At 34.5% G+C, this 45,154-nt stretch carries 43 protein-coding genes, 1 pseudogene and 1 riboswitch; of the genes and pseudogenes, 42 read left to right on the forward strand and 2 right to left on the reverse strand.

Annotated elements, in window-relative coordinates; genetic code table 11:
- Positions 1-136 precede the first annotated feature (136 nt).
- Entirely contained in the window at positions 137-583 is a 447-nt protein-coding gene (locus tag PHP06_01710) for a CBS domain-containing protein (GenBank protein MDD3839276.1), read from the forward strand.
- A gap of 59 nt (positions 584-642) precedes the next feature.
- On the opposite strand, the gene PHP06_01715 is transcribed toward PHP06_01710, so the two are convergent.
- Complete coding sequence (locus PHP06_01715) at positions 643-873, reverse strand: HPr family phosphocarrier protein (protein MDD3839277.1); 231 nt, start codon at positions 871-873, stop codon at positions 643-645.
- Positions 874-1,016: 143 nt separating this feature from the next.
- Here PHP06_01715 and PHP06_01720 point away from each other — a divergent pair, with 143 nt between their 5' ends.
- From PHP06_01720 to PHP06_01865, 30 genes and pseudogenes are all read left to right on the forward strand, one after another.
- Complete coding sequence (locus PHP06_01720; protein MDD3839278.1) at positions 1,017-2,009, forward strand: acyl-CoA dehydratase activase-related protein; 993 nt, start codon at positions 1,017-1,019, stop codon at positions 2,007-2,009.
- Positions 1,981-3,093 (forward strand): CoA protein activase, encoded by a 1,113-nt coding sequence (locus PHP06_01725; GenBank protein MDD3839279.1) that lies wholly within the window; start codon positions 1,981-1,983, stop codon positions 3,091-3,093. The genes PHP06_01720 and PHP06_01725 overlap by 29 nt, the downstream gene beginning before the upstream one ends.
- Positions 3,068-4,054, forward strand: a complete 987-nt coding sequence (locus PHP06_01730; GenBank protein ID MDD3839280.1) for an acyl-CoA dehydratase activase — start codon at positions 3,068-3,070, stop codon at positions 4,052-4,054. Before PHP06_01725 ends, PHP06_01730 begins: the two co-directional genes overlap by 26 nt.
- Positions 4,055-4,099: 45 nt before the next feature.
- A complete protein-coding gene (locus PHP06_01735) occupies positions 4,100-4,303 on the forward strand; it encodes a hypothetical protein (protein ID MDD3839281.1) in 204 nt (67 codons plus the stop codon).
- A 1,031-nt stretch (positions 4,304-5,334) separates the two neighbouring features.
- On the forward strand, positions 5,335-6,639 hold the full coding sequence (locus tag PHP06_01740) for a PocR ligand-binding domain-containing protein (protein MDD3839282.1): 1,305 nt from the start codon (positions 5,335-5,337) through the stop codon (positions 6,637-6,639).
- Positions 6,640-6,806: 167 nt separating this feature from the next.
- Entirely contained in the window at positions 6,807-7,439 is a 633-nt protein-coding gene (locus PHP06_01745; protein MDD3839283.1) for a corrinoid protein, read from the forward strand.
- 199 nt (positions 7,440-7,638) lie between these two features.
- Positions 7,639-8,769, forward strand: a complete 1,131-nt coding sequence (ald, locus tag PHP06_01750; protein ID MDD3839284.1) for an alanine dehydrogenase — start codon at positions 7,639-7,641, stop codon at positions 8,767-8,769.
- Positions 8,770-8,822: 53 nt separating this feature from the next.
- Positions 8,823-9,122: a TMEM165/GDT1 family protein gene (locus PHP06_01755; GenBank protein MDD3839285.1), complete on the forward strand. Its 300-nt coding sequence runs from the start codon at positions 8,823-8,825 to the stop codon at positions 9,120-9,122.
- A 134-nt stretch (positions 9,123-9,256) separates the two neighbouring features.
- A complete protein-coding gene (locus PHP06_01760) occupies positions 9,257-11,089 on the forward strand; it encodes an ASKHA domain-containing protein (GenBank protein ID MDD3839286.1) in 1,833 nt (610 codons plus the stop codon).
- Positions 11,090-11,187: 98 nt separating this feature from the next.
- Entirely contained in the window at positions 11,188-11,844 is a 657-nt protein-coding gene (locus tag PHP06_01765; GenBank protein MDD3839287.1) for a TVP38/TMEM64 family protein, read from the forward strand.
- Positions 11,845-11,963: 119 nt separating this feature from the next.
- On the forward strand, positions 11,964-13,484 hold the full coding sequence (locus tag PHP06_01770; GenBank protein ID MDD3839288.1) for a sodium/solute symporter: 1,521 nt from the start codon (positions 11,964-11,966) through the stop codon (positions 13,482-13,484).
- Between the two features lie 51 nt (positions 13,485-13,535).
- The gene (iorA, locus tag PHP06_01775; GenBank protein MDD3839289.1) at positions 13,536-15,287 is read left to right on the forward strand and encodes an indolepyruvate ferredoxin oxidoreductase subunit alpha; all 1,752 of its coding nucleotides are present in this window, start codon (positions 13,536-13,538) and stop codon (positions 15,285-15,287) included.
- The gene (locus PHP06_01780) at positions 15,271-15,849 is read left to right on the forward strand and encodes an indolepyruvate oxidoreductase subunit beta (protein ID MDD3839290.1); all 579 of its coding nucleotides are present in this window, start codon (positions 15,271-15,273) and stop codon (positions 15,847-15,849) included. Before iorA ends, PHP06_01780 begins: the two co-directional genes overlap by 17 nt.
- Positions 15,850-15,868: 19 nt before the next feature.
- Entirely contained in the window at positions 15,869-17,170 is a 1,302-nt protein-coding gene (locus PHP06_01785; protein ID MDD3839291.1) for a phenylacetate--CoA ligase, read from the forward strand.
- Positions 17,171-17,183: 13 nt separating this feature from the next.
- Positions 17,184-17,615: an acetolactate synthase gene (locus PHP06_01790; protein MDD3839292.1), complete on the forward strand. Its 432-nt coding sequence runs from the start codon at positions 17,184-17,186 to the stop codon at positions 17,613-17,615.
- A gap of 152 nt (positions 17,616-17,767) precedes the next feature.
- On the forward strand, positions 17,768-18,901 hold the full coding sequence (gene alr, locus PHP06_01795) for an alanine racemase (protein MDD3839293.1): 1,134 nt from the start codon (positions 17,768-17,770) through the stop codon (positions 18,899-18,901).
- Positions 18,902-18,912: 11 nt separating this feature from the next.
- Positions 18,913-19,500 (forward strand): 5-formyltetrahydrofolate cyclo-ligase, encoded by a 588-nt coding sequence (locus PHP06_01800; GenBank protein ID MDD3839294.1) that lies wholly within the window; start codon positions 18,913-18,915, stop codon positions 19,498-19,500.
- Between the two features lie 110 nt (positions 19,501-19,610).
- Positions 19,611-20,981, forward strand: a complete 1,371-nt coding sequence (locus PHP06_01805) for a homocysteine S-methyltransferase family protein (GenBank protein MDD3839295.1) — start codon at positions 19,611-19,613, stop codon at positions 20,979-20,981.
- 176 nt (positions 20,982-21,157) lie between these two features.
- The gene (locus PHP06_01810) at positions 21,158-22,327 is read left to right on the forward strand and encodes a sensor histidine kinase (protein ID MDD3839296.1); all 1,170 of its coding nucleotides are present in this window, start codon (positions 21,158-21,160) and stop codon (positions 22,325-22,327) included.
- A gap of 2 nt (positions 22,328-22,329) precedes the next feature.
- Positions 22,330-22,989 (forward strand): response regulator transcription factor, encoded by a 660-nt coding sequence (locus PHP06_01815; GenBank protein MDD3839297.1) that lies wholly within the window; start codon positions 22,330-22,332, stop codon positions 22,987-22,989.
- 18 nt (positions 22,990-23,007) lie between these two features.
- Positions 23,008-23,553 (forward strand): hypothetical protein, encoded by a 546-nt coding sequence (locus PHP06_01820; GenBank protein MDD3839298.1) that lies wholly within the window; start codon positions 23,008-23,010, stop codon positions 23,551-23,553.
- A 128-nt stretch (positions 23,554-23,681) separates the two neighbouring features.
- Positions 23,682-25,346 (forward strand): hypothetical protein, encoded by a 1,665-nt coding sequence (locus PHP06_01825; protein ID MDD3839299.1) that lies wholly within the window; start codon positions 23,682-23,684, stop codon positions 25,344-25,346.
- Between the two features lie 4 nt (positions 25,347-25,350).
- Positions 25,351-25,893, forward strand: coding sequence for a cohesin domain-containing protein (locus tag PHP06_01830; protein MDD3839300.1), 543 nt, complete (start codon positions 25,351-25,353; stop codon positions 25,891-25,893).
- Between the two features lie 54 nt (positions 25,894-25,947).
- Positions 25,948-26,778: a cyanophycinase gene (locus tag PHP06_01835; GenBank protein ID MDD3839301.1), complete on the forward strand. Its 831-nt coding sequence runs from the start codon at positions 25,948-25,950 to the stop codon at positions 26,776-26,778.
- Positions 26,759-29,392, forward strand: a complete 2,634-nt coding sequence (gene cphA / locus PHP06_01840) for a cyanophycin synthetase (GenBank protein ID MDD3839302.1) — start codon at positions 26,759-26,761, stop codon at positions 29,390-29,392. Before PHP06_01835 ends, cphA begins: the two co-directional genes overlap by 20 nt.
- 81 nt (positions 29,393-29,473) lie before the next feature.
- A riboswitch (Lysine riboswitch) is annotated at positions 29,474-29,661 on the forward strand.
- 81 nt (positions 29,662-29,742) lie between these two features.
- Positions 29,743-31,296 carry a Na+/H+ antiporter NhaC family protein gene (locus PHP06_01845; GenBank protein MDD3839303.1) on the forward strand — a complete coding sequence of 518 codons (1,554 nt, stop codon included), beginning with the start codon at positions 29,743-29,745 and terminating at the stop codon, positions 31,294-31,296.
- Positions 31,297-31,308: 12 nt separating this feature from the next.
- Positions 31,309-31,710, forward strand: a complete 402-nt coding sequence (locus PHP06_01850) for a substrate-binding domain-containing protein (protein ID MDD3839304.1) — start codon at positions 31,309-31,311, stop codon at positions 31,708-31,710.
- 81 nt (positions 31,711-31,791) lie between these two features.
- A pseudogene (locus PHP06_01855) lies at positions 31,792-32,037 on the forward strand (galactose-1-phosphate uridylyltransferase).
- A gap of 132 nt (positions 32,038-32,169) precedes the next feature.
- Positions 32,170-32,241: a hypothetical protein gene (locus PHP06_01860; protein ID MDD3839305.1), complete on the forward strand. Its 72-nt coding sequence runs from the start codon at positions 32,170-32,172 to the stop codon at positions 32,239-32,241.
- 301 nt (positions 32,242-32,542) lie between these two features.
- Entirely contained in the window at positions 32,543-33,046 is a 504-nt protein-coding gene (locus PHP06_01865; protein MDD3839306.1) for a flavodoxin, read from the forward strand.
- 1 nt (position 33,047) lies between these two features.
- On the opposite strand, the gene PHP06_01870 is transcribed toward PHP06_01865, so the two are convergent.
- Positions 33,048-33,845 (reverse strand): histidinol-phosphatase HisJ family protein, encoded by a 798-nt coding sequence (locus tag PHP06_01870; protein ID MDD3839307.1) that lies wholly within the window; start codon positions 33,843-33,845, stop codon positions 33,048-33,050.
- A gap of 242 nt (positions 33,846-34,087) precedes the next feature.
- Between PHP06_01870 and PHP06_01875 the strand changes: the two genes are divergently transcribed.
- From PHP06_01875 to rsmB, 11 genes are all read left to right on the forward strand, one after another.
- Positions 34,088-35,515, forward strand: a complete 1,428-nt coding sequence (locus PHP06_01875; GenBank protein MDD3839308.1) for an aminopeptidase — start codon at positions 34,088-34,090, stop codon at positions 35,513-35,515.
- 256 nt (positions 35,516-35,771) lie between these two features.
- Complete coding sequence (locus PHP06_01880; protein MDD3839309.1) at positions 35,772-36,650, forward strand: YicC family protein; 879 nt, start codon at positions 35,772-35,774, stop codon at positions 36,648-36,650.
- 18 nt (positions 36,651-36,668) lie between these two features.
- Entirely contained in the window at positions 36,669-36,950 is a 282-nt protein-coding gene (locus tag PHP06_01885; GenBank protein ID MDD3839310.1) for a DUF370 domain-containing protein, read from the forward strand.
- 7 nt (positions 36,951-36,957) lie between these two features.
- Positions 36,958-37,569, forward strand: a complete 612-nt coding sequence (gmk, locus tag PHP06_01890) for a guanylate kinase (protein ID MDD3839311.1) — start codon at positions 36,958-36,960, stop codon at positions 37,567-37,569.
- Positions 37,570-37,572: 3 nt separating this feature from the next.
- Complete coding sequence (rpoZ, locus tag PHP06_01895; GenBank protein ID MDD3839312.1) at positions 37,573-37,779, forward strand: DNA-directed RNA polymerase subunit omega; 207 nt, start codon at positions 37,573-37,575, stop codon at positions 37,777-37,779.
- A gap of 16 nt (positions 37,780-37,795) precedes the next feature.
- Positions 37,796-38,986 carry a bifunctional phosphopantothenoylcysteine decarboxylase/phosphopantothenate--cysteine ligase CoaBC gene (gene coaBC, locus PHP06_01900; GenBank protein MDD3839313.1) on the forward strand — a complete coding sequence of 397 codons (1,191 nt, stop codon included), beginning with the start codon at positions 37,796-37,798 and terminating at the stop codon, positions 38,984-38,986.
- 58 nt (positions 38,987-39,044) lie between these two features.
- Positions 39,045-41,513: a primosomal protein N' gene (gene priA, locus PHP06_01905; protein MDD3839314.1), complete on the forward strand. Its 2,469-nt coding sequence runs from the start codon at positions 39,045-39,047 to the stop codon at positions 41,511-41,513.
- Positions 41,514-41,528: 15 nt separating this feature from the next.
- Positions 41,529-41,984, forward strand: a complete 456-nt coding sequence (gene def / locus PHP06_01910; GenBank protein MDD3839315.1) for a peptide deformylase — start codon at positions 41,529-41,531, stop codon at positions 41,982-41,984.
- A gap of 4 nt (positions 41,985-41,988) precedes the next feature.
- Entirely contained in the window at positions 41,989-42,927 is a 939-nt protein-coding gene (fmt, locus tag PHP06_01915; protein MDD3839316.1) for a methionyl-tRNA formyltransferase, read from the forward strand.
- A 33-nt stretch (positions 42,928-42,960) separates the two neighbouring features.
- Positions 42,961-43,632, forward strand: a complete 672-nt coding sequence (locus tag PHP06_01920; protein ID MDD3839317.1) for a zinc metallopeptidase — start codon at positions 42,961-42,963, stop codon at positions 43,630-43,632.
- Positions 43,633-43,697: 65 nt separating this feature from the next.
- Positions 43,698-45,032 carry a 16S rRNA (cytosine(967)-C(5))-methyltransferase RsmB gene (rsmB, locus tag PHP06_01925; GenBank protein ID MDD3839318.1) on the forward strand — a complete coding sequence of 445 codons (1,335 nt, stop codon included), beginning with the start codon at positions 43,698-43,700 and terminating at the stop codon, positions 45,030-45,032.
- The last annotated feature ends 122 nt before the right edge of the window (positions 45,033-45,154 follow it).

The following is a 45,154-nucleotide window of genomic DNA, read 5'->3' on the forward strand; positions in this document are numbered from 1 at the left end:
ATTATCATCTATATTTAGTTTAATTAATACTGAAAGATTTATTCTAAACAAAATATGGTTGTTATGTGAATTTATGGTGTTGGTTAAAGTGATTAAAAATAATATAAATGAGTATGATAATAGAGAATGAAACAATATGGAGGTGATCTTTATAAAACTTAAAGATATAATGACTCCTAATATCGTTTTTGCACAGCCTGAAGAATCCTTAACTGCTGTAGCTCAAAAAATGAAAGACAGCAATATCGGGTTTGTGCCTGTATGTGAAGCAGACCGTGTTGTAGGGGTGATCACTGATAGGGATATGGTTTTAAGGAATATTTCACAAGGATTGGATTCTAGCAATGTTAATGTGGGGAGCATAATGTCAAAACGAGTAATATATGGAACTCCTGATATGGAAGCATATCAGGCAGCTCAGATTATGGCTGAAAATCAGATAAGGAGACTGCCGATTATAGAAAATGATAAAATTGTAGGAGTAGTATCGATAGGTGATCTTGCAGTGGAGCCTATATATAAAGATGAGGCAGGAGATGCTTTAAGCAGTATTTCAGAGCCTAGCACTCCGCAATTTGAATGAAGAAGATAATAAATACATATGGGAGACTTTTAGTCTCCCATATGTATTTGGTGTCATAATTATTCAACAATAAATTTTTTTATATCAGAAAGCAAGTCATCGCAATTATCATCATATATTTCTAGGGTGAGAGGTTTGTTTAAATCGAGACTAAATATGCCCAGGATTGATTTTGCATCCACTAAATGTCTACCGGACTTTAAATCAATTTCATACGGATATCTAGAAACAATGTTAACAAAATCTTTTACGTTCTCTGCCATCTGAAGTCTAATGTTTACACTTTTCATTTTATACCCCCTCAATATAATAAATCCATTGTTTTAATAATTTAAGTATATAACAAAAACATTAAATGTACAAGATGTGCTTATATTTTTATGGAAAAATGTGCATACTATTGTCAATGTATAGATGAGGAGTTGGTGTTTCAATGAAATTAGGGATACCTAGAGGTTTATTATTTTATTATCATTACCCGTTTTGGGAGACTTTTTTTGAATACTTTGATGTACAAGTGATTGTAACACCTCAAACCACAAAACGTATTATGGATCAAGGTGTTAAGCTATGCGTTGACGATGCTTGCCTTCCAGTCAAAATATATCATGGACATGTTCAATATCTCAAAGACAAATGTGACAAAATTTTTGTACCTAGAATAGTTAGTTTATGTAAGGATGAATTTGTATGTCCTAAGTTTTGTGGTTTACCCGAAATGTTAAAACACAGTATAAAAGGGGTTCCTGACATAATAGATACGACTCTGGATATGAATAGGAATAATAGGCAAATATACAGGGCAGTATATGAATTGGGAAAAAATTTTACCGATAGCAGTGCTGAAATATTAAAAGCTTATATAAAGGCTTTAAACAGCTTAAGGGAATATAAACGCTTGATGTGTGAAGGGTATCTGCCTGATCAAGCAATTGATATTATGAAAAGCAAAAACAACATTGCAAAAAGGGAAATAAATGGAGAGTTAATAGGGCTAATAGGGCATCCATATAATATATATGATAGCTATATAAGCATGGATATAGTTAAAAAACTGGATAGAATGGGCTATGATGTAATGACGTCTGAAATGGTGAGTGAAAAGACTATAAATAGAGAAGACAAAAGATTGCCTAAAAAAATGTTTTGGAGTATAGCAAAAAATATATATGGGGCTGCTATGGATTTTGCTAGAAATCCTAAAATAAAAGGAATTGTATATTTATCAGCTTTTGGATGTGGTCAGGATGCATTTATTTGGGAGCTAGTGTATCGTGGAATTACTAAAGTATCTGATATGCCGTTAACTTTTATTACAGTAGATGAACATACAGGTGAAGCGGGTTTTATAACTAGATTAGAAGCGTTTATTGATATGATCGAGTGGAGGGAAAAAGATGAAAATTACATTTCCACACATGGGTAATGTTTATATGGCTGCAAAAGGATTGATGGATTATTTAGAAATTGATGTTATTGTGCCTCCATTATGCAGCAGTGAGACTTTAGAGATTGGCACAAAATATTCTCCTGAATTAGCATGTTTGCCGTTGAAGATAAACCTTGGAAACTATATACAGAGTATAGAGAGGGGGGCAGATACTATAATGCTTACAGGAAGTTGTGGCCCCTGCAGGTTTGGATATTATGGGATTGTCCAACAAAAGATACTAGAAGATTTAGGATATGATGTAGATATAATAATATTTGATCCTCCGAGAGGCAACATCATGCAATTAATTAGGCGTGCCAACAAAATATTTGGTGGAAAAAAGATCAAAAAGATTGTCCAAGGATTCAAAAAAGCCTATGAGATAATATGTCGTGCCGATTATCTAGACAAGCTATCCTTTGAGGTAAGACCTAGGGAAAAGGTTGCTGGGCAAACCGATAGAATTTATATGGATTATAGAAGAAGGGTAATGAATGCAGTTGGACCGGATGATATTCTCAAAGAGATTGACCATGCTGTAAATAAGCTTTTACTCATAGATACTGATTATAGTAGGGAAATGGTGAGAATTGGAATTGTAGGAGAAATATATACAATAATTGAACCGTTTGTGAATTTATTTATAGAGCAGAAATTAGGAAATTTAGGGGTAGAAGTGAATAGATCCATGAGTATTAGCAGCTGGATAAACAATACTTTCTCTAGGTTTATAGGGGTGGAAAAAGAACAGGAAATAAATGATGCTGCAAAGCCATATTTAGATTTATGTATTGGAGGGCATGCACGGCAATGTATAGGTAATACAGTATTATATTCACAACAGGGCTATGATGGTGTTATACAGATACTACCTTTTACTTGTATGCCGGAAATAGTGGCACAATCTATTCTTCCTACCGTAGAGAGAGATTGTAATATACCAATAATGAGCCTTGTTGTGGATGAATTGACAGGTGAAGCAGGATATATGACAAGATTAGAAGCCTTTGTAGATTTGATAAGGCGAAGAAAAGAAAGGAGAGAGCTGGAAGATGGACGGGCTGTTTCTTGGAGTTGATTTAGGTTCTGTGAGCACAAACCTCGTTCTTATAGACAATAAAGATAATGTAATTGAAAAATTATACTTAAGGACTGAAGGAAGGCCTATCAAGGTTTTGCAAAAAGGTTTTGATATTTTAAAAGACAAAATACCTAATAACATTCCAATATTATCAGCTGGATGTACGGGAAGTGGTAGACAGCTAGCTTCTGCTATTGTAGGAGCGGATATTGTAAAGAATGAAATAACTGCTCATGGGGTAGCCGCTTTAAATTTAGTTAAAGATGTTAATACTATAATTGAGATTGGTGGCCAAGATTCAAAGATAATAACAATAAGCAACAGTGTGATCACAGACTTTGCTATGAATACTGTCTGTGCAGCTGGTACTGGATCATTTTTAGATAGGCAAGCATCTAGGTTAAATGTAAGTATAGAAAAGTTTGGAGAAATTGCTTTGAAATCTAAGACACCAGTGAGGATTGCAGGCAGATGCGCGGTTTTTGCTGAGTCAGATATGATTCACAAGCAACAGTTAGGGCATAATGAAGAAGATATAATAAATGGTCTTTGTCATGCATTGGTGAGAAATTATTTAAATAATGTTGCAAAAGGGAAAACTATCAAGCCACCAATAATATTTCAAGGAGGGGTTGCCGCCAATGTAGGAATTAAAAGGGCTTTTGAAGAGCAATTGGGATTTGACGTTTTTGTACCGAAACACTATGAAGTGATGGGTGCAATTGGCGTAGCTATCCTTGCTAAAGAAAAATACACAAAGCAGAAAAAATCTAGTTTCAAAGGGCTTTCTATCATAAATAACAAATTTAATGTTAATAGCTTTCAATGCAATGGTTGTTCAAACAATTGTGAAGTAATAGAGTTGATATCAAATGAAAGTATATTTGCAAGGTGGGGAGACCGTTGTGGTAAATGGTCCAGCCTAAAGGTAAAAAGCAATAAAATGAATGCAGTATAAAATAGCAAAAAATAATGAATATATTTTTGTAGTGGAGTGATGAAAATGCAAGATTATACCAGCAAACAGGAGAGGATGTCTGTTGCTCAAAGGTGTCCTGAATATAGGCCTATATCCAGAGAGATGATGTCTTCAAACAATTTATTATCCTGTGAACAGTGTAAACATTGGGATGACGGAAAGTGCAAAATTTATGATGATGTTGTATCTACTATTCCAGAGACTTGGAATGATACTGATGGAAGATGAATATTATTTGGACAAATATAAAACCATATATAAAAAACCGGCTTGATATTCAACCGGTTTTTTATATATGGTTTTGTTGATGAGAGATTTAAATAGAATCAGTTTACCTCTTATTGCCATTATTTTACCCACATATATCAAAAATATTCAAAAAATTACTTATAAATTTTTAAAACAATGATGCATATAATATTAGAAATCTAAAAAGCATATTACAGTATATTCATAGAGATTTTCCTTTTTACATTAAATAACTTAATATATTTATTATAGCATGTGATATTATACAGCCATAGATGTTTTGTGTACGATATTTTACCAAAGTCCAAATAAAGTTGATCGAAAAAATATAGATCATATTGACTAAACTTGAATTTAAATGCATAAATGTAAACAATAAAGATGTTAATATTATTGAGTTTGATGGTTTAAATAAAAAATCACAGGCAGATAATATGATCCCTCGAAACCAGAGTTCTTCAATAAAACTAATAAATAATATATAATATATAGTACGAGCATCGATGTATATGTCTATATTTAAGTGGTGATAAAAACGGGATGTGTTATAGAGAAAGAAAAAAGCTATTGTAGGCAATAATCCATATATGATGGACTTATGTAAGTTTTTTGATTTAAAGCCAAGAGTTTCGATATAGAACCATTTGTCTGTGAATATGATACCGACTAAAAACATCAATATGTACAAAGTATCATCAGGGATAAATATCATATTCTGAATAGAGATTAATTTAGCTGTAATGAGCACAAATAAGCAATAGGCAAATATTTTTACAAATTTATTTTTTATTATTATTTTAAAATTTGTTAGCAAAAACATGTGATATTTCATGAGAAACCCTTTCGTAATCAGTATATAGATAACTACCATTAAAGCTGAAAATATAAATATTATAATATAATTATATTTTTTGGTATTATTAATTGATATCTATAATTAAAAATATTAGAGTTCTATGGAATTTATACTAATAATATTGATAACGATTGATGGTTGGGAGGGGAGTATAATGCTGAATATAGATGATATAGATATAGAACAAGTAATAGATATACCGGTAATGGAGAAATTATTAAATTCGTTTATATTAGCTACAGATTTAGGGACTATTTTCTTAGATAAACAGGGAGAATTTAAGATAGTTCCCCAAAATTATTATAAAAAGTGCGAATTTTGTAAAATAATTCAGGATACTGAAAAAGGGAAGGATAGATGTAAGGCATCTATGTTAAAGGCGGGAAAACAAGCCGCAGAATTAGGAGAGCCCTACATCTATAGATGTCATGCAGGACTTATAGAATTTTCAGCTCCTATAATGTTTAAAGATTACTATCTTGGAAGTGTGAGCTGTGGTCCAGTATGGATGTGGGAGTGGGACGAGCTGGCAATAAAGGAGCTGTTGGATAGGTCAAAAGACCTTGATATAAGCAGGGAATCGTTAATAGTTGCAAGCAGAAACCTTAAGGTGCTTTCCAGCAAAAATGTTCAGGCAGCTGCTGATTTGTTGTTTGTTACTGCTAATCATATAGCTCAGACTGGGATGCTGGTATTGAAGCATAGAAAAGAATTGAATGAACAGCAAGCTAAATTGGCAGAGGCAGTATTTGAAAGAAAAAAGGCAGAAGAAACTCTGAAAGTCCTTGAAAGAAAGGCTGTCGGATGTGAATATCCTATTGAAAAAGAAAAAGAATTATTAAATATGGTAAGGATAGGAGATAGAATAAGTGCAAAAGCCATATTGAATGATTTGTTAGGTAGTATATTTTTTGAGATGGCAGGAAATCTAGAAGTGATAAAGGCCAGGATGCTAGAATTATTGGTAGGCATCTCAAGAGCTGCTGTAGAAGGTGGAGCAAAATTAGAAAAATTGCTAGGCATGAACTATAATTTTATAAGCGAACTTTCAAATATTGATTCCTTTGAACTATTATGCCAGTGGATCGTAAAAGTATTGGATATATTTTTAGATACAGTATATGAAACTAGAAACGTAAAAAACGCTAAGATATTGAGTGATGCATTGGATTTTATAAATGAGAACTATAATACTGATTTATCCTTGGATAAAGTCGCACAAAGTGTATTTATAAGCCCGTATTATTTGAGTCATCTTTTTAAAGAAGAGCTAAACATAACTTTTGTTGAATATCTGACCAGTGTAAGGATAGAAAACGCAAAGAAATTATTAGATTCCACGCCTTTATCTATTGTTGCAATAGCTTATGAGGTAGGCTACGAAGATGCTAGCTATTTTAGCAAGGTATTTAAAAAAACTGTGGGATTATCACCTAGTCAATTCAGAAAGGGCCTTTAGAATTATGTATAGCAAAATATTGCTAATTATGACAAGATAGCAACGAGTAATAAATATATATCTTTGATATAATCATAATTAGCTAAAAGGTAGTTATCTATAAAAATATTGATTGTGACGATTTTAAATTGCGTAGTTGCATTTTATTTTAAGGAGGAGGAGTTCAAATGGCTGATTTTAGAGCTATAGCTGATGCATTAAAAAGCGGAAACGCTCCAAGGGTAAAAGAATTAACAGAAAGTGCACTGAAGGAAGGCGTTGTCCCGGAGGATATAGTAAATAAAGCTCTTATTGTAGGCATGGGTGAAATAGGGGAACTTTTCAAAAATAATGAAGTATATGTGCCTGAAGTATTAATAGCAGCAAGAGCAATGAATACCGGACTAGAGGTTCTTAAGCCATTGCTTGCTGAACGTGATGTTAAGCCTGTTGGGACTGTTGTAATCGCAACAGTGAAAGGTGATTTGCATGATATAGGCAAAAATCTTGTTGCCATGATGTTGAAAGGAGCAGGTTTTGAAGTAAAGGACTTAGGGATAGATGTATCACCTGAAAAATTTGTGGATGCGGTAAAAGACACAGGAGCAGATATATTGGCTATGTCCGCATTGCTTACTACTACAATGCCCGCCATGAAAGAAACTATTGAAGCTGTTAAAGAAGCGGGAATGAGGGACAAAGTAAAGATAATGGTGGGAGGTGCACCTGTAACTCAGAATTTTGCTGATGAAATAGGTGCAGATGGATATTCGGCTGATGCAGCTTCAGCTGCAGAACTTGCCAAAGAATTGATAGCTTAAAAAAGATTATAATAAATAGGAAATAAAAGATAGAGCATGCTATATGTATGCTCTATCTTTTATTTATGTAAAAATTTGTTGATTGAATTAATATAAAATCACTTACATTTGTGGTATAATATTTCTTATATATAGATGTTAGTTAAATGATATGCTATTTGTGACTTTTATTTATATAAGGTTAGGGAGTGTGTTTTAAATGATAATTGGTATTCCAAAGGAATTGAAGAATAATGAAAATAGGGTGGCTATTACACCTGCAGGGGTGATAGCTTTTAGGAATGCTGGACATAAGGTAATTGTTGAGAAAAATGCGGGTATTAAAAGCGGTATTTCCAATGATGATTTTGAGCGGGCAGGGGCAATCATTGCATCCGGCAATAAGGAGATATATCAAAAGGCTGAGATGGTTTTAAAGGTAAAAGAACCTTTGCCTGAAGAATACAATTCGCTTAGACCTAATCAAATATTGTTTACATATTTACATCTTGCTCCTGATAAGAAATTAACAGAAGAGCTTCTTAAAAGAAAAGTAACTGCAATTGCCTATGAAACGGTTCAAATGGAGGATGGGAGTTTGCCTCTTTTAAAGCCTATGAGTGAAGTAGCAGGACGGATGTCAATACAAATAGGTGCAAGGCTTTTAGAGAGGATGAATGGCGGCAGAGGTGTATTGTTAGGAGGTGTACCTGGTGTTCCGCCAGCTCAAGTTGTTATTATAGGCGCAGGCACAGCAGGACTTAATGCTGCAAAAATGGCTGCAGGACTCGGTGCAGAAGTCACAATATTGGATATCAATATAAAAAAATTAGCCTATATTGATGATATTTTTAACGGAAGAATTGTTACCCTGATGTCCAACACATATAATATAGCTAATGCGTGTAAAAAAGCTGACTTGGTCATAAGTGCAGTGTTGATTCCAGGTGCAATGGCTCCCAGTATAATAAAAGAATATATGGTAAAAGATATGAAGAAAGGCTCTGTAGTGATGGATTTTGCTATTGATCAGGGAGGCTCGGTAGAGACAATGGATAAAATGACAACTCATGATAAACCAACATTTATCAAACATGGTGTTATACATTATTCTGTGCCCAATATTGCTGGGGCTGTTCCTAGGACATCTACTTTTGCTTTGACCAATGCAACCATCCCATACGCTTTGACAATTGCCAACAAAGGCTTTACTAAAGCTATCATTGAGGAAGAGCACCTGGCCAGGGGAGTGAACACTTACGAAGGGAAAGTAACCCATCCAGGGGTGGGAAAGGCTTTAAACTTAGATTTTGCAAATCTTGATGAGCTTAGAATGATGGTAAAATATTAAAATCCGGGGTTGAACCCGGATTTTTCAAATTCAATAAGGTAGGAGGCAATATATTGAACTGGAAACTTTTTTTCACAGCTTTTGGATTGTTATTTTTAGCTGAGCTAGGAGACAAGACGCAAATGACGGTTTTTACTCTGGTAACGCAGAATAAACAACCTGTTCCGATATTTTTGGGGGCATCACTTGCCCTTGTATTAGTAACTCTATTAGCTGTTATTTTTGGAGATGTAATAGCAAAGTATATACCTGTAGAAATATTACAAGTAATAGCAGGTACACTATTTGTAGTCATAGGTGTTGTGGTTTTGTGGGGGGCAATTCCAGATTTTATAACAAAGTTTTTTAGATAACAAGATTAAACCATATATTGCAAAAATATTCTTTTTTAATAAAATTGATTGTGCTATAGTTTAATATACATTGATAATTGGTTTGAAAAATAGCTTTGAATATCTTTATAGAAATTAATATTGAGGGGATTGAAATGTGTAATGTAATTGTGAACAAAGGAAATCAAAAGGTTGTGTTAGTATCAGAAAAAGGACAGGTTCTGTTATCATTATTGCAACGCAATGATTTGTTTATCGAGTCACCTTGTGGTGGAAGAGGGACCTGTGGAAAATGCAAGGTTACCATTTTAGAAGGCCATGAGAATATTAGTTATATTGATGCGGTTGAGAAGACATATCTTTCAATTCTTGAACAAAAACAAGGGATTAGGCTTGCTTGTAGGGTTAAGGTGTATGGTGACATAAAAATAGAGATAAACACCAAAGATCAAAGCAAAGCAAGTGTTATGATAGATGGAGCTATAAAAACCAGCATTGATAGTGATTATCAGAGAAACGTAAAAAAGGAGAATATAAAACTGAGGATTCCGTCTGTCAGTGATCAGCGTAGTGACGTGCAAAGGTTGGAAGATGGGATTGGAATAGATTTTAAATACATACCCAAAAATGTTTTATCAACTTTATCAGAGATTTTAAGGAAAAGTGATTATGATATATCAATAGCATATAGTGGAGATACTTTGTTGGGCGTAGAGCAGGGAAATACTGAGAAGAACAACTATGGTATTGCACTGGATATCGGTACCACTACTATAGCCGGTTACCTGATCAATATAAATTCTGGGGAGCAGATAGATGTTTATTCCAGCTTAAATCCTCAGGCTGCTTATGGAAGCGATGTGATATCTAGATGTGATTTTTCTATAGAAAACAGCCAAGGAATAAAAGTATTAAATCAGTTGATATTGGACGAAATCAATAGTATGATCGCCTATTTTGTCAGCAATAATGGAATCAGTAGAAATAATATCTATCAATTAATAGTTGTAGGCAATACCATAATGTTGCATCTGTTGTTGGCATTGCCTGTAAAAAACATCGCCCTTTCACCATTTATTCCGGTTATCACTAAAAAATATGATACTAAAGCGAAACAGGCAGGTATAGCAATTAATCCTAACGGTATCATAAGTTATCTTCCTTGCATATCCGGTTATGTAGGCGCTGATACAGTTGCTGCAATAGTAGCTAGTGAAATGTATAAAACTGATGATATAAGTTTGCTTATAGATATTGGGACAAACGGCGAGATAGCCCTAGGGAATAGAGATAAAATGATTTGTTGCTCAGTTGCAGCTGGTCCGGCATTTGAAGGAGCGCATATAAAAAATGGTGTAGGAGGCATAGAAGGGGCCATAAATAAAGTATATATAGACGATGATTGTAGATACCAAACGATAGGGGGAAAGCAGCCTATCGGTGTTTGCGGGTCAGGAATTGTAGATGGAATTGCTGAAATGTTGGATAAAGGGATTATTGACAACACAGGGAGAATAAGGTCTAAAGAGGAGCTGGAAGATAAAAAAGGTGAAAAATGGATAGAAAGAATTATACAAGTTGATGGCAAACCTGCTTTTCTTATAGAAAGGCTAGAAGAACAAGAAATAGTCCTGTGCCAAAAAGATATACGGGAGGTCCAGCTTGCCAAGAGTGCTATCGCAGCAGGTATAAATATACTCATTAATGAGATGAAAATAAAATTGCAAGATATAAAAAACGTATATTTAGCAGGAGGTTTCGGCAATTATATAGACCACGATAATGCTGTTAGAATAGGCATCATTCCTGACCCCCTTAAAGACAGAATAATTCCCATAGGCAATGGTGCAGGCGTAGGTGCAAAAATCGCACTATTATCGCACGAACATTTAATGCTGACAGAAGAATTGAGGAGGAAAATTCAATATATTGAATTGTCTTCAAGGATGGATTTTCAGGAGATGTTCATTGATTATATATCTTTTTAAGGCTTAAGCAAAGCCTTTTTTTATTTTTATATAGTTGTTAAAAAAATTATTAAGTGATATAATCTAAAAAAGTTATAAGCATATGTGAGGGAGAGTCAATGGATAAGGAAACTAAAATAAATTTACTGAAATTTATTATTCCTGTTGTAGTTATACTGCTAATAGCTTTAATAGTTCATGAAACAGGGATAAGCAAACAATTTGAGGTAGACAACCTGAAAAAATTTTTAAATTCTTTTGGCCCGTGGGCTCCTTTGATATTTATTCTTTTATGTACTTTAAGACCTTTGCTACTACTTCCTGTAGGTATTTTTTCTATTTTAGGTGGAATTTTGTTTGGATATGCATTAGGCACTATTTATACAAGTATAGGAGTTACGCTAGGTTCATTTATTGCGTATTGGCTAGCTCAGAAACTAGGCAAGGATTTTGTAGATAAAATTTTGAAGGGCAAGCTAAAAACTTTTAATGATAATAGTGAAAAACATGGGTTTAAGATCATCCTATTGATGAGAGTTATTCCCGTGCTCCCTGTAGATGTTATAAGCTATGGGGCAGGTTTGTCTAATATAACGTTTAAAGATTTTGCATTTGGTACATTGGTTGGCATACTCCCAGGCACATTTGTTTATAGCTATTTTGGAAGTTCCATAAGAAATTTTAGCAAAAGCAAATTAATATTAGCTATTGCAATGATTGGATTATTGGTAGCTGTGCCGATAATTTTTAAAGACTATGTGAAAAAATATATATAATTTGATAAACAGAGTCTAAATAAAGCAAATGTATGATGGGTACCAAGATATTTTGTAGAATAGTAGTATGGAAGGTTTCAAAAAATTATTAAATTTGTATTATGGAAGGATGGTAGTTCATGAAGTATTTATTTGTATGTATTTATATTGTTATTCTTATAGGGATTGGAATTATCAGCAAGAGAAAAACAAATACATTAAATGACTTTTTTCTGGGTGGCAGATCGATAGGGCCATGGATATCTGCTTTTTCTTATGGAACAGCGTATTTTTCAGCTGTTTTATTCATAGGATATGCAGGCAAAACAGGATGGGGTTTTGGGTTGTCTTCTTTATGGATAGTTTTAGGTAATGCAGTTATAGGCTGCTATCTAGCATGGAAGGTATTGGGGAAAAGGACAAGGGAAATCACAAACAGGATAAACGTATCTACAATGCCTGAGTTTTTAGAAAAAAGATATGATAGCAAGATGTTAAAATTGGTGACAGCAGTTATAATTTTTGCTTTTTTGATACCATATTCTGCTTCAGTATATATGGGGTTGAGTTATTTATTTGAGCATATATTCAATATCCCATATACTACTTCCATGTTTATAATGGCTTTGTTGACTGCATTTTATCTTTTGATGGGTGGTTATATAGCCTCAACTTTGACCGATTTTGTTCAAGCTTTTATTATGATTATTGGGGTAGTTTTTTTGCTCTTTTATATAATCACCAGCCCAAATGTAGGGGGATTTTCCAGCGGCATAGCAAAGCTTAGTCAAATTGATCATAAGTTGATTGAACCAGTTGGACCTCCGGGATTTCTTTCAATATTTTCCCTTGTATTGATGACCAGCTTGGGCAGTTGGGGTTTACCACAAATGGTTCATAAATTTTATACTATAAAGGATGAAACTTTTATTAAAAAAGCTACCATTGTTTCCACAGCATTTGCTTTTTTAATAACCTTTGGTGCGTACTTCACTGGTTCTTTTAGCAGATTATTTTTTGATAATGAATTGCCGGTAAATCCTGATATTATAATGCCTAAGATTATAAGCACGGCGTTGCCTGACGCGGTATCAGGAATAATATTATTGCTTGTGCTGTCGGCATCCATGTCAACACTGGCTTCAATAGTACTTGCATCTAGTTCGGCTATAGCTATAGATTTAGTAAAAGGGATAATATTCCCTGATATGGCTGAAAAAAAAGTTATGAATTTAATGAGGATATTATGTGGAGTTTTTGTAGCGTTGTCTTTTGTAATTGCTATGCTTCCAAATGTAATAATTACATTGTCAGGCATCTCATTTGGAGCTGTTGCAGGCTCTTTGTTAGCTCCGTATCTTATGGGATTATATTGGAAGGGTATAACAAAAGCAGGGGCTTGGGCAAGCGTTATAACAGGTTTGTTTTCTGCTGTAGCAGGTGCCCTATATGTAAGGATGGATCCATCTTTAATCCCTATAACAAGCTCAATAGCTATGATTGTACCAATTGTTATTGCTTTTTTGGTGAGCAAGTTTACTCAGCCATATCCTGAGTCACATATTTTATATATATTCCCTCGGGATATTTATGGTGAGCACTTGAAAGATAAGTCAAGTCAATCGGTAGATGGTAGAGTGGTTATGGATAAATTTATTTGAATTAAGCTAGAAAAAACAGAATAAACAAATTTTAAGATGGGGTGAATATAATTGAAACAGCTTTTACTTGGAAATCAAGCTATAGCCAGAGGGGCTTATGAAGCTGGCGTGAAGGTATGTACAGCATATCCCGGGACGCCCAGCACCGAAATTACCGAGGCTATATCCAAATATGATGATGTATATTGTGAATGGTCTCCTAACGAGAAGGTAGCGCTAGAAGTAGGGATAGGTGCAGCCATTGCAGGAGCAAGGGCTATGGTGTGCATGAAACATGTGGGACTCAATGTTGCTGCTGATCCGCTTTTCACAGTTTCCTATACCGGCGTAAATGCTGGCTTGGTGATTGTGGTTGCAGATGATCCGGGGATGCACAGCTCGCAGAATGAACAGGACAGCAGGTATTATGCCAGATCTGCACATGTTCCAATGCTTGAGCCTGCAAGTAGTCAGGAAGCTAAGGAATATGTGAAAATGGCATTTGATATCAGTGAAAAATTCGATACGCCGGTATTATTAAGGTTAACTACTAGGATATCTCATTCTCAAGGAATAGTAGATATAGGAGATAAGAATAATATAGAATTGAAGGAATATAAGAAGGATGCCCAAAAATATGTGATGATGCCTGCTATGGCTAAAAAAAGGCATGTAGTAGTGGAAGAGAGGATGAATAAACTACAAAGTTTCGCAGATCAGCTTGATATAAATACTATAGAGTCAACAGATAATAAGGTTGGAATTATAACTAGCGGCATTGCATATCAGTATGTAAAGGAAGCTATGGATGATATATCGGTACTAAAGCTTGGAATGGTACATCCCCTTCCTAAAAAGCTGATCAATGATTTTGTACAAAAATTTGAAAAGGTTTATATAATAGAGGAATTAGAACCACTTTTTGAAGAGCAGATAAAATCTTGGGGTCTAGATGTGATCGGGAAAGAGTTGTTTTCCAGACAAGGTGAAATGAGTTCAGAAATAATTAAGGAAAAGATCATAGGAGAAAAGAGCCAGGCCTTGATCGACAAAGGACAGCTGCCGGCTAGACCTCCTGTTATGTGTCCCGGATGCCCTCACAGAGGTATATTTTATGTATTGAACAAATTAAAGCTGATAGTGACGGGTGATATCGGTTGTTATACATTGGGTACTTTGCCTCCTTTACAGGCGATAGATACTTGTATATGCATGGGAGCTAGTGTAGGCACCGCTCTAGGCATGGAAAAAGCTAGGGGAAGAGATTTTGGCAAAAAAGTCGTTGCAGTTATTGGAGATTCGACCTTTATACACTCGGGTATCACTGGACTTATAGACGTGGTTTATAATAAGGGAAATAGCACAGTAATAATATTGGATAATTCTACAACGGGTATGACGGGACACCAGGATAATCCGGCTACCGGTAAGACTATAAAAGATGAAGCCACATACAAGCTTGACCTAGAAAAATTGGTTAATGCTATCGGTGTAGAGAGAGTGAGAGTGATAGATCCTTTTAATATACATCAGGCTGAAAAAATAATAAAAGAAGAAGTAAATTCCGATCAGCCTTCTGTAATTATTTCAAGGAGACCCTGTGCTCTATTAGAAAAACGCAAAAATGTACAAGGATACACGATAGACAATGAAAAGTGTAAAAGATGTAAAGCATGTTTGAAATTAGGCTGTCCAGCTATTGCAAACAAAAACGGTAGGATGGTTATAGATCCAGCATTATGTAATGGATGTGGATTATGTGTTAGTGTTTGTAAGTTTGATGCAATAACAAAGGCGGGTGAAACTGATGGGCAAAACAAATAAAAGTATTCTTATTGTAGGAGTAGGGGGTCAGGGGACGCTATTGACCAGCAGGATATTGGGGAATCTTTTCTTAAATAATGGATATGACGTAAAGCTCTCTGAAGTACATGGGATGGCACAGAGAGGTGGTAGTGTTGTAACCCATGTAAGATACGGAGAACAAGTTGATTCCCCCATAATACCTAGGCAGGGCGCAGATGTGATACTCGCTTTTGAAAAGCTAGAAGCGTATAGGTGGATAGATTTTGCTAAACCAAATGGTGTAGTGATTGTCAATGAACAACAAGTGGATCCTATGCCTGTCATAACGGGTAATGCACAATATCCTGATAATATTATTCCTAAATTAGAGACTAGCAACATAAATATTTTACCTGTAGATGCACTGGCCATAGCGAGCAGGATAGGGAATATAAAGACAGTCAACACTGTATTATTAGGAGTTCTTGCTAAATATATAAATATTGAAAAACAAAAATGGATAGATGCAATAAAAAATACGGTACCTGAAAAGACAATAGATATAAATATAGAAGCATTTGAGAGAGGATATAGATTATAATTATTTTAGGAGAGTGGTAATGTTGTACTGGAATCCTACCTATGAATGTATGGATAGGGACAAATTGGTAGAACTTCAAAATGAGAGACTTGTAAATACAGTACACAAAGTATATCAAAATGTTCCTTATTACAGGCAGAAAATGCAAGCTGTAGGAATAATGCCTGAAGATATAAAAACTGTTGATGACCTTAAAAAACTTCCTTTTACTACAAAACAGGATTTGAGGGATAACTATCCTTATGGACTGTTTGCAGTTCCGCTCAGTGAGATTGTTAGAATACATGCATCATCAGGCACTACTGGTAAACCTACTGTTGTAGGATATACTAAACAGGACATTATAAGCTGGTCGGAACTTATGGCCCGAACCCTTACCTGTGGAGGCACTGTCAAGAACTCTGTAATACAAATTGCATATGGGTATGGGTTATTTACCGGAGGTTTAGGGGTCCATTACGGTGCAGAAAGAATAGGTGCCTCGGTTATACCTATATCAGGTGGAAATACAAAGCGTCAGTTGATGCTGATGAAAGACTTTGGAACTGATGTTTTAGCTTGTACTCCATCATATGCACTTTATATAGCTGAAACTATGCAGGAACTAAAAATAGACAGGCAAAAGTTTAAGTTGAAATATGGAATATTTGGTGCTGAACCATGGACTGAAAATATGAGGAAAGAAATAGAGCAAAAACTGGGTGTTAGCGCTATAGACATATATGGGCTAAGTGAAGTTATCGGACCTGGCGTTGCAAGTGAATGCCAATGCAAGGATGGGCTGCACATATTTGAAGATTATTTTATCGCCGAAGTAATAGATCCTGAAACAGGTGAGTCCTTGCCTTATGGAAAAGAGGGAGAATTGGTTTTTACCACTATTAATAAAGAAGGAATACCTGTAATAAGATATAGAACTAAGGATATAACTGCTTTGATACCTGACCAGTGTGAATGTGGGAGAACACACATCAGAATGAAGAAAATTATTGGCAGAACTGATGATATGTTAGTTATCAGGGGAGTAAATGTATTCCCATCACAGATAGAAAGTGTATTAGTTGAAATTGGTGATACAGAGCCTCATTATATGCTTATCGTAGATAGGATAAATAATCTTGATACTCTAGAAGTGCTTGTTGAAGTATCTGATAGACTTTTTTCAGATGAAGTTAAGAGGCTAGAAGATCTGAACAAGGAGATTACACGCAAAATACACGACACTTTAGGGTTGGCAGTCAAAGTAAGGCTTGTTGAACCTAAAACTATAGAGAGGACCGAGGGAAAATCTAAAAGAGTAATAGATAATAGAAAAATTTAAAGGAGGAATGGTCTTGTTGGTTAAACAGGTATCGGTTTTTTTGGAAAACAAATTAGGCAGGCTATCAGAAGTAACGGACCTTCTTAAACAGCATGATATAGATATAAGTGCAATATCCCTTGCAGATACTACTAATTTCGGTATTCTGAGGATGATAGTGAGCAATCCTCAAGATGTTGCCAAGATCATAAAAGAAGGTGGATTTACAGTCAGTATAACAGATGTCCTTGCTTTGAAAGTTTGCGATAAGCCGGGAGGACTTGCCGATGTGCTTAAAATATTGAGAGATAAAAATATAAGTGTTGAATACTTATATTCATTTGTAAAACAGACTTCAGGCGAAGCTTTGATACTTGTAAAGGTATCAGACCCACAAGATGCTATAGAAACGTTAAAAGCTAGCAATATTAAGCTACTTACAGAAGAAGAGGTTTATAGCCTTTAAAAATTAAAAAAGCTGTATCACACTTTAAAGCGTGATACAGCTTTTTTAATGCTGGCTGGCAAATATTTGCTACAATAATTTTTTGGATTGGTATATAATTAAAGTTAGGTCATCATAGACTTGTTACTACTTTTAACATTAGAGGTGCTTATATGGAATATCAGTATTTAACATCCTGTTGGGTGGAAATTGATCTTGGTGCATTAAGGAATAATCTAAAAGAGATATGTATGAATCTAAAAGATAATTCATGTGTAATAATGGCAATAGTAAAGGCGAATGCATATGGGCATGGAGCTTGTACAGTGGCTCGAACTGCATTAAAGTATGGGGCTTTCTGTGTTGGTGTAGCAACGCCTGAAGAAGGTATTGCCTTGAGAGAGGATGGTATAGAACAACCTATTTTAGTATTAGGAGGGATATTGCCCCAACAAGCTAAATTAGCAGCACAATACGATCTTATACAGACGATATTTACACCGGAAGCTTTAAGGGCATTGGATAGAGAAGGACAAAGGCTTGGGAAGAAAGTAAAAGTACACATAAAAATTGATACAGGTATGGGAAGAATAGGCGTAAGGAATGGCGATGAATTAAACTGTTTGCTCCAATGTATAAAGAGTTGTTCTCACATTGATGTAGAGGGTATTTATACTCATTTTTCTGAGTCAGATATAGAGGACAGAAGCTATACTATAAGGCAATTTCAGCTATTTAATGCTGCAGTTGAACAAGTGAGGGGTGCTGGAATAACACCGAGATACTTACATGCTGCAAATAGCGGGGCAATAATAGGTTATCCTGAAGCCCATTTTAATTTAGTAAGGGCCGGAATAATAATGTATGGCTATTACCCTTCTCATCAGGTAGAAAAAAGATTAGACTTAAAGCCTGTGCTTTCATGGAAAACTAAGGTGGTTCATTTAAAGACTGCATCTGTAGGAGAGAGTATAAGCTATGGGAGAACTTATACAACTAAAAAGCCTACAAAAATTGCTACCGTTAGAGTTGGGTATGCTGATGGGTACAATAGATTGCTATCAAATAAAGGCTATATGTTAGTCAATGGGGCTAAAGCCCCTGTTATAGGAAGAGTATGTATGGATCAATGCATGTTGGATGTCACTGATATAGATGACGTTCAAATAGGGGATACTGTAACTATTATAGGAAGTGATGGAGGGCTGGAAGTTACTGCTGATCATTTAGCTGATTTATGTGATACAATATCTTATGAAATATTGACAGGAATAAGCAGCAGAGTCCCTAGGATGATAAAAAAGTAGTTGGTGAGATTATGATAGCAAAAGTTAAAAAAAATATCAGAAAAGAAATCAAGGAAATAAGGAATTTGATGACATATGCTATGGTGAAAAATAGCAGCGATAAAATTTTTCAACATTTAATTGAGAATGAAATTTTTAGAAATTCAATGACTGTATTTACTTATGTTAGTTTTAAAAACGAGGTAAAGACGGATGATTTAATAAGATATTGTTTGAAAAACCACAAGAAAGTGATTGTACCTTTATGTAATAACAATGCTAAAACCATCAAGCTTTCGGAGCTCAAGCAATTTCCGGAAGAGTTGGAAAAAGGTACAATGGGAATATTGGAACCCAAGGCAGAATATTTTAGGCCGGTTGATTTAAAAGAGGTAGATCTTGCATTGGTTCCTGCCATTGCATACGATTATAGAGGTTATAGAGTTGGATATGGTGGTGGTTACTATGATCGTCTGATGGAAAACAAGAGTCCTAATCTATACACCATAGGACTCTGCTACCAATTCCAGATTATCCCAAACATACCTCGAGGTGTGCATGATTTTGCGGTGGACTGTATTATAACCGAGGAAGGCATGATTAAAACAGCGATCGGTTAGATATTTTATTACAGACGAAACATCAAGCCGCATCTTTGGGTGCTATATGCACTTTTTACAAAGTTCAGTTTAAAACCACCGAGCAGGGGATTGTATGCAAGATAAATAAATTGCTTGTAAATATTTGGCTAATAAAACTTGACGAACGGAATATAGGATACTCTAGTACAATTTTAGTATTGGTATATAAAGGGGTGAGGATAATAAAAGAAATTAGGGATCTATTAAAAGAAAATAAAATCATAATATATGATGGTGCTATGGGGACTTTTTTGCAGCAACTGGGTTTAAAGAATAATGAATGTCCTGAAATTTACAATTTAAACAACAAGGCTGTAGTTCAAAAAGTACACACTGCGTATAAAAATGCAGGCAGTGACGTGGTGTTGACCAATACATTTGGTGCAAACAGGATAAAACTCAAAAAATATAAATTAGAAGACAAAGTCCATGAGATAAATACTAATGCAGTAAAAATCGCTAAAGAGGTGATGGATGGGCAAGGATATGTTGCATTATCTGTAGGGCCTACAGGCGAGATGTATCAACCATATGGTAGTCTAAATTTTGAGGAAGCGTATGATATATATGCCCAACAAATATGTGCAGGTGCAAAAGCCGGTGCAGAGCTAATACATATTGAAACTATGACTGATTTGATAGAGCTTAAGGCAGCAGCATATGCCGCTTTAAATAATACACAGCTTCCAATCGTTGCAACGATGACTTTCGAGAATAACAGAAGGACTCTGATGGGAAGCGATGCAAGCACTGTTGCAAATGTTATAGACGGGATGGGAGTGGATGCTGTTGGAGTAAACTGTTCTGCAGGACCGGCTGAGCTCATGCCTATTGCCCGTGAAATGGCTGCTATAACTGATAAACCCATTATCATCCAGCCTAATGCCGGGCTACCTGAATTAAAGAATGGAGTTGTGCACTATCCTTTGAGTCCAGAAGATATGTATTATTTTGCAAAGCAGATGGTTAAGTCAGGAGCACAAATACTAGGAGGTTGTTGTGGTACAGGTCCTGAACACATAAAAAATATTAAGGATGCAGTTATTAACATGAAAGCAATAGAGAGAAAAATTGATAAACGATTTATTTCATCTGGATATAATACTTTAGAGTTTGATGATCGACTTATAGACAAATACACTGTAAATAAAGTAAATGTTTCTAAAGATTTGTCCGATAACATAAATAGAGTTCAAGAAGTTTCTATGTCAGAGGGAGACATAGTTGAATTAGATTTTCAAACTATCGATGCATCAGAAATGGAAACTGCTATTGAATCGATGAACTTTATACAAAGCATGATTAAAAAACCTTTATTGTTTACTAATATAATGAGTAAGGAACTGCTTGAAGGTATATTAAAAAACTATAAGGGGAGAGCGGTTATCCGTTCTGGCTCTGAATATGAAACTAAAGCATTCAATGCTATAATCAATAGCTTTGGAGCATATGTTATTTAAACATCTTATTTTAGTTCAAACATACGTATTTTAAGCTGTAAAATAATATACTACCTATTGATTTTAGCGAATATATCCTGATGGATATGTTTAATTTTTAGGCATATAAAAGTTAAATTTTCATATCAGGATATATTATATTTATAATTAAAATTATTTTAGAAAAGGAGATTTAAATGTCTTTTAAAACAAAGACTCCTAACATAAAAGAGCTGGACGATATAATCAAAAGAACGCTGGATACAATTGAAAAGAGTAAACAGCAGATAATAGAGATCGCTGAGGCTTCAAGAGAAGAATGTTATGAACTTAAAAACGAGCTTGAACTGCTAAAATACCAGACTAAACAGATAATAAGTGAAGTAGATAGGCTGGATGAATTAGAAAAACAAAGTAGAAGAAAGTTGATGCTTGTAAGCAAAAACTTTAAAGAATACAGTGAAAAGGACATAAAAAATGCATATAATAATGCACAGAATCTACAGATTCAGCTCGCTTTGAAAAGGGATAAAGAGCAACATATGATCAAAAAAAGAAATGAGCTTGAAAAGCGATTGATAAAATCTACTAAAATACTTAAAAAATCTGAGGATCTAGTAACACACGTTGGTGTAGCATTTAATTTTTTATCAGGTAATTTATCCAATATAAGTGATCACTTAGAAGATATTACTCAAAAGCAAATATTAGCAGCCCAAATAATACTTGCTCAGGAAGAGGAGAGAAGGAAGGTTGCTAGAGACATACATGATGGACCTGCCCAGTTGATGTCAAATATAGTTTTAAAGGCGGAATTGTGTGAAAAGCTGTCTGAAAAAGATATAACAATGCTTAAAGGAGAGCTGAACAATCTTAAAGATCTGGTGCGTGGATGTTTAAAGGAAGTGAGAAAGATAATATATGACTTACGGCCTATGTCACTTGATGATTTAGGGTTGATGCCGACACTTGAAAGGTATATAAATGACTATCAAGAACGTACTTGTATAGATACTAAGTTCAACGTTATTGGCCAGGAAGTCAAATTAAAGCTGGTAAGCGAGGTGGCTATATTCAGGATCATCCAGGAGGCACTGAACAATATCTATAAGCACTCCGGGTCAGATAGGGCTAACATAAAATTTGAGTTTAACAAAAACAATTTGATATTAATGATTAGGGATTATGGAAAAGGCTTTATCCCGGAAGATGTACCCAAAAAGGATGACGAATCTGGCGGTTTTGGATTAGACAGCATGAGACAGAGAGTAGAGCTATTAGAAGGTAAATTTTCAATTAAGTCGGAGAAAGGAAAAGGCACAATGATTTTTATCAATATTCCAATAAACTCATGCAAGGAGGAGTAACTATGAATTATATTAGAGTTCTTATTGCTGACGATCACTCTTTAATGAGAAAAGGATTAAAGCAGATACTAGAACTGGAAAAGGATATTAAAGTAATAGGACAGGCAGTAGATGGCAAAGAAGCGGTAGATATGTGTATAAAATGTCAGCCTGATGTTGTGCTCATGGATATCAATATGCCTGTGCTGAATGGCATTCAAGCGGTAAAAAAAATAAGGGAAAGCGGTAGTGAATCAAAAATAATAATGCTGACTATCCATGAAAACAGGGAATATCTATTGAAGACAATAAAAGTAGGGGCAGAAGGTTACATACTAAAAGATGCTGAAGTGGATCACCTTATCGAAGCTATAAGAAATGTGTATAGAGGCGAAACTTACATCCAACCCAATCTGACTACATATCTTATAAAAGAATTTAGCAAAAGCAACAGAAGAACAACAGAGAAAGATGAATGTAATCTCACTAGAAGAGAAAGAGAAGTTCTCGAATTGATTGCTGAAGGCATGAATAATAGAGAAATAGCCGATGAATTATTTATAAGCGAAAAGACCGTAAAAAACCATGTATCCAACATTTTCAGAAAAATAGATGTGAACGATAGGACACAGGCGGCTATATTTGCGTTCAAGAACAATATGGTTGACAATAATATTGTGTAAAGGAGAGGTTATGTTTTTATGCTTGAAGACATAAAGTTTGGTATTAGATTGATTGCAACACATTTAGTAATGGTAATTTTGACACTTGTACTTATTCCCATAGTTTTCACTCTCTTTAAAAGCTCAAATGCTCAATTTATTGGGTTATTGATTTTTACAATAACTTATATACTTGCCATGTGGTCAGATGTAGTAAGACAGGCTTCTAAGGATGCAAGAGGGAGAGAGCCCGAAGATAAGCCCTATATTAAAAGTATAATAGCGTCAGCAGTAGTTACCGTTCCTGCTTTGGTTTTTTTCTTATTTATGATTTTCGGATTTCCTTCTATACAGTTAAATCCGAATGGTGCTAGTGTGCCCGATATTGCAACCGGGCAAATTGCTGATAGCAATTTAAATATAGGCAATGTTATTTTTAGGCTATGGATGTCTCCTTTTTTGTCCTTATATACCAGATTTGAGAATAACTTTTCAGTTGTTAGTGTGGTGACTGTTATAATTATACCGTTATTGATAAATATAGCATATATTTATGGGTACAATCGTCAAAAAAGTAAAAAGTGATGCGAATGATAAAAAGCATCGCTTTTTATTTTTTGTAAAAAAAGCCAAAATGAAGAAGGAAAAAGTCAAAATATAAAGAATATAGTAAAATAAGCAAAATTAGAATTATAAAATAGGAAGGTGATAGCATGCAAAAAAAGACGAGGATGTTGCCTTTAATAATTTTGCTTATTTCATTTCTAAATGTGTTGTATATTTCTATAGCTCCTCCATATGTATCCGCTGAAGAAAATAGACCTATCATAAAAATTCTACCTGATAAAGAATATGTAAGGAAAGATGATGTATTTAAATTAAAAATTATAGCAGAGAATGTTGAAAACTTATATGCAATTGAGTTTAATATGCTCTATAACTATTACTCTTTTGAAGTATTGGATTCATTACCTGATCAGCCGGGGACTAACATAACGTCTGGAAAGGTTATGAATGGTGACGATTCTTCTATTGTTCTAGTTAATAATGTAGTAGATGGTGGGAAAATAACCTATGTGGCATCTTTTCTAGGTGAATCCAATGGATTTTCTGGGACAACCACTATTGCTACGGTAGATGTTAAGGCAATAGATAATATCGATTTTAAAAAGAGAGATTTTATATTAATCGATGTGAAGTTAGCTGATGAAAAAGGGTCTAAAATCCAGGCGGAATACAAGAATTGTAGCATCTATGTAGACAATACTCCTCCAAGAATAGCAGAGATAAGCACTATGGGTAATGAAAAGATAAAGGTTGAATTTGATGAGGATATTACCTATGAAACTCTTTCTAATTTAAACAATTATTATATAGCAAATCTTGATATTAATAATATCGAAGTTATAGATCAAAGAACTGTTATATTATCTACTCAAAAACAGGTAGGTGGTGAGAAGTATTTGCTCTATGCAAGTAATATTGCTGATAGAGCTGGCAATATAATAGTGGAGCAAGGAGAGGGAAATAGTTTTTTAGGTTGCGGACATATGTATATGGAGATAGAAGAAGAGGTATATGATAATTACGATTTTTACCTTGATGTGAAAACAGGGATGACAAAATATCCTAACATGGTGGGATTTAAAATAAGCTATGACCCAGAGTTTTTAAAATTTCAAGAGATCCAGGTTCCTGAACATTTATCATCAAAAGTAAAAAAAGTACCTGGCTATAACGTGATAGATGAAGAAAAGGGCATAATAGAATACATGATAAAAATATATGACGACAATATTAATTATCTTTGTGATGGTGAATGTATATCAAAGATAAAGTTCAAACCTTTAAAATTGGGAGGCACAGTATTTAATTTTATAAATGCTGATATTATTACATCTCTTGACAACAGCAGAATTCCTACAAATGCTCACAATATGAATTTCTATATAAATCCAGTATACGATATAAACGGCAAAATTAATGCTAAAAGAACTAATAATAGCAATACTAGTGTTAAGCTTGTAGCAGAAAATAGGACTGCAAAAATAGGACTAGATGGTACATTTATGCTTGAAAAGGTAAAACCAGGTAAATATAAATTGGACATAGCTAAAAGAGGATATTTAAAAAAGATAATTAATGTAAATATAGTTGATAGGCATGTTGCATTAAATGTGGATCTAATACCCGGGGATTTAAATGGTGATAATATAATAGATATTTCCGATTGTGTAAAAGCCGGATATGCGTATGGGAGCAAGCCTACGGATGAGAGATGGCTTCCAGAGCTGGATTACGATGCAAATAATTTAATTGATATTTACGATATAGTAAATGTTACTAGAAATTATGGTAAGCAATTCAAAGAGGAATAGGTTTATGAAAAATAGAATCAAGATGTTAATGTTATCTATTTTATTGATAACACTAATGTTTTTGATATCTGCCGCATCTTGTCCTGATTTAAATGATAAATTCCCGGAGTTGGAAATAAAGATAATCAATGATAGAGATAATATGATTATGGATTTGAGCATAAAGGGTATAGAAGGATTATATGGTTATGCCGTAGAAATTGTGTTTGACAACTCCATTATAGAAGTTGATAAAATTGACGAGGAAGATATATTTTCTAAAGCAAAAAAGAACTCTATGTTGGCAGTAGATGAATATGATAATTTTATTGGGAGGATTAGCTATGCAAAATTTTTATTGGGAGAAGAAGAGGGAGCTAAAGGAAGTGGAAAGCTTTTAAGCATTAAATTTAATGTTAAGAAAGAAGATAAAATACTCTTCGAATTTATACAGGATAGAGAAAAGTTAGAAGAATGTATGAATGCTATATATGTAAAGTGTGTAGATAAAGAAGGTGAAATTATAATTGTTAAACCGGCAAAATGCCGGTTTTTCTTTTTACCTTGAATAATACTTTCATAAAATGAAAAAATAAAAACATAATAAAAATGGAGTGATAATGTGGAAGAAAAGGTAAAAGGTAAGTTGGTAATTATAGGAGGGGCTGAAGATAAAAAAAGGGATTGCATAATATTAAAAAAAATAATAGAGCTATCAGGGAATGAAAAATCCAGGATCTCTATAATAACTGCAGCAACTGAAAATCCTATAGATATAGGAAAAGATTATATGGATATATTCGGAAGTTTAGGTGCAGGTCATGTAGAATTTATAGACATAAATACTAGGACAGATGCAAATGATAGGACTAAAATAGCAAGGGTGAGAAAAAGTACCACAATTTTTTTTACAGGGGGAGACCAACTTAGAATAAGCAGTTTGCTAGGGGGTACTTCTCTCATCAATGAGCTGCATCGGGCGTATAAAAGAGGAGTCATAATAGCAGGAACTAGCGCTGGTGCGTCAGCTATGAGTGATAACATGATAATATCAGGGCCCAATGACAACTCGCCACAAAAATGTACTATAAAGATGGCTCCGGGCCTAGGTATAATAAAAAAAGTTATTATTGATCAACATTTTGCTCAAAGAGGAAGAGTGGGAAGGCTTTTAGGAGCCATAGCTCAAAATCCTGATAATATAGGGGTGGGGATAGATGAAGATACGGCTGTGATAGTAGATGATACTGCAATATTTGAAGTAATAGGTTCACAGGCGGTAACTGTTGTAGATGGAAGAAATATAAGTCATACCAATGTATCAGAATTAGAACCGGATCAAATGCTTGCAATAACAGATATCACCATGCATGTATTGCCATCTGGATATAGATTTGATTTGTTTAATAAAATGCCAATAATAGGAGGAGAACATGAAAGTTCTAGAGATTAAATCTTATAATAATAGAAATATTTATAGCTACAGACCTGTTACAAAGATGGTGATAGACTTACAAAAATATAAGGATTTAGTTACTAAAAACATAAAAGGTTTTAATAAAACTATTTTGGAATATCTTCCAGGATTAAAAGACCATCGTTGTTCAAAGGGGTATGCTGGAGGATTTGTAGAGAGATTGGAAGAGGGTACATATATTGCACATGTTATAGAGCACATTTCTATAGAGATTCAGAATATATTAGGTTACGATATTTCGTTTGGAAAGGCACGGGAAATCGGTGATGGAATATACAATATAATTTTCGGACATGTTTCGGAAATAGCTGCCCGACAATCAGGGATGCTCGCTGTTGATATTGTGGAGTCAATAATCAGCAATAAAACTATAGAATTAGAAAAAAAGCTTAAACTAATACAAAGCAAAGTAAAAGAATATGAGCTGGGGCCAAGCACTGCTGCTATAATTGGAGAAGCAACAAAACGAGGAATACCTGTTATAAGAATTGGTAACGATAGTTTGTTTCAACTAGGATATGGTAAATATCAAAAACGAATTGAAAGTACAATAACAGATAATACAAGTTGTATTTCTGTGGATATATCATGTGATAAATATCTATCCAAAGAATTGCTCAGCCAAAACGGAATAGTTGTTCCAGAAGGCCAGATTGTAACAGATGAGGATCAGGCTATAGATGTTGCGAATTTAATTGGATATCCTGTTGTGGTCAAGCCTAGAACAGGCAATCAGGGAAAGGGAGTTCGGGTTGACATTAATACTGATCAGGAGCTAATACAGGCTTTTAGGTTGGTAAAAAGATATGATCAGGATGTATTGATAGAAAAATTTATAGATGGAAAGGATTATAGAATATTAGTAGTGGGAAATAAAGTTATATCAGTTTCCAATAGAGTACCTGCATTTGTAATAGGAGATGGAAAAAGTACAATCAAACAGCTTGTGGAACAGGAGAACAAAAACAACACAAGAGGAGAAGGACATGAAAAGCCTCTTACAAAAATAAAATTAGACGACATTAGTTTAGATATATTGAAAAGGCAGGGTCTAAACACCCATTCTATTCCTAAAAAAGGCCAAAAAATAAAGCTCAAGGATAATGCAAACCTGAGTACTGGAGGGATTGCTTATGATTGTACAGATAAAATACATCCTATAAATTCTGATATAGCGGAAAGAGCTGCAAAGATAATAGGATTGGATATTGCAGGAATAGACTTGATTGCTCCTGATATAAGTAGACCAATAACCGAAACTGGTGGTGCAGTAATAGAAGTAAATGCCTGTCCAGGAATCAGGATGCATCATTATCCAAATAGAGGCAAAAGTCGCAATGTAGCAAGGACAATATTGGATATGCTTTTTCCTTATGGGTCTAAACATTCCATACCTATCATATCTATTACTGGTACAAATGGAAAGACCACTATTGCAAGAATGATATCACATATATTAAGGACTAGTGGGCTTAATGTGGGATTAGCATGCACTGGAGGTATCTATATTAATGAGAAATGTATATTAAAAGGAGATACCACAGGACCGGAAAGTGCGCGTACTGTATTAATGGATAGAAGTATAGATATGGCAGTGTTAGAAACAGCAAGGGGTGGAATACTGAGGGCAGGTTTAGGATACGATATTAGTGATATAGGAGTTATCACTAATATTTCTAATGACCATATAGGCACCGATGATATACAGACTTTAGAAGAGTTGATATTTATTAAAAGTTTGGTGATAGAATCGATTAAGCAAAATGGCTACGCAATTTTAAATGCTGATGATAATATGGCACTAGAAATGTCAAGGAGAACTTCGGCTGATATCATATATTTTTCACTCAATAATAAAAATTTGATTTTAAAAAAGCATGCTGTCAATGGTGGGATATCAGTACATATAAAAGACGGGTATATAAATATAAATAAAGGGGAAAACAATATTCAGGTTATAGAAGTAAAGCAAATTCCAGCTACTTATAATGGGAAGTTGCAATATAATGTACAAAATAGTCTTGTTGCAGTTTCAGCTTGTTTTGGTTTGGGCATACCAATTTCCATAATTGAAAAGGGATTAAAAACTTTTTATACAGATGAATATCAAAATCCTGGTAGATTTAATTTATATAATATTAAAGATTTTAGGGTCGTAGTTGATTATGCACATAATATAGATGGATACAAGCAAGTGGGAAAGGCGCTAAAAAAAATGGGAGCCAGTAGATTGATAGGCATTATTGGTGTACCTGGAGACAGGCCGGATAATATTGTACTTGAGATCGGCAGGGTATGTGGTGGAATATTTGATAAAATTATAATCAAAGAGGATATATATAAGAGAGGGAGAAAGCCAGGAGAAATAGCAAAGATATTGGAAACCGGGATTAAATATGCAGGTAGGCAGTCCAGGGATATAAATATTATCTTGAGAGAGACCGATGCTTTAAGATATGCAGTATCAAATGCTTTGCCCGGAGATTTGATAGTTGTTTTTTTTGAAAGATTAAAGCCCATACTGGATTACATAAAAACCATTTCCAATCATACAGAAGAAACCCGCCTTGATTATAGGCAAAACTCGTAAATATTTCAACGATTTTACATCGTTGAAAACCGTATTTTTGTATGTTATAATTAAAAAAACTAAATATTTACCTCATCTAAAAGATGAGGTAGAGGAGCACCTCTTATGAGTAATCTTTAGGAGTGTGGGTCACGATGATTAAAGCTGAAAGGGATAGGTGCCGAAGTATGAAGATATACCCGATATTTTCATGCTGGTTATATGTCTAAAAGGTATATAACTGTCATCAAGAAAGCTTGTCTGGTTCTTGATGAGGAGCTATCTCACTCTTGGACAAGAGGTGCATCAGAAAACAACTAGTTGCATTACTCAGTTGTTTTTTTATTCTATCTGAAAGGAGAGTTAATTATATGGAATTTGGTTGGCTGTCGTTGCTTCCTCCTATTATTGCCATAGGCTTGGCTATAACTACAAAAGAAGTATATTCTTCTCTTTTTATTGGGATTTTTTCAGGAGCACTAATCTATACTAATTTTAATATAGTGAATGCATTTACAACTTCGTTCGATATCATAATAAATAAAGCCGGTGATAGCTGGAACATGGCAATACTTATATTTTTGGGTTTGTTAGGGGGGTTAATAGCTATTGTTACTGCTGCAGGCGGTTCAAAATCCTATGGTGAATGGGCTAGTAAAAAGGTAAAGACTCGGGCAGGAGCACAATTAGCTACAGCACTTTTAGGATTAATCATTTTTATTGACGATTATTTTAACAGTTTGACAGTGGGTACAGTTATGAAACCTGTTACTGACAGGTATAGGATATCCAGAGCTAAACTTGCTTATCTTTTAGATTGTACAGCTGCGCCTATATGCATAATAGCACCTATTTCAAGCTGGGCTGCTGCTGTAGTGGCAAACATAAACGAATCTGCAGAAGGATTAAACGGTTTTAATATTTTTATGCAGAGCATACCATACAATTTATATGCATGGTTAACTATTATAATGGTTGTGTATATAGCTTTAACCAATCTTGAATATGGCCCTATGGCTAAATTTGAGAAGAGGGCTATAGAAAAAGGGCAATTGCAAGAAGAAAGGGATGCAGTTACACCTGGAGACGATTTAGATAATATCAAAGTATCGGATAAAGGCAAAACTCTTGATTTGATTATTCCTATACTAGGGCTGATAGTTTTTTCCATAATAGGTATGCTTTATACAGGAGGATATTTCGAAGGGAGCAAGACTATAGCTCAAGCCTTTGGGGATACAGATGCAGCTACCTCACTAGTTTATGGTGGCTTTTTAGCGATATTGCTTACTTTAGTTTTATTTATACCGAGACGGATAATGACATTCGGTGATTTTATGAATTCTTTTGTTGAAGGGATAAAATCAATGGTACCTGCTTTTACAATACTTATGCTTGCTTGGGCTATTGGTGGAGTATGTGGTTCCGATTACTTAAATACAGGAGGCTTTGTTGCAACGGCAGTTGGTGATAGTATACCGGCTTGGGTGCTGCCTACCATATTATTTGTAATAGCTGGGTTTATTGGTTTTTCAACTGGTACATCTTGGGGTACTTTTGGGATTTTGTTACCTATAGCTATACCTATAGCACTTCAAACAAACCCTGAAATATTAGTTCCTGTAGTTTCATCAGTATTAGCTGGTGCGGTTTATGGAGATCATTGTTCGCCAATATCAGATACCACAATCCTCTCTTCCACAGGTGCATCTTGTCATCATTTAGATCATGTAGCTACACAACTTCCTTATGCTACAACAGTTGCAATAGTCAGCGCTATTGGATATATTATTGCCGGTGTTACTCAAAATGCTGTATTGACTCTTGTATTTTCAGTAGCATTGCTGCTTATTGTGTTATTTACATTGAATAGACTATATACTATAAAGCAAAAACATCTCTCAAAAGCAGAACTTGATTCCTGATAAATAAAGCTGTTGTTCTTTCAAAGAACAACAGCTTTATTTTTTGCTATATTAAATATATCAAATGTTGTAAAACAAAGGCTCACAAAACCAAATCCACCTACAGCAATATTTTGCTGTAATGATTGGATGGCAATAGGTGCTATAAATGCAGCAAAGCAGTTGGGATTTAAAGTACCGGAAGATTTTTCGATTATCGGCTTTGATAATATTATAATTTCCAAGATCATTGAACCTAAATTGACCACAGTAGACCAGGGAATGTTTAGATTAGGCCTTACATCGGCTAAGTTGTTGCTTAATATGATTTTAGGTGAAAGTGATAAAACTTTATATAAAAAAATAATACTAGATACCAATTTAATAAAAAGATCTTCATGTGTATCTATAAAAGGGAGGAGTTGCCATAAATGAAGAAAGTTGATGCTACTTTTGAAGTAGAACGTTTGCTGCAGTTTGCTTATAAAAATAATATGCTTGGAAAGTGGGATATTATCCCTACATTGGAAAACGTCCACCAAATACGGGGGTATAGAAATAACAATAAATTCATCAAAGCCAGAAAAAGACTCAAAATCCATAGCTGCTGCTAGCTCCTTGAAACAGACTGTCTATCCTAAATGTGTTCTATGTTTAGAAAATGTAGGTTATCCCGGAAGAATTGATCATCCGGCAAGACAAAATCACAGAGTGATACCTATAAAGTTAAATGCTGAACAGTGGTTTATGCAATATCCTCCATAGAGTGGTGAAATCCGTTCAAATATTAAAAGAGCATCGCTTAAAAGAGTTTGGTAAAATAATGGTACAATCTCATAATTCTTTGAAGGAGTTATATCAAGTTTAGATACATTAGTAGAGCAGGCATTAAAGATTGATGGAGTTGTGGGTTCTAGGGTGACGGGAGCAGGTTTCGGAGGATGCACTATTGACATTGTAAAGTAGGATACGGTAGATGAGTTCATTGAAAAAGCAGGTGAAAATTACCTGAACAAAATAGGGTACAAGCCTTCATTTTATATTTGTGATATAGGGGATGGAGGTGGTGAAAATAGGTTGTGATTTATTGAGTTATAAATAGTATAATAGAGATAATCAATTTCAAATAAATACCTGATAAGGTTTTGTTTGCATCAAAACAACAGTGTAGGTAATAGATATTTTAAAAATAAGGATTTTATGGGAGGGTTAAAGACAGAATATTTTCTTATAAATAGGAAATATAATTTAATGGGGGGATATTATTTTGAACATACTTGTGGTGTATTATACAAAAACGGGGAAAACGCAGAAAGTAGCACAGATGATGTATAGAGTATTTAAAGAAAAAGGCCATGATGTTGATATTTTCAGAATAAAGTCAGCCCAGCATGTTGGATGGATAAAAAGCATTTTTTATACTATTACAGGCAGAAGCATAGATATAAGGGATATAAATAAAGATTTGTCCATATACGATATCATCATTATTGGCGGTCCTGTATGGGCAAGTTTACCTGCTGCGTTTGTGAATGCATTTATTGATAGAGTGTATAGCTTTGCCGGGAAAAAAGTAGTAACATATGTTACCATGGCAACCCAGCGAGGCCAAAGAGCGATTTCGACCATGAATGAAAAGATAGCCAAGAAGAATGGACAAATTATATCATCTAAAACTTTTAGAGTAGGGAAATCTGTAAACAGACAGACTCTCAAGGATGTTAAAAAATATTCAGAAGAGCTGCTAGATAAAATAGACAGCTTTGAATAGGTTATATAGCCTTGAGTACCGGTGTTCTTTTATCGAATGTAGTTATATAATTAAATCCTACTTTTTTAATTGTTTTATAAGTATATTGGAAATTATAAGCTATTTGTGCAGGCAAGTGGGCATCAGAACCTACGGTAATCAGTTTACCGCCTAGATATTTATACCTCTTTAGGATATTTATATCAGGCATTATAGAATTTATTCCATACCTGAACCCGGAAGTGTTGATTTCTAGACATTTATTTTTTTTAATTAGCAGATTAAGTATCTGGTCTATTATCGGTCTGCATTTATCTATATCATACAATGAAGTTTTCCGGTCGCTATATCGTCTTATTATATCAAAATGGCCCAGCACATCATAATTATTGAAATTTTGCAACATATCAAAAAGCTGGAACAGATATTCGATATATCCTTGTTTTTGATCCCTTGTTCTGAAATAATCACCATTATGCATATCAGTCTTGGATACGCCATGGACGGATGCAATTATAAAATCAAATTCAAAACCGGATATTTTATCATTTGTTTCAGACAGTACGTGTGGTTGTAGTCCTATTTCGATGCTTTTTTTGATTTTCAACTGATTTTTATATTTTTGTTGTATTTTTTGTATTTGATTGAGATAATCATATATATCCAGGTCAAATATGAAGTCCGGATCGGGATAATCTATATCTATATGATCGGTAAAAGCTATTTCATCCAGCTTTAAATCTATAGCTTTTGCACATGCAGTTTCCATTTCCATAGACGAATCAACAGAGAAATTAGAATGTATATGATAATCTATCATTTTATATCTACCACCTTAAAGGTATGATAAATAAATTTTATTATTAATGTTAAATGAAGTCAAGGCTTGACACATAAGTGAGACTGATATATATTAACCATTAATCAAAAAAACAAAATATATACATAAAAAAGAGTGTATTAGTGATATTATATAGTTGATAGCTTTACAGCAATATTAACAAATGGGATATTGATAGATTTATAGTTTATTTTAATGAACTGAACAAGGAGGTTTATATAATGAAAAAGCAGAGTTCTATAAAAAATTTACAGAAAAAGTTATCTTATTCAACTGAGTATGTATGGGATGTGATTTCCGAGGTTGAAAAACGAAAAGCCATGGAGTTTTGTGAAGGATATAAAGACTTTTTAAATGCCGCAAAAACTGAGAGACAAGCCGCTGCGTACATAGCAGATGAATTAAATAAAAATGGTTTTAGCAGCATTGGACAATATGAACGAGAGGGAAAAAACCTAAAGGCAGGAGATAAAGTGTATGTGCACTACAGGGATAAAGTTGTGGCTGCGGCAGTTATAGGAAAGAGGCCGTTAAAGGAAGGCTTGAGAATTATTGCATCACACATTGATTCGCCTAGATTGGATTTAAAACAGAATCCAATTTATGAAGCAGATGGAATGGTTATGGCAGATACACACTACTATGGAGGTATTAAAAAATATCAATGGACAACTATACCTCTTTCACTCCATGGGGTAGTAATTAAAAATGATGGTGAGAAAGTTAATATCTCTATAGGTGAAAATAAAGCTGATCCCGTATTTTATATCAGCGATTTACTGCCTCATCTTGCAAAAGATCAAATGAACAAGAAGGCCACAGAAGTAGTAACAGGAGAAGGGCTAGATGTTATAATAGGGAGTATTCCTTTTACTGATGATGAAGAAATTAAGGACAGGATGAAACTTAGCATATTGAACATATTGAATCAAGAATATGGCATAGTTGAAGAAGATTTTATAAGCGCAGAAATAGAGCTTGTGCCTGCCTTTAGAGCTAGAGATGTAGGGTTTGATAGGGGTATAGTGGGAGGCTATGGACAGGATGACAGGGTATGTGCATATACTTCTCTTATTGCATTATTAGATATTAACATTCCTGAATATACCGCATTAGCTTTTTTTGCTGATAAAGAAGAAATAGGCAGTATGGGGAATACCGGCATGGAGTCAAGAATATTGGAAAACTTTGTGGCTGGAATGAAAAAAAGTTCTTCTGGGGGCTACAATGAGTTTGAATTAAAACAATGTCTTGCCAATTCAAAAGCGTTATCAGCAGATGTATCAGGTGCATATGATCCTAACTATAGTGATGTAAGCGAAAAAAACAACTCAGCTTATCTAGGTAAAGGAATTGCGATGAGTAAATATGGCGGTGCAAGAGGGAAATCCGGTTCAAGTGATGCAAATGCTGAATTTGTAGGGGAAGTCAGGAGAATGTTCAACGAGAACAACGTAGTCTGGCAAGCAGGAGAATTAGGCAAGGTAGATCAAGGAGGCGGAGGAACTGTAGCTATGTTCATGGCTAACTATGGCATGGAAGTACTTGATTGTGGCGTGCCCCTTATCAGCATGCATTCACCTTATGAACTTGCAAGTAAAGGTGATATATATATGGCATATAAGGCATATAAAGTTTTTATGCAATAAATGGCCATTTCCATATATTGTATAATTGAAAAAAAGGAAAATGGTTGAAAAAACTTTAATAATTTTGTTTTTATGCTATAATACTATAATAGACTAGTTTTATTATAATAAATATAGCAATTCGTCAATAATCTTGTTTTATTGTGTATTTGTAGGGAATATAGTTATTTTCGCTACATATATGTGTTTAAAAATTGAAACTTATTTTTAAGCTGATTGTTCGTTTATCTATATAAACGGAAGGATGAATATCTTAATGATAAAAAGCATGACAGGTTATGGCAGAGGAGAATATGTTTCCGGAACGCGAAAAGTTTCCATAGAGCTAAAGACGGTTAATCATAGATATTTAGATATCAATATAAAGTTACCAAAAACACTTGTGTTTTTAGAAGAACATATAAGGAGTATGATACAGGAGCGCATATACAGGGGAAGGATAGAGGTTTACACTACATATAGAAATATAGAGCAAACTGACAAAGCCGTTTTTGTAGATTTAAAACTTGCAAAAGAGTATTTATCTAAGTTAATGCTATTGTCTGATGAGTTAGGGATAAAAGATGATGTCACAAACACCTATATTGCTTCTATGTCGGATGTAATAGTCCTGGAAAATCAAAAGGAAGACGAAGATGTATTGAAAGAAGTTTTTAGTATAGGGTTAGATAAGGCTTTGGAACAACTTATCGAGATGAGGAAAGTAGAAGGGGAAAAATTATATGATGATATCAAAAAAAGATGTTTAATTATTAAGGATATTGTCAATAAAATAGAGGAAAGAGCAAGTGTAGTTCCACAATATTATAAAGAAAAATTGGAGGGAAGAATAAGGGAATTAGTAGACATAAAACAACTGGATGCTGACAGACTAGAGCAAGAGGTAGCCATAATTGCAGATAGAGCAAATATAGACGAAGAGATAACAAGATTATACAGTCACTTGAATCAATTGGACAAAACTTTGGATTCCAGCGAACCAGTGGGTAGAAAGCTTGATTTTATAGTACAGGAAATGAATAGAGAAGTTAATACAATAGCTTCAAAAGCAAACGATATTTTTATTTCAAGATGTGTAGTAGATGTAAAAAGTGAAATTTCTAAAATCAGAGAACAGGTACAGAATATAGAATAATTGAATGGAGGATTGACCATGGATATTAAATTAATAAATATCGGTTTTGGCAATATTGTTTCAGCCAACAGACTGGTGGCGATTGTGAGCCCTGAATCTGCTCCAATAAAAAGGATAATTCAGGAGGCTAGAGAACGAGGGATGTTAATAGATGCTACATATGGCAGGAGGACTAGGGCAGTAATAGTAACCGATAGCGATCATATTATCCTTTCTGCTGTTCAGCCTGAAACAGTTGCTCATAGATTGTCTGGCAAAGATTCAAGCCAAGCTTTAGAAATGGACAAGAAAGAGGAATAGGTGAAACATGAAAAAGAGAGGTCTTCTTTTAGTAATATCCGGTCCTTCGGGTGCTGGAAAAGGCACGGTGTGTAGGGAACTCTTGAAAAAAAATAAAGACTTAAAATTATCTATCTCTACCACTACAAGGGATCCTAGGCCTGGAGAAGTAGAAGGGGTTAATTATTTTTTCAGATCAAAAGAAGAGTTTGAGCAAATGATTGTAGAAGGTGAATTTTTAGAGTACGCTAAGGTTTATGATAACTATTATGGGACACCGAAACCTTATGTAAAAAAACAATTATTAGACGGTAACGATATTATACTAGAGATAGATATTCAAGGTGCTTTAAAGGTTAAAGAGAAGTATGAAGATGGGGTATTTATATTTATTCTTCCTCCTTCCATGGAAGAACTGAAAAAGAGAATAGTGAATAGAGGGACAGAGACCAAGGAACAGGTGCTCAAGCGTTTTGAGCATGCTTATAGAGAGTTAAACTTTATTAAAAGATATAATTATGTTGTGGTAAATGATCAAGTAAAAAATGCTGTGGAAAAGATAAATGCAATAATAATTGCTGAAAAATGCAGGGTGGATCGAAACAAAGGACTATATTTGGATTTTGAAGGAGGTTTTTGAATCGTGATATATCCTACCATTAAAGAATTATTAGGCAAGGCTGATAGTCGATATACATTAGTAGTGCAAACTGCCAAAAGGGCCAGACAACTAATAGATGGAGAGCCTAAACTCATCGATGTAGATTCTAACAAACCGGTTACTATAGCTATTCATGAAATAAATGCAGGCAAGATCGGATATGAGAGAACTAAAGAAGGAATAAAATAAATATGGTGGCTTACAAATGTTAGAAGGTATAAATGTAGCAGTAGGTGTGACAGGAGGAATAGCTGCATATAAATCAGCAGATTTAGTTAGCAAATTAAAAAAAATGAACGCTGAAGTAAATGTCGTGTTGACTGAATCGGGGGCAAAATTTATCACACCCCTCACTCTTCAGACCCTATCAGGAAATAGAGTGATACAAAATCTTTTTGATACACCTGATAATTGGGATGTTGCCCATATATCACTGGCTAAAAAAGTAGATTTATTTATAGTGGCGCCTGCTACGGCAAATATAATAAGTAAAATAGCTAACGGTATTTGCGATGATTTTTTGACAACCACTCTGATGGCTACCAAGGCAAAGGTTATATTGGTTCCTTCAATGAATACCAATATGTTTGAAAACAAAGTTTTTCAGCAAAATTTGACTAAATTAAGAAATATGGGATATCTTATATTGGAACCTGATTCAGGCAGATTGGCTTGTGGTGATCAGGGTAAGGGAAGAATGCCGGATGTGGATACCATCATCCAATATATACTCAAGGTTATCAGGAGAAAACAGGATTTGAAAGGCAAAAAAATGTTGATAACTGCAGGGCCCACCCGGGAATATATTGATCCTGTAAGATTTATTACCAATGCATCTAGCGGTAAGATGGGATATTCTATTGCTGAAGCGGCGATTAAAAGAGGTGCGCAAGTAGTATTAGTTTCTGGACCGGTAAATATATCATCTCCCGAAGGTATTCAAAAGGTAATAAGAGTAGAAACTGCTATTGAGATGTATGAAAAGGTGATGGGGTTATATAAAGATTTTGATATAATAATAAAAACTGCGGCTGTTTCAGACTACAGGCCTGTACGCACCCATGCAAACAAGATAAAGAAAACGGAAGATTATATGACTGTAGATCTGGTAAAGAATCCTGATATACTACTTGAACTAGGTAGGGTTAAAGGTAATAGAAAGCTGATAGGGTTTGCAGCTGAAACCCAAGATTTAATGAGTAATGCCAAAGCTAAAATAGACAAGAAAAATCTTGATTTAATAGTAGCGAATGATATAAGCAACCCTGATGCAGGTTTTGCTTCGGATACCAATATAGTTAAAATTATCAAAAGAAACGGTGATGTTTTAGATATCCCTAAAATGGCTAAAAGACATCTTGCGGATATAATAATTGATGAGATAATATTAATATAAAGCGTACAGTGTACGCTTTATATTAATATTCGGGATTTTTTCGGTAAGGAGATGGATAATGTCCTTTAAAAAATATGCAGATATAGTTATTGGATTGAAATATACCGGGAATAGCGAAGTATTTTGCTATGCTATACCAGATCAGTTGATCGGTAAAGTGTCAGAGGGAGTACGTGTGTTAGTTCCTTTTGGAATGGGCAACAAAGTATATGAAGGCTATGTAATAGGTATGAGAGATAACATAGATGATATCAACATAAAAGAGGTTAAAGAGATTATTTCAGTGACTGATGAGATGCCCCTCCTTCTGCCTTTCAGCATAAAATTGGCAAAATGGATATCTAAAAAATATCTTTGTTCATTAAATGAAGCGATAATGCTTATGTTACCATCCTGTATCAAAATAAAATCAGATAAACATGTAAAATTTTTATCTATAGATAAGAATAAATTTGATAAATTTAATGAACAGGACAAGGGTGTAATAAAATATCTTATTAAGAAGAAAGAGCCTGTCAGCATAAAGACTATCACTAGAGAAACCGGATTTAAAGATATTGATAGAATATTGTATAAACTTAAAGAAGAAGGAATAATAGATTTTTTTTATAAGACCTTTCAAAAGACAAAAAACAAATATATAGAAGTAGTGGAGTTAACTGATGACGCATGTGAACAAGATATTTCGTCTAGGGCAAATGTACAAAGAAGAATATTTGATATACTAAAAAAACATAAGATGCTTTCAAAAAGACAGTTGAGGGAAATAGTGGGAAGCAGCGTATATTCTTCATTAAACTCAATGATCAAGAAAGGTCTAGTAAATGTAGAGAAAGTAAACGTTGAGAGAGATCCTTTTTTAGGCATCTCTTACGAAAGGGATTTACCTAAAAGGCCGACTTGTCAACAAAAACATATAATCGATGGCATAGCTTCTCAACTAGATAAAGGAAGGTGCAATAAGTACCTAATCCATGGAGTAACTGGAAGTGGAAAGACAGAGATATATCTTCAGACCATCCAACAAGCTATAAACAATAACAAGCAGGTTATAGTGCTGGTGCCTGAAATATCCCTAACTCCCCAGATGATCACCCAATTCAGATCCAGATTTGGAGATATCGTAGGTGTAATACATAGCGCATTATCGGAAGGGGAGAAATATGATCAGTGGGAAAAAATCAGAACGGGAGAAGTTTCTATAGTAATAGGGGCAAGATCAGCAATATTTGTTCCTTTCGATAAATTAGGTATGATAATAATAGATGAAGAACATGAAAATACATACAAATCCAGCACAAATCCCAGATATGACGCAATAGAGGTTGCCGAAAAAAGAGCGGAGATGCAAAATGCTGTTTTGGTATTAGGAAGTGCTACACCTTCATTGGAATCATATTATAAATCGTTGAAAGGTGAGTATACCCTATTTAAGCTGGATAAGAGAATAAATGGAAGGTCTATGCCACATGTGGATGTTGTGGATATGAGGGAAGAACTTAAAGCTGGCAATAGATCAATATTTAGCAGCAAACTTTATTATAATATACAAGATAGGCTGGAAAGAAAAGAACAGGTGATTCTGTTCTTGAATAGAAGAGGATATTCAACTTTTGTTAGCTGTAGAAAATGTGGTTATGTAATGAAGTGTAAAAATTGTGAAATAACCTTAACATATCATAATGATACCAGAAAGGTGGAATGTCATTATTGCGGATATACTGCAAATAGCCCGCGAGTATGCCCACAATGTAAAAGTAATTATATTAAATATTTTGGAATAGGCACACAAAAAGTAGAGGAATTTACTGCAAACGCTTTTAAAGATGCGAGAATCGCTAGGATGGATGTGGATACTACTCGGGGTAAAGGAGCACATAATAAAATACTCTCTAAATTTAGAAGAGGAGAAATCGATATTCTTATAGGAACTCAAATGATTTCAAAAGGACTTGATTTTCCTAATGTAACTCTTGTAGGGGTTATAGCGGCCGATGTTTCAATCAATCTTCCTGATTTTCGTTCTGCTGAACGTACTTTCCAACTTATAACCCAGGTGGCGGGCAGGGCTGGAAGAGGTTTTAAAAAAGGAGAAGTGATAGTTCAGACCTATCAACCTGATCATTATAGCTTAAAGGCTGCTACAGACCATGACTATGAGAAGTTCTATTCACAAGAGATAGTTTATAGAGAGGCTTTTAAATATCCACCTTTCATGGAAATTATAAATATAATAGTAAGAGGCAAAGATGAGCGGTGTGTGATTGATGTGATACAGGAAGTATATAAAATTCTTAATTCATTTTTTAAATATTTAACCGGTAAAGATGATATAATTATTTTGGGACCATCTGTAGCTCCTATTCCCAAAATAAAAGGTATGTATAGATGGCAGATATTGATAAAGACAAATGATATCAATAATTCTTTGGAGGTTTTAAGGAAAATAAGTGACAAATATTTTAATTATTATAAGAAAAAAGGGGTATTTATTAATATAGATATAAATCCTCAAAACATAATGTGATTCGGGAGGTTCTTTATGGCTTTAAGAATGATCAAGAAATACGGGGAAGAAGTATTAAGGAAAAAATCAAGGGCTATAGATAAAATAGATGATAAGATATTGACCTTGCTGGATGATATGGCTGAAACTATGTATCAAAACGATGGAGTAGGTTTAGCTGCCCCACAAGTTGGAATATTGAAGAGGGCAGTGGTGATAGATATAGGTGAAGGTCTGATAGAGTTAATAAATCCAGAGATAATCTCATCCTCTGGGAGCCAGATAGATGAGGAAGGGTGTTTGAGCATTCCGGGAGTGGCAAAAAAGGTAGATAGGCCATCTGCTGTAATAGTAAAAGCTTTGGGCAGAGATGGAAAACAGTTAACGATAAAGGGAACAAATTTACTGGCAAGGGCTCTTTGTCATGAAATAGACCATTTAAATGGAGTGCTTTTTATAGACAAAGCTATAGATGATCAAGACCAGGAGTGATAATATGAACATAGTGTTTATGGGGACACCTGAATTTTCAGTCCCCTGTCTCAGAGAATTGATAGCAAAAGGCTACAATATATCCTGTGTAGTAACACAGCCGGATAAAAAAGGTGGCAGAGGGAGAAAAATTATACAGCCTCCTATTAAAAAATTAGCTGAAAAATATGGGTTGAGAATAATTCAGCCTAAAAGAGTCAGTGATGCTGAGGTTGAACAAACGTTGTTACAGCTATCACCGGATTTAATTGTCACTGTAGCATATGGGCAGATATTAAAAGAAAACATTCTAAATATCCCTAAAAAGGGATGTGTAAATGTTCATGCTTCCTTACTACCCCGGTATAGAGGGGCAGCGCCAATACAGGCTGCCATAATAAATGGTGATCGACATACAGGTATCACTACTATGTTTATGGATCAAGGTTTGGATACAGGAGATATAATTTTGCAAAAAAGCATATGCATAGGGGAAAACGAAACGGCCGGGGAATTACATGATAGATTATCTGTTCTGGGTGCCCAAGTTCTCATAGATACTATCGAACTGATAAGAGAGGGAAATGCAAAAGGCGTTAAGCAGAAAGAAAATAACGCATCGTATTTTCCAATGATAAAGAAACATATGGCATTGATAGATTGGACAAAAAAAGCCGTTGATATTAAGAATATGGTAAGAGCGTTCAATCCGTGGCCAGGTGCATATACCTATAAAAACGGCAAAAGGTTGAAGATATGGGCTGTAGGTATAGCACAAAATGGTACAGAGAACGTCCGGGCAGGGGAAGTTTTGGAAGCCAGTGTGGAAAAAGGAATCATAGTTTCTGCCGGAAGAGGAAAAATAATTATTAAAGAAATACAGCCGGAAAATAGCATAAAGATGGATTCCAGTGAGTTTGTTAAGGGATATAGCATTAAAAAAGGCGATGTGTTTTCTGTTTGAAAAGTTTATAATATAAAAAAGGTGTGATTAACTATGGGTTATTATAGTAGCATGGTTTTTCTTATACCAGCAATTTTGCTTGCTATGTATGCTCAAGTCAAGGTACAGAGTACATTCAGTAGATATTTACGTCACAGGAGCTTGAAAGGATATACTGGCTCGCAGGTGGCGCGATCTATACTGGATTCACAAGGGTTACATAATGTGAATATTGAGCTTGTAGGAGGTAGGTTATCTGACCATTACGATCCTAGAACTAACGTGTTAAGATTATCTAGAGATGTTTATTCAGGTACTTCTATAGCAGCACTAGGTGTAGCAGCCCATGAGACCGGGCATGCCATACAGCACAATACAGGTTATTTCCCTTTGTTGTTTAGAAACAGTTTAGTACCTGTGGCTAATCTAGGTTCTCAACTGGCTTGGGTATTCATACTGATGGGATTTTTAATCCATCCGCGGTTTATTAATATTGGAATAATTCTATTTTCAGCAGCAGTGTTATTTCAAGTGGTTACTCTACCGGTGGAATTCAATGCTAGTAGAAGAGCGATATACTTATTATCGTCTGGCGGATATGTAACTCAGGATGAAGTAGGAAAAGCTAAAAAGGTTTTAAGTGCTGCGGCATTGACATATGTTGCTGCAACTGCAGTTGCGTTGGCTCAATTATTGAGATTGATGACTTTAAGAAATAGAGATTAAAATAATACGTTATCCTATTTTGGGATAACGTATTGTTTTGTGAAATTTGAAAAAGGAGTTTTGTGGTGTTAAAAATAGATTATGCCAGAGATAAAGCACTGGTTGCACTTACGAAAATTGTTGTTGATAAGCAGTATTCAAATACTGTTTTGTGGAAAGCATTGAATGACGGGAAATTGGAAGAGAGGGATAAAAGATTCATAAAAGAACTCGTATATGGTACTTTAGAAAATATGATATTTATAGATTTGGTGTTCAAAAAGTTTTCAAAAATACCCATAAAAGGAGTTTCTGTTAAAGTATTAAATATTATCAGATTAGGAATATACCAGATTCTATTTTTGGACAAAGTACCTGATTCTGCAGCCTGTGATGAATCTGTAAATTTAGTTAAGAAATACAATAAAAAGGCAGCAGGATTTACCAATGCTGTATTAAGGAATATATCCAGAAATAAATCAAACATATCATATCCTGACAAGAAAAAATCTAAGATAAAATATCTATCTGTAAAGTATTCATATCCTATATATATTTTAAATTTATGGTTACATCAGTTTGACTTTGAATTTGTTGAACAATTATGTATTGATAGCAATAAGCGTGCACCCGTAACTATAAGGGTAAACACCTTGAAGACGGATAAAAAGGGATTAAAAAATAAATTACAACAAAAGGGAATAATAGTGTATGATGGACTTTACAATGATGAAAGTCTTGTGTTGGAGAAAGCAGGAGATATTTTAGGTCTAGAAGAATACAAAACAGGATTATTTATAATTCAGGATGAAAGTTCAATGTTGGTGTCAAAGGCGTTGAACCCCCAAAAAGGTGAAAAAATACTCGACATGTGTTCTGCCCCAGGGGGGAAAACTACTCATATTGCACAACTCATGGAGAATTGCGGACAGATAGTTGCTAGGGATATAAACATAAGCAAGATAAAAGCAGTAAAACAAAACTGTTCTAGATTGGGAATAAAAATTGTTGATGCTCAGGTTGTGGATGCCTTGGCGTTGGATGATAGATCAGAAGAGATGTATGATAGAGTGCTGGTAGATGCTCCATGCTCCGGACTAGGTGTTATACGAAAAAAACCTGATATTAAAATAAATAAAGAATACGATGATTTTGAAAAGTTAAAGTCTATTCAGAAAAGGATACTGAAGAATGCTTCTAAATATTTAAAAGAAAATGGAGTCCTTGTTTATAGTACTTGTACTATAAACAGGGAAGAAAATCAAGATATCATTGATGATTTCTTGAAATATAATGATAATTTTTATCTATGCGATCTATCTAATGAATTAGGTATTGGAAAGACACGGACTTTAAATTTATATCCGAATATTCATAGGGTAGACGGTTTTTTTATTGCAAAACTTAAAAAGCTGAAGTAATATAGTATGGAGGATAGTTGATTTGAGTGAGTTTATTATAAAGGATTTCGATAGGCAGGATATATATGAATTAGTTGCTGAAATGGGAGAACCTAAATATAGAAGTGATCAGATATTTTCAT

The organism is Clostridia bacterium, assembly GCA_028698525.1.
Taxonomy (GTDB): domain Bacteria; phylum Bacillota; class Clostridia; order JAQVDB01; family JAQVDB01; genus JAQVDB01.

Bases quoted from the DNA above. Each gene is read 5' to 3' on its own strand.
- PHP06_01920 (MDD3839317.1), top strand. From the start codon at position 42,961: ATGGGTTATTATAGTAGCATGGTTTTTCTTATACCAGCAATTTTGCTT.
- PHP06_01745 (MDD3839283.1), top strand. From the start codon at position 6,807: ATGGCTGATTTTAGAGCTATAGCTGATGCATTAAAAAGCGGAAACGCT.
- PHP06_01800 (MDD3839294.1), top strand. From the start codon at position 18,913: ATGATAGCAAAAGTTAAAAAAAATATCAGAAAAGAAATCAAGGAAATA.
- PHP06_01825 (MDD3839299.1), top strand. From the start codon at position 23,682: ATGCAAAAAAAGACGAGGATGTTGCCTTTAATAATTTTGCTTATTTCA.
- PHP06_01880 (MDD3839309.1), top strand. From the start codon at position 35,772: ATGATAAAAAGCATGACAGGTTATGGCAGAGGAGAATATGTTTCCGGA.
- PHP06_01735 (MDD3839281.1), top strand. From the start codon at position 4,100: ATGCAAGATTATACCAGCAAACAGGAGAGGATGTCTGTTGCTCAAAGG.
- PHP06_01715 (MDD3839277.1), bottom strand. From the start codon at position 873: ATGAAAAGTGTAAACATTAGACTTCAGATGGCAGAGAACGTAAAAGAT.
- PHP06_01740 (MDD3839282.1), top strand. From the start codon at position 5,335: ATGCTGAATATAGATGATATAGATATAGAACAAGTAATAGATATACCG.
- alr (MDD3839293.1), top strand. From the start codon at position 17,768: ATGGAATATCAGTATTTAACATCCTGTTGGGTGGAAATTGATCTTGGT.
- PHP06_01720 (MDD3839278.1), top strand. From the start codon at position 1,017: ATGAAATTAGGGATACCTAGAGGTTTATTATTTTATTATCATTACCCG.
- PHP06_01830 (MDD3839300.1), top strand. From the start codon at position 25,351: ATGAAAAATAGAATCAAGATGTTAATGTTATCTATTTTATTGATAACA.
- gmk (MDD3839311.1), top strand. From the start codon at position 36,958: ATGAAAAAGAGAGGTCTTCTTTTAGTAATATCCGGTCCTTCGGGTGCT.
- PHP06_01815 (MDD3839297.1), top strand. From the start codon at position 22,330: ATGAATTATATTAGAGTTCTTATTGCTGACGATCACTCTTTAATGAGA.
- PHP06_01810 (MDD3839296.1), top strand. From the start codon at position 21,158: ATGTCTTTTAAAACAAAGACTCCTAACATAAAAGAGCTGGACGATATA.
- PHP06_01870 (MDD3839307.1), bottom strand. From the start codon at position 33,845: ATGATAGATTATCATATACATTCTAATTTCTCTGTTGATTCGTCTATG.
- PHP06_01780 (MDD3839290.1), top strand. From the start codon at position 15,271: ATGGGCAAAACAAATAAAAGTATTCTTATTGTAGGAGTAGGGGGTCAG.
- PHP06_01885 (MDD3839310.1), top strand. From the start codon at position 36,669: ATGGATATTAAATTAATAAATATCGGTTTTGGCAATATTGTTTCAGCC.
- PHP06_01785 (MDD3839291.1), top strand. From the start codon at position 15,869: ATGTTGTACTGGAATCCTACCTATGAATGTATGGATAGGGACAAATTG.
- coaBC (MDD3839313.1), top strand. From the start codon at position 37,796: ATGTTAGAAGGTATAAATGTAGCAGTAGGTGTGACAGGAGGAATAGCT.
- ald (MDD3839284.1), top strand. From the start codon at position 7,639: ATGATAATTGGTATTCCAAAGGAATTGAAGAATAATGAAAATAGGGTG.
- PHP06_01845 (MDD3839303.1), top strand. From the start codon at position 29,743: ATGGAATTTGGTTGGCTGTCGTTGCTTCCTCCTATTATTGCCATAGGC.
- fmt (MDD3839316.1), top strand. From the start codon at position 41,989: ATGAACATAGTGTTTATGGGGACACCTGAATTTTCAGTCCCCTGTCTC.
- PHP06_01875 (MDD3839308.1), top strand. From the start codon at position 34,088: ATGAAAAAGCAGAGTTCTATAAAAAATTTACAGAAAAAGTTATCTTAT.
- def (MDD3839315.1), top strand. From the start codon at position 41,529: ATGGCTTTAAGAATGATCAAGAAATACGGGGAAGAAGTATTAAGGAAA.
- priA (MDD3839314.1), top strand. From the start codon at position 39,045: ATGTCCTTTAAAAAATATGCAGATATAGTTATTGGATTGAAATATACC.
- cphA (MDD3839302.1), top strand. From the start codon at position 26,759: ATGAAAGTTCTAGAGATTAAATCTTATAATAATAGAAATATTTATAGC.
- PHP06_01725 (MDD3839279.1), top strand. From the start codon at position 1,981: ATGAAAATTACATTTCCACACATGGGTAATGTTTATATGGCTGCAAAA.
- PHP06_01710 (MDD3839276.1), top strand. From the start codon at position 137: ATGGAGGTGATCTTTATAAAACTTAAAGATATAATGACTCCTAATATC.
- PHP06_01770 (MDD3839288.1), top strand. From the start codon at position 11,964: ATGAAGTATTTATTTGTATGTATTTATATTGTTATTCTTATAGGGATT.
- PHP06_01730 (MDD3839280.1), top strand. From the start codon at position 3,068: ATGGACGGGCTGTTTCTTGGAGTTGATTTAGGTTCTGTGAGCACAAAC.
- PHP06_01820 (MDD3839298.1), top strand. From the start codon at position 23,008: ATGCTTGAAGACATAAAGTTTGGTATTAGATTGATTGCAACACATTTA.
- PHP06_01765 (MDD3839287.1), top strand. From the start codon at position 11,188: ATGGATAAGGAAACTAAAATAAATTTACTGAAATTTATTATTCCTGTT.
- PHP06_01760 (MDD3839286.1), top strand. From the start codon at position 9,257: ATGTGTAATGTAATTGTGAACAAAGGAAATCAAAAGGTTGTGTTAGTA.